At 39.3% G+C, this 57,671-nt stretch carries 52 protein-coding genes, 3 pseudogenes and 1 other annotated feature (1 of these 56 running past the window's edge); of the genes and pseudogenes, 45 read left to right on the forward strand and 10 right to left on the reverse strand.

Annotated features, from left to right (window positions below; translation table 11 throughout):
• The first annotated feature begins 95 nt into the window (after nucleotides 1-95).
• The 3 genes from LMF89_RS12425 (at nucleotide 96) to LMF89_RS12435 (ending at nucleotide 1,249) form a co-directional block, all read left to right on the forward strand.
• Complete coding sequence (locus tag LMF89_RS12425) at nucleotides 96-713, forward strand: HD-GYP domain-containing protein (protein ID WP_229535357.1); 618 nt, start codon at nucleotides 96-98, stop codon at nucleotides 711-713.
• Nucleotides 700-855 (forward strand): hypothetical protein, encoded by a 156-nt coding sequence (locus LMF89_RS12430; protein WP_229535358.1) that lies wholly within the window; start codon nucleotides 700-702, stop codon nucleotides 853-855. Before LMF89_RS12425 ends, LMF89_RS12430 begins: the two co-directional genes overlap by 14 nt.
• A gap of 160 nt (nucleotides 856-1,015) precedes the next feature.
• Nucleotides 1,016-1,249, forward strand: coding sequence for a DUF1653 domain-containing protein (locus LMF89_RS12435; protein ID WP_229535359.1), 234 nt, complete (start codon nucleotides 1,016-1,018; stop codon nucleotides 1,247-1,249).
• Here the strand turns inward: LMF89_RS12435 and LMF89_RS12440 are convergent.
• Nucleotides 1,215-1,421, reverse strand: coding sequence for an Lrp/AsnC ligand binding domain-containing protein (locus LMF89_RS12440; protein ID WP_229535360.1), 207 nt, complete (start codon nucleotides 1,419-1,421; stop codon nucleotides 1,215-1,217). The two genes, LMF89_RS12435 and LMF89_RS12440, sit on opposite strands and share 35 nt — an antisense overlap.
• A gap of 56 nt (nucleotides 1,422-1,477) precedes the next feature.
• Here LMF89_RS12440 and LMF89_RS12445 point away from each other — a divergent pair, with 56 nt between their 5' ends.
• From LMF89_RS12445 to LMF89_RS12550, 22 genes are all read left to right on the forward strand, one after another.
• On the forward strand, nucleotides 1,478-1,636 hold the full coding sequence (locus tag LMF89_RS12445) for a hypothetical protein (protein WP_229535361.1): 159 nt from the start codon (nucleotides 1,478-1,480) through the stop codon (nucleotides 1,634-1,636).
• A gap of 219 nt (nucleotides 1,637-1,855) precedes the next feature.
• On the forward strand, nucleotides 1,856-2,452 hold the full coding sequence (locus LMF89_RS12450) for a DedA family protein (protein WP_229535362.1): 597 nt from the start codon (nucleotides 1,856-1,858) through the stop codon (nucleotides 2,450-2,452).
• 73 nt (nucleotides 2,453-2,525) lie between these two features.
• Complete coding sequence (locus tag LMF89_RS12455; RefSeq protein ID WP_229535363.1) at nucleotides 2,526-4,166, forward strand: putative polysaccharide biosynthesis protein; 1,641 nt, start codon at nucleotides 2,526-2,528, stop codon at nucleotides 4,164-4,166.
• A 3-nt stretch (nucleotides 4,167-4,169) separates the two neighbouring features.
• On the forward strand, nucleotides 4,170-4,886 hold the full coding sequence (locus LMF89_RS12460; RefSeq protein ID WP_229535364.1) for an HAD family hydrolase: 717 nt from the start codon (nucleotides 4,170-4,172) through the stop codon (nucleotides 4,884-4,886).
• Nucleotides 4,887-5,310: 424 nt separating this feature from the next.
• Nucleotides 5,311-7,707: an anaerobic ribonucleoside triphosphate reductase gene (locus LMF89_RS12465; protein ID WP_229535365.1), complete on the forward strand. Its 2,397-nt coding sequence runs from the start codon at nucleotides 5,311-5,313 to the stop codon at nucleotides 7,705-7,707.
• A gap of 81 nt (nucleotides 7,708-7,788) precedes the next feature.
• Complete coding sequence (locus LMF89_RS12470) at nucleotides 7,789-8,088, forward strand: putative quinol monooxygenase (RefSeq protein WP_229535366.1); 300 nt, start codon at nucleotides 7,789-7,791, stop codon at nucleotides 8,086-8,088.
• Nucleotides 8,089-8,663: 575 nt separating this feature from the next.
• Entirely contained in the window at nucleotides 8,664-9,383 is a 720-nt protein-coding gene (locus LMF89_RS12475) for a DUF6904 family protein (protein WP_229535367.1), read from the forward strand.
• A 139-nt stretch (nucleotides 9,384-9,522) separates the two neighbouring features.
• Entirely contained in the window at nucleotides 9,523-10,026 is a 504-nt protein-coding gene (gene nrdG / locus LMF89_RS12480) for an anaerobic ribonucleoside-triphosphate reductase activating protein (protein ID WP_229535368.1), read from the forward strand.
• A 283-nt stretch (nucleotides 10,027-10,309) separates the two neighbouring features.
• Nucleotides 10,310-11,041, forward strand: a complete 732-nt coding sequence (locus tag LMF89_RS12485) for a GntR family transcriptional regulator (RefSeq protein WP_229535369.1) — start codon at nucleotides 10,310-10,312, stop codon at nucleotides 11,039-11,041.
• Nucleotides 11,042-11,204: 163 nt separating this feature from the next.
• Nucleotides 11,205-12,638, forward strand: a complete 1,434-nt coding sequence (gene nagE / locus LMF89_RS12490) for an N-acetylglucosamine-specific PTS transporter subunit IIBC (RefSeq protein ID WP_229535370.1) — start codon at nucleotides 11,205-11,207, stop codon at nucleotides 12,636-12,638.
• Between the two features lie 152 nt (nucleotides 12,639-12,790).
• Entirely contained in the window at nucleotides 12,791-13,669 is an 879-nt protein-coding gene (gene murQ / locus LMF89_RS12495; RefSeq protein WP_229535371.1) for an N-acetylmuramic acid 6-phosphate etherase, read from the forward strand.
• Entirely contained in the window at nucleotides 13,666-14,805 is a 1,140-nt protein-coding gene (nagA, locus tag LMF89_RS12500; protein ID WP_229535372.1) for an N-acetylglucosamine-6-phosphate deacetylase, read from the forward strand. Before murQ ends, nagA begins: the two co-directional genes overlap by 4 nt.
• Nucleotides 14,806-14,809: 4 nt before the next feature.
• Nucleotides 14,810-15,562: a glucosamine-6-phosphate deaminase gene (gene nagB / locus LMF89_RS12505; protein ID WP_229535373.1), complete on the forward strand. Its 753-nt coding sequence runs from the start codon at nucleotides 14,810-14,812 to the stop codon at nucleotides 15,560-15,562.
• A 16-nt stretch (nucleotides 15,563-15,578) separates the two neighbouring features.
• The gene (locus LMF89_RS12510; protein ID WP_229535374.1) at nucleotides 15,579-16,058 is read left to right on the forward strand and encodes a PTS sugar transporter subunit IIA; all 480 of its coding nucleotides are present in this window, start codon (nucleotides 15,579-15,581) and stop codon (nucleotides 16,056-16,058) included.
• A 312-nt stretch (nucleotides 16,059-16,370) separates the two neighbouring features.
• Nucleotides 16,371-17,918 carry an acyl CoA:acetate/3-ketoacid CoA transferase gene (locus LMF89_RS12515; protein ID WP_229535375.1) on the forward strand — a complete coding sequence of 516 codons (1,548 nt, stop codon included), beginning with the start codon at nucleotides 16,371-16,373 and terminating at the stop codon, nucleotides 17,916-17,918.
• A 25-nt stretch (nucleotides 17,919-17,943) separates the two neighbouring features.
• Nucleotides 17,944-19,125 (forward strand): acetyl-CoA C-acetyltransferase, encoded by a 1,182-nt coding sequence (locus tag LMF89_RS12520; protein WP_229535376.1) that lies wholly within the window; start codon nucleotides 17,944-17,946, stop codon nucleotides 19,123-19,125.
• Between the two features lie 103 nt (nucleotides 19,126-19,228).
• Entirely contained in the window at nucleotides 19,229-20,368 is a 1,140-nt protein-coding gene (locus LMF89_RS12525) for an acyl-CoA dehydrogenase (RefSeq protein WP_229535377.1), read from the forward strand.
• A gap of 76 nt (nucleotides 20,369-20,444) precedes the next feature.
• Nucleotides 20,445-21,233 carry an electron transfer flavoprotein subunit beta/FixA family protein gene (locus tag LMF89_RS12530; RefSeq protein ID WP_229535451.1) on the forward strand — a complete coding sequence of 263 codons (789 nt, stop codon included), beginning with the start codon at nucleotides 20,445-20,447 and terminating at the stop codon, nucleotides 21,231-21,233.
• A gap of 14 nt (nucleotides 21,234-21,247) precedes the next feature.
• Complete coding sequence (locus LMF89_RS12535) at nucleotides 21,248-22,447, forward strand: electron transfer flavoprotein subunit alpha (protein WP_229535378.1); 1,200 nt, start codon at nucleotides 21,248-21,250, stop codon at nucleotides 22,445-22,447.
• A gap of 189 nt (nucleotides 22,448-22,636) precedes the next feature.
• Nucleotides 22,637-23,497 carry a 3-hydroxybutyryl-CoA dehydrogenase gene (locus LMF89_RS12540; RefSeq protein WP_229535379.1) on the forward strand — a complete coding sequence of 287 codons (861 nt, stop codon included), beginning with the start codon at nucleotides 22,637-22,639 and terminating at the stop codon, nucleotides 23,495-23,497.
• A 160-nt stretch (nucleotides 23,498-23,657) separates the two neighbouring features.
• Nucleotides 23,658-24,443, forward strand: coding sequence for a short-chain-enoyl-CoA hydratase (locus LMF89_RS12545; RefSeq protein ID WP_229535380.1), 786 nt, complete (start codon nucleotides 23,658-23,660; stop codon nucleotides 24,441-24,443).
• Nucleotides 24,444-24,646: 203 nt separating this feature from the next.
• Nucleotides 24,647-26,374, forward strand: coding sequence for a methyl-accepting chemotaxis protein (locus LMF89_RS12550; RefSeq protein ID WP_229535381.1), 1,728 nt, complete (start codon nucleotides 24,647-24,649; stop codon nucleotides 26,372-26,374).
• A 178-nt stretch (nucleotides 26,375-26,552) separates the two neighbouring features.
• On the opposite strand, the gene LMF89_RS12555 is transcribed toward LMF89_RS12550, so the two are convergent.
• Together LMF89_RS12555 and LMF89_RS12560 are read right to left on the reverse strand one after the other, a co-directional pair.
• A complete protein-coding gene (locus LMF89_RS12555; protein ID WP_229535382.1) occupies nucleotides 26,553-26,969 on the reverse strand; it encodes a MaoC family dehydratase in 417 nt (138 codons plus the stop codon).
• 132 nt (nucleotides 26,970-27,101) lie between these two features.
• On the reverse strand, nucleotides 27,102-28,499 hold the full coding sequence (locus LMF89_RS12560) for a GntP family permease (protein ID WP_229535383.1): 1,398 nt from the start codon (nucleotides 28,497-28,499) through the stop codon (nucleotides 27,102-27,104).
• A gap of 621 nt (nucleotides 28,500-29,120) precedes the next feature.
• Between LMF89_RS12560 and LMF89_RS12565 the strand changes: the two genes are divergently transcribed.
• From LMF89_RS12565 to ilvN, 6 genes are all read left to right on the forward strand, one after another.
• Nucleotides 29,121-31,211: a sigma-54-dependent Fis family transcriptional regulator gene (locus LMF89_RS12565; protein WP_229535384.1), complete on the forward strand. Its 2,091-nt coding sequence runs from the start codon at nucleotides 29,121-29,123 to the stop codon at nucleotides 31,209-31,211.
• 356 nt (nucleotides 31,212-31,567) lie between these two features.
• Nucleotides 31,568-31,774 (forward strand): hypothetical protein, encoded by a 207-nt coding sequence (locus LMF89_RS12570; protein ID WP_229535385.1) that lies wholly within the window; start codon nucleotides 31,568-31,570, stop codon nucleotides 31,772-31,774.
• 90 nt (nucleotides 31,775-31,864) lie between these two features.
• Nucleotides 31,865-33,457, forward strand: a complete 1,593-nt coding sequence (locus LMF89_RS12575) for an ABC-F family ATP-binding cassette domain-containing protein (RefSeq protein WP_229535386.1) — start codon at nucleotides 31,865-31,867, stop codon at nucleotides 33,455-33,457.
• Nucleotides 33,458-33,753: 296 nt separating this feature from the next.
• Nucleotides 33,754-35,457, forward strand: coding sequence for a DUF885 family protein (locus tag LMF89_RS12580; RefSeq protein ID WP_229535387.1), 1,704 nt, complete (start codon nucleotides 33,754-33,756; stop codon nucleotides 35,455-35,457).
• A 123-nt stretch (nucleotides 35,458-35,580) separates the two neighbouring features.
• Nucleotides 35,581-35,844: a binding site (T-box leader), on the forward strand.
• 43 nt (nucleotides 35,845-35,887) lie between these two features.
• The gene (ilvB, locus tag LMF89_RS12585) at nucleotides 35,888-37,588 is read left to right on the forward strand and encodes a biosynthetic-type acetolactate synthase large subunit (RefSeq protein ID WP_229535388.1); all 1,701 of its coding nucleotides are present in this window, start codon (nucleotides 35,888-35,890) and stop codon (nucleotides 37,586-37,588) included.
• Entirely contained in the window at nucleotides 37,585-38,082 is a 498-nt protein-coding gene (gene ilvN, locus LMF89_RS12590; protein ID WP_007957168.1) for an acetolactate synthase small subunit, read from the forward strand. Before ilvB ends, ilvN begins: the two co-directional genes overlap by 4 nt.
• Before the next feature lie 63 nt (nucleotides 38,083-38,145).
• On the opposite strand, the gene LMF89_RS12595 is transcribed toward ilvN, so the two are convergent.
• A complete protein-coding gene (locus LMF89_RS12595) occupies nucleotides 38,146-38,604 on the reverse strand; it encodes a DUF441 domain-containing protein (RefSeq protein WP_229535389.1) in 459 nt (152 codons plus the stop codon).
• Nucleotides 38,605-38,981: 377 nt separating this feature from the next.
• On the opposite strand from LMF89_RS12595, the gene LMF89_RS12600 reads away from it, so the two are divergent.
• The 7 genes and pseudogenes from LMF89_RS12600 to LMF89_RS12625 all read left to right on the forward strand — a co-directional run bounded on the left by LMF89_RS12600 (nucleotide 38,982) and on the right by LMF89_RS12625 (nucleotide 45,155).
• A complete protein-coding gene (locus tag LMF89_RS12600) occupies nucleotides 38,982-39,581 on the forward strand; it encodes a TetR/AcrR family transcriptional regulator (RefSeq protein WP_255711285.1) in 600 nt (199 codons plus the stop codon).
• Between the two features lie 100 nt (nucleotides 39,582-39,681).
• Nucleotides 39,682-39,810, forward strand: a complete 129-nt coding sequence (locus LMF89_RS25795) for a hypothetical protein (protein WP_255711286.1) — start codon at nucleotides 39,682-39,684, stop codon at nucleotides 39,808-39,810.
• Between the two features lie 37 nt (nucleotides 39,811-39,847).
• Nucleotides 39,848-40,720, forward strand: coding sequence for a radical SAM protein (locus LMF89_RS12605; RefSeq protein ID WP_229535391.1), 873 nt, complete (start codon nucleotides 39,848-39,850; stop codon nucleotides 40,718-40,720).
• 322 nt (nucleotides 40,721-41,042) lie between these two features.
• On the forward strand, nucleotides 41,043-42,182 hold the full coding sequence (locus LMF89_RS12610) for an acyl-CoA dehydrogenase (protein ID WP_007931159.1): 1,140 nt from the start codon (nucleotides 41,043-41,045) through the stop codon (nucleotides 42,180-42,182).
• 127 nt (nucleotides 42,183-42,309) lie between these two features.
• Nucleotides 42,310-43,095: pseudogene (locus tag LMF89_RS12615) on the forward strand (electron transfer flavoprotein subunit beta/FixA family protein).
• A gap of 18 nt (nucleotides 43,096-43,113) precedes the next feature.
• Complete coding sequence (locus tag LMF89_RS12620; protein WP_229535392.1) at nucleotides 43,114-44,310, forward strand: electron transfer flavoprotein subunit alpha; 1,197 nt, start codon at nucleotides 43,114-43,116, stop codon at nucleotides 44,308-44,310.
• 61 nt (nucleotides 44,311-44,371) lie between these two features.
• A pseudogene (locus tag LMF89_RS12625) lies at nucleotides 44,372-45,155 on the forward strand (short-chain-enoyl-CoA hydratase).
• A gap of 77 nt (nucleotides 45,156-45,232) precedes the next feature.
• Here LMF89_RS12625 and LMF89_RS12630 read toward each other — a convergent pair.
• Entirely contained in the window at nucleotides 45,233-45,676 is a 444-nt protein-coding gene (locus LMF89_RS12630; protein WP_229535393.1) for a MarR family winged helix-turn-helix transcriptional regulator, read from the reverse strand.
• Between the two features lie 208 nt (nucleotides 45,677-45,884).
• Entirely contained in the window at nucleotides 45,885-46,556 is a 672-nt protein-coding gene (locus LMF89_RS12635) for a response regulator transcription factor (protein ID WP_229535394.1), read from the reverse strand.
• A gap of 320 nt (nucleotides 46,557-46,876) precedes the next feature.
• Between LMF89_RS12635 and LMF89_RS12640 the strand changes: the two genes are divergently transcribed.
• The gene (locus tag LMF89_RS12640; protein ID WP_229535395.1) at nucleotides 46,877-47,503 is read left to right on the forward strand and encodes a hypothetical protein; all 627 of its coding nucleotides are present in this window, start codon (nucleotides 46,877-46,879) and stop codon (nucleotides 47,501-47,503) included.
• Nucleotides 47,504-47,567: 64 nt separating this feature from the next.
• Nucleotides 47,568-48,392 (forward strand): acyl-ACP--UDP-N-acetylglucosamine O-acyltransferase, encoded by an 825-nt coding sequence (lpxA, locus tag LMF89_RS12645; protein ID WP_229535396.1) that lies wholly within the window; start codon nucleotides 47,568-47,570, stop codon nucleotides 48,390-48,392.
• 140 nt (nucleotides 48,393-48,532) lie between these two features.
• Here the strand turns inward: lpxA and LMF89_RS12650 are convergent, their stop codons facing one another.
• From LMF89_RS12650 to LMF89_RS12660, 3 genes are all read right to left on the reverse strand, one after another.
• Nucleotides 48,533-49,132, reverse strand: coding sequence for a nitroreductase family protein (locus LMF89_RS12650; protein ID WP_229535397.1), 600 nt, complete (start codon nucleotides 49,130-49,132; stop codon nucleotides 48,533-48,535).
• 163 nt (nucleotides 49,133-49,295) lie between these two features.
• Nucleotides 49,296-50,042, reverse strand: a complete 747-nt coding sequence (locus tag LMF89_RS12655; RefSeq protein ID WP_229535398.1) for a GNAT family N-acetyltransferase — start codon at nucleotides 50,040-50,042, stop codon at nucleotides 49,296-49,298.
• Between the two features lie 90 nt (nucleotides 50,043-50,132).
• Nucleotides 50,133-50,663 (reverse strand): CBO0543 family protein, encoded by a 531-nt coding sequence (locus LMF89_RS12660; protein WP_229535399.1) that lies wholly within the window; start codon nucleotides 50,661-50,663, stop codon nucleotides 50,133-50,135.
• 185 nt (nucleotides 50,664-50,848) lie between these two features.
• On the opposite strand from LMF89_RS12660, the gene LMF89_RS12665 reads away from it, so the two are divergent.
• Both LMF89_RS12665 and LMF89_RS12670 read left to right on the forward strand, forming a co-directional pair.
• On the forward strand, nucleotides 50,849-51,331 hold the full coding sequence (locus LMF89_RS12665; protein ID WP_229535400.1) for a CBO0543 family protein: 483 nt from the start codon (nucleotides 50,849-50,851) through the stop codon (nucleotides 51,329-51,331).
• A 306-nt stretch (nucleotides 51,332-51,637) separates the two neighbouring features.
• The gene (locus LMF89_RS12670; RefSeq protein ID WP_229535401.1) at nucleotides 51,638-52,756 is read left to right on the forward strand and encodes a trans-sulfuration enzyme family protein; all 1,119 of its coding nucleotides are present in this window, start codon (nucleotides 51,638-51,640) and stop codon (nucleotides 52,754-52,756) included.
• Nucleotides 52,757-52,949: 193 nt separating this feature from the next.
• On the opposite strand, the pseudogene LMF89_RS12675 reads toward LMF89_RS12670, so the two are convergent.
• Nucleotides 52,950-53,054 (reverse strand): annotated as a pseudogene (locus LMF89_RS12675) (methyl-accepting chemotaxis protein); the annotation flags it as partial.
• Nucleotides 53,055-53,377: 323 nt separating this feature from the next.
• On the opposite strand from LMF89_RS12675, the gene LMF89_RS12680 reads away from it, so the two are divergent.
• The 3 genes from LMF89_RS12680 to LMF89_RS12690 form a co-directional block, all read left to right on the forward strand.
• Nucleotides 53,378-54,379 (forward strand): DnaJ C-terminal domain-containing protein, encoded by a 1,002-nt coding sequence (locus tag LMF89_RS12680; RefSeq protein ID WP_229535402.1) that lies wholly within the window; start codon nucleotides 53,378-53,380, stop codon nucleotides 54,377-54,379.
• A gap of 40 nt (nucleotides 54,380-54,419) precedes the next feature.
• A complete protein-coding gene (gene clpB / locus LMF89_RS12685; protein WP_229535403.1) occupies nucleotides 54,420-57,017 on the forward strand; it encodes an ATP-dependent chaperone ClpB in 2,598 nt (865 codons plus the stop codon).
• A 90-nt stretch (nucleotides 57,018-57,107) separates the two neighbouring features.
• Nucleotides 57,108-57,671, forward strand: the 5' portion of a protein-coding gene (locus tag LMF89_RS12690; protein ID WP_229535404.1) for a 5'-nucleotidase. The gene runs 348 nt beyond the window's last position; 564 of the gene's 912 nt are visible here — the first part of the coding sequence; the start codon lies at nucleotides 57,108-57,110; its stop codon lies off the right edge, out of view.

The raw sequence follows: 57,671 nt of genomic DNA on the forward strand, positions 1-57,671 counted from the left end.
AGCATTGAGGCAGATGATGCTCCTTATCTCGCTATCGATGTAACACAAGTATATTATGTTACATTGCTAGTGCTGCCTTTTTGAGGAGGAATGATATGCTTCAAAATTCAATTATAGATGACGAAATCATATTTCAATATCCTTGTAACACTCGACTAGAAATAACAAATTATCTATTAACCTTAATTCATCAGCATGATGTAGATACTGCTAAGCACTCTTGTAATGTAGCAAATATAGCTGCTCGCTTTGCCAAAAGACTCAATCTTTCCTCTCAAATGATTAAAGATATATCCTTTGCTGCATTGCTTCATGATATTGGAAAAATAAAAATTCCACGGCAAATTTTAAACAAACCTGAAAAATTAACTAAAAGTGAATTTGAGATTATGCAAAGACATTCTCAATATGGTTTTGTAATTTTAAACCAAATACATCCATTGCAAGACATAGCAGAAGCTGTTTGCTGTCATCATGAAAAATTTGATGGAAATGGTTATCCCAGTGGCAAAGCTGGAGATGAAATACCATTGATTGCACAAATCTTAAGTATTACGGATGTATATGAAGCTCTTACTTCAGACCGAACTTATCGTAAAGCAATGACCCAAAAAGAAGCTTTTCAAGTGATTAATAGCGGCAGGGAAACTCATTTTAATTCAGTATTGGTTAATATGTTCTTATTAGGAGGGGCTAGTGGTGGAGTTCCATGAAAAAGTGGAGTTTCTTATCAAGTTGTTGCAAGAAAATAACAACAATAGCTATGATGAAGAAGTATTCAAGCAATTGGAAAAGCTTTTAGAAGAATATGCACGAAATTATAAACCCCAACGTTATGCAAAAAATGCAAAGTAACCATATTCTTTATATATAGGATAACCTAAACTCTGCAGCTTACTAGATTCATAGGATCTTGTAGGCCTTTTTTTTGTAAACGGCATAGTTGTCTTGCATAACAACTATGATAAAATAATAAGCAGATACATAACCTAATAAGGTAGGCAGGAGGATATAGATGATTACAGCTGGTACATATCAACATTTTAAAGGTAATTTCTATGAGGTGCTTATGATTGCAAAACATAGTGAAACACAAGAAGATTATGTGGTATATCAAGCCCTATACGGAAATAAGGGAATGTGGATACGCCCCTTAGCAATGTTTGACCAAATGGTGGAGTTTGAGGGACGTACAGTGAAGCGATTCACATATATTACCTCTTCTTTACAGGTTGGATGGACAGATTAATTCGATAGTTACCATACACCAAAATGGCATCCAACAAATGGTTGAGATCTTGCTGGTTCGATAAAGCTGTTTTTAGCCAATAGCAGCCTTCGCCGCTAATTCGATAGGATTCTTTAATTTCTTCTTGCGTTGATATAAAATGTTGAAATGTAGGATGATTTGTCGATTTCATAAATACAGTAATAAAAGCCAGCAGGGGCTTGCCAAGCTTTTCTTGGTTCAGTTTATATGGAAATTCAATTAGTAAGGCATGTGACCCTATTAAGTCCAGCAGAGGCTATGCCGCCTATTGTCAATTCAACAAATGAACGACGCAACCCTCTTGTTCCTATCATGAATCCTCAGAATTTTTTGCAGCGGATTGATGCTGTACTATTGACTCATTAAAAATGTCATTGCGAACGCTAGTAAAGCAATCTCCTTCTTGCGAAAAGGTTGTTTCGATATTGTTTGTAATGACATTACTTTTTTGTCGTTTTTTATTACTAGTATTTGCAAAATTCTTCTAAAAGGAATAAAATTTCTATGTAGTGTATAGTAAGTAATTTTCAGATTCACACTATATTAATTGGGTAGGTGTGATATAATTTATTTCTTGGGGGAATTATGGAAACTATTTTTCAATATGTAATTCACTTAATTGGGATATGGGGGTACCCTGCTGTTTTCATTGGTATGGCTTTAGAAAGTGCGAATGTACCCATTCCCAGTGAACTGATCTTTGGTTTTGCTGGTTATCTTGTCTTTTTAGGCAGGATGGATTTCAATATAGCTGTAATAGCAGGTGTGGCAGGTGGACTTGCAGGATCGATTGTATCCTACTTGATCGGCTACTACGGAGGACCACCTTTTATTACAAGGTATGGCAAATATATTTTTGTATCTGAAGCGAAAGTAACCATGGCTCAAAAATGGTTTGACCGCTATGGACTGCTTGCGGTATTGCTGGCTCGTCTGCTGCCAGTGATTCGTACGTTTATTTCTTTACCTGCAGGCTTTGCGAGGGTTCATTTTATTAAATTTATAGTGTATACTATCTTAGGATCTGTACCATGGACCATTGCGCTTATTTATGCAGGAATGATGCTGGGGGCGAATTGGGAAATGATACGCAGTATTGGTCATGAGGCCAGTTTATTTGTAGCTGGTGCTTTGGTTGTGTTAATAATGTATTATATAATCAAAAAACGTAAGAATGCTTGAGGATAAAATCGGAACCGCATCATTAGGATTGTGTAAATAGGCAAGCATTACATTACGAAACGAAGGATAAAAGATGACGGAAGAAAATGAAAAAAACAATAAAAATAAAGGAAGTTCCAATTCTTTTCTAAAAGGCACCTTAATATTAACAATAGGTGGCATTGTTGTAAAAGTGATTGGCTTTTTAAACTGGATCATCCTGTCACGGGTGCTGGGCGGTGAGGGAATTGGACTGTACCAAATGGCTTTTCCCATCTATCTTTTTGCCTTGAGCGTTTCCTCAGCAGGAATTCCTGTAGCGATTTCCATTATTACTGCGGAGAAAAGAGCCTTAAATGATTTTATTGGTGCAAATCGTGTTTTTCGTATTTCGTTAACTGTATTAGTATTAACGGGGCTGTTCTTTAGTTTATTATTGTACTTTGGTGCTGGTTTATTAATTGAATATCGCTTTATTCGAGATCCACGGGCGTATTATTCTTTATTGGCATTAGCACCTGCGGTTTTCTTTGTTACGATTTTATCCAGTTATCGAGGATATCTGCAAGGCTGCCAAATTATGACGCCGACAGCTGTTTCGCAAATTGCAGAGCAATTGGTGAGAGTCATTACCATGCTGATATTTGCCAGCTTATTACTGCCAAAGGGCCTCGAATATGCTGCAGGAGGGGCGAGCCTGGGGGCTGCTCCAGGAGCTGTTGCAGGTCTTCTTGTACTTATTTATTATTATATGAAATTACAGAAAAAAGGTAAAAAGCAAGAAACAGGACAAGTTTCCCAAAGAGCCCAGGAATCGAGTATGAGTATTATAAAGCGACTTGTCAAACTTGCGCTGCCCGTATCCTTGTCGAGTATTATGCTGCCCATTGTTTCCAATTTTGATTTATTTATTGTTCCAGCCAGACTGGAAGTGGCAGGGTATACAGTGGAGCAAGCCACGGAATTATTTGGCTATTTAACAGGGATGGCAGTGCCTTTGCTCAATTTATCAACGATTTTAACGGCTGCTTTAGCAACTAGCTTGGTGCCTGCCATATCAGAATCCTTTTCTTTGGGGAATATCAAACGAGTCTATCAGCAAACAGCTGCTGCCATGCGTGTCTCAAGCTTGGTTACCATTCCTGCTTTTGTTGCATTATGGATATTGGCTGAACCCATCTCTCAAATGGTTTACAATGCACCCCAGGCCAGTCATTCCATTAGCATCTTATCGATTGGGATTGTTCTTTTAGGCATACATCAGATAACAACAGGAGTATTACAAGGGATGGGAAAAACGTCTATCCCAGTGATCAACATGGGACTGGCTGCTGTCTTTAAAGTGATTCTGAATTGGACGCTTACAGCAATCCCCACTCTTGGTATTAAAGGGGCATCTTGGGCAACGGTAGCGGATATTGGAATAGCAGCAGTATTAAACATTTATTTCGTACACCGGCATGTGGGATATGCTCTTGATTTAAGAAGTTTAGTAAAACCAAGTATAGCAGCAGTTACTATGGGCGGTGTAATTTACTTTAGTTATGATGTCATTATGGCAGCAACGGCGCATATTGCCTTTTCTACATTGACAGCAATGGCTTTGGGCGTTGTGGTATATGGCGGAGTATTGTTAGTCATTGGCGGTATCAGTGAGAACGATATGAAGCAAGTTCCTATGATAGGATCGCGCTTAATTCCTCTATTGCGTAAATTTGGAGTACTTAAGGAGTAATGTATGATTAAAAGCATACTTTTTGATTTGGATGGGACATTGCTGCCTTTTCATATGGATGAATTTATGAGCGCCTATTTTACTCATTTGGGCAAAAAGGTTGCTCATGTCATGGAACCGAAACAGTTTATGAAGCAGTTGCTTGCTTCCACTGGAGTAATGATCGCCAATGAGGATGGGAAGCAAACGAATCAGCAAGTTTTTTCTGAGCATTTTTTTGCGACTGTGAATTTGGCTGAAGAAGTTCTGCTGCCTATCATGAATGATTTTTACGAAAATGAATTTTCTTTATTGCAGGAAGTAACCAGAAGGGATGCGGCGGCTCGTGTGGCTGTGAATACTGCTCTTTCTTCAGGTTTGGATGTAGTAGTGGCTACCAATCCTATTTTTCCACTGGTCGCTACGCAGCAGCGGCTAGAGTGGGCTGGATTAGGTGATATTACATTTAAATTGGTTACCACTTACGAGAATTCACATTTTTGTAAGCCTAATACCCAGTATTATGAGGAAATTGTCGGAAAACTTGGCTGTCAGCCTCATGAATGCTTGATGGTCGGTAATGATGTGGAAGAAGATTTAGCAGCAGCTAAGATTGGTATGAAAACCTACCTCGTCACGGACTGCCTTATTAATGCAAAAGGAAGCAATTTTAGAGCCGACTATACAGGAACATTAAAAGAATTAGCAGAAAATCTTGGTGAAATTATCAAAAAAAACTAAGCAAATTTTATAGCGAATGAACCACCTGATAACATATAAAGATTAGGCAGTAGGAGTTAACTTTATTTGCCTAATCTTTTTGATTTCACCCGTGAAAAACAGGGTGCGATTATCCTAAAAGTTTACATAATCATAGAAAGCTTCATACAATATATAGTTTGTAATAAAAGTATTAATACTATATATTGTGTATTAAACCTTTTCTGGATATTATAAATAAAAAAAAGTCAAGTCTTGGTTAAAATTAAAATAGTGATATAATTACTTATGAAGAACAAATTACTCCATTCCAACATGGATATTTTTTTTGCTGATTTTATGTGAAGAATGGTGTATTTTTGCAAAATTACGTTGATTTTTCAAAAAAATGCAAAGTGTGAAGAACGGACAAATTCATTAAAAAATAAGATGCAGGGTGGTAATTATGAGTAATTTTCAAGTTGTGAAACGTGATGGCCGTGAAGTGGAATTTAATGGCGATAAAATTTTTGATGCAATTCAAAAGGCGTATACTGAAAATTTTGATGGCATAGTCAAAAAAGAAAAGATTCAGCTATTAACGGACAAGGTGTTTAATACGATTGCATCTAGATCGAATCAGCGTTTGTCAGTAGAAGAGATACAAGATATTGTAGAAGATGTCTTACTGCAGTCAGAAGAAGTTGCTGTGGCTAAGAAGTATATTGCTTATCGGGCAAAGCGCACCCAAGTGCGAGAAGCCAACATGCGCTTAATGATTGATTATAAAGACATTACCTTTAAAGATGCAGAACAGGTTGACGGAAAAAGAGAGAATGCAAATGTAGACGGCAATACGGCTATGGGAACAATGCTGCAGTATGGAGCAACAGGATCGAAACAATTTGCCATTCACCATATTTTAAAACCTGAACATGCCAAATTTCATCAGTCCGGTTATATTCATATTCATGATATGGATTTTGAAGCCATTGGTACTTTGACTTGTTGTCAAATTGATATTAAAACCTTGTTTCGCAATGGGTTTTCCACGGGACACGGACATTTGCGAGAACCACAAGATATTATGAGCTATGCTGCGTTGGCGGCGATTGCGATTCAGAGTAACCAAAATGATCAGCATGGTGGACAATCCATCCCCAATTTTGATTATGGCTTAGCTGCTGGAGTCGCTAAAACCTTTATAAAATTATACTCGGAGAATATGAAGAAAATATTATTGATTGACTTCATGGACTTAGATGAAGAAAAAATTACGGATATCCTTGCAGCTACCGTACATGAGTATAGCGGTGAGCAGGGCGATTATCCTCGTATTGGTGAAAAGGAATATCAAGCCTATCATGCAAATGAGGCTCTGCGTTTGAAAAAGGCTTTACTGAGTCATGATATTCAGACAGCAGATTCGGATATACAAAAAATTCAGGACTTCACCTACCGTTTTGCGAAAAAGGAAACAGTGAAGAAAACATACCAAGCCATGGAAGGTTTTCTACATAATTTGAATACGATGCATTCCAGAGCAGGAGCACAGGTTCCTTTTAGCAGTATTAACTTTGGTACGGATACTACCCCGGAAGGGCGCCTGGTAGTGGAACAATTCTTATTATCTGTAGAAGCTGGCTTAGGTAATGGAGAAACGGCTATATTCCCGATTAGTATTTTCAAAGTAAAAGAAGGCGTTAATTATAATGCAGAAGATCCTAATTACGATTTATTTAAACTATCCTGCCGTGTTTCTGCGAAACGGTTGTTTCCTAACTTTGTTTTCATTGATGCGCCATTTAATCTGCAATATTACAAACCCGGTCGCCCTGAAACAGAGATTGCTACCATGGGATGCAGAACAAGAGTCATATCCTCTATTTTCCCTGAGTCGGATGGTGTGATATATGGTCGCGGCAATAACTCCTTCACCAGTGTGAATCTTCCTAGAATTGGGATTAAGCATGGTATTGCCCTAGGAGAAAGAACTCAGCCTGACATTGAAGGATTCTATCAAGAGCTGGATTCATTAATTGAACTGGTCATTCAGCAAATACTAGATCGCTATGAAATCCAGAAAAATAAAAAGGTAAAGAATTTCCCATTCTTAATGGGACAGAATATCTGGTTTGACTCTGAAAAGTTAGACTGGGAAGATACTCTGGAAGATGTTATCAAGCATGGCACGTTAACCCTTGGGTTTATTGGCCTTGCGGAAACACTGACAGCACTTTATGGCAAACATCATGGCGAATCAGAAGCTGCTCAAGAAGCTGGTCTTCGAATTATTGGTCATATGAGAAAACGTATGGATGAAGCAGCAGTCAAATATCAACAGAATTTTTCCCTGATTGCTACACCAGCAGAAGGTCTATCAGGACGCTTTGTAAAAATTGATGCAAAAAATTATGGCGAAATTCCAGGCGTAACCGATCGGGATTATTATACCAATGGTTTCCATGTTCCTGTATACTATGCTATTCCAGCAGCCAGAAAGATTGAAATCGAAGCTCCCTATCATGCAATGACCAATGCAGGTCATATTACCTACATTGAGTTAGATGGAGATTTAGTTAAGAATCTGGATGCCTTTGAAATGGTCGTACGTAAGATGAAAGAATGTGGAATTGGCTATGGCTCTATCAATCATCCCGTGGATCGTGATCCTAAATGCGGCTTTACCGGCGTGATTGGTGATCAATGCCCTAAATGTGGACGAGTAGAAGGAGAAGGCGGTATGGGCTTTGAACGCATTCGCCGTATCACTGGCTACTTAGTAGGAACCATGGACAAATGGAACGATGGCAAACGTGCAGAAGAAAAAGACCGCGTAAAACATGGTGTGAGAAACCAGTAGCCTTTGACAAATAATACTAATAGACACGGTGGAAAAGTGTTATAATTAGAGAAATTGTTTAACAGAGGAGACTTTGAAGATATGATTACATTAGTAGCCAATATGCAAGCAAGACCAGGTAAAGAAAAAGAATTGGAAGCTGCTTTACAGGTTCACTTTCCTAAAGTTCAACTTGAAAAAGGTACAGTAGCCTATGTGCTTCATCGATCAACGGAAAAAGTAGGACAATTCTTCTTTTATGAAAAATACCAAGACCAGCAAGCATTAGACTATCATGGGTCTACGCCTTACTTAAAAGAACTATTCAGCAGCATTGCAGACTTGCTTCTCGAAAAACCAGAAGTTAAACTATATGAAGAAGTGGCAGCCATTTCTCGATAAGTAATGTAAGAATAATGAAAAATTCCTGCAAAGTAACTTACTTTGCAGGAATTTTGTCTTTTAATGGGAAATAATGAGGTAATCGGGAAAGTCTCCTAATGCGAACCCTAAGTGCTCATCATTTTTGTGAGAGATTCGCAAGTCAGATAGAAGAAGGGGTTTAACCATTTTTTATAACAAGATTCTCTATTAAAATAAAACTCATTTCAGGGTTCGCAAAATCGTACGATTTGCCCCAGGTATTTATTGCATCTCACAATTGCCAGGTCACGCCTTGCGTAGGCGTGTGGATTGAAACATGGATGACGGACTAACAAAAGCTATAGTAACGTCACGCCTTGCGTAGGCGGGCAGATCAAAAATAAGGTGGAATTTCAGTCAGAGTCCCCGAATTCTTGGGGTTTATCCGAAGCAGTTAGAGGCTGGAAGAAGGAATGGGAACGTATTGTATGGAATGATTAAAGAGGCAAAGGGGAGCTTCGTGAGTACCATTATATTGCCAAGGGAGAAGTCGTAAAAATAAAAATGCATGTATGGGCAAAAGAACAAAAAACTTACAAAGTTGAGGGATCATAATGATATTTGTTAAACATACTCCTAATCATGCAGGAGTGGCTATATATGGTGATTGTTTAGATTTTGAGGAACTTTATGATGCATTGCATGATGTTGTTGGTAAGGAGAATCAATATACTGCCTACCAAGGTGTTCGTATGAGAGTGTTAGGGTTCTGTTATGAGTTGCGCCATGCTTTAATGGGGAATCGGGAATTTGAATTTGTTGACAATGGTATGGATGAGAGTCGGATGAAAGAGTTAGCAATGATTACGCCTAAGAAAAATATATATGTAGGCACTCATGTTTTATGGCCGGAAATATTGTTTATTATTATGTGCCTGAGTGATTTTACTTTGTTACGCCAAAAAAAAATCAAGTATCCAGAGTGGGATGCGAATACTGCCGCGGTCCATAAGTTTCAAGCGGCGGTTGTAGAGTGCCTAAAGCAAGTAGTAACGGAGGTTTCCCATAAACGTATACTGAAGATGATAAGTCATGATTATACATGGTTTTACGGATATACAATACAATATATTGATATTTTAAATGGTAGATTTCTGGCAATGAATAAGGAAAAGCGCTTAAAGAGTGTACCAACCATAGCAAAGAGAATTGCAGAAATAGGCAATGAATATAGAACGGTTAGAGAGGAAGTTTTGGAAGAAGCTCTAAAATATAATTGTCCTGCAGATGAGATTCAATATGACTGGGACTATCCTGAAAATATCCAGTGGTGAGCACGGATGAATAGGAGACGATTCTGTTTAAAAATGATATAATGTTATTTTGATTACGAATGGATAATGATCTGAATCATTCCTATGATATTGACATATGAGATGATCTATTGTCTGAAAACAGGGAGATTGGTGTGGTATGGTAAAAATTCGTTTAGCTTCTCAGATAACAACGGATTCGGTTGTAGATGGAAAAGGATTGAGAACGGTGATCTGGTGTCAAGGCTGTACTCATCATTGCCAGGGATGTCACAATCTTGATACTCAGGATTTGAATGGTGGTTTTGAACAGGAAATTGATGACGTAGTACAGGCTGTTCTAGCCGTAGAACTGCAGTCTGGGGTAACGTTCTCAGGCGGTGAACCAATGCTGCAGCCCGTTGCCTGTACTGCTATTGCTGAGCAATTGAAAAGTAGTGGCGTTAACATTTGGTGTTATACTGGTTTTACTTTTGAAGAATTACTTAATAGACGGGATTGTCTGGAATTTTTGCAATATATTGATGTATTAATTGATGGCAAATTTGAATTAGCATTGAAAAGTTATGATTTGTTATTCAAGGGTTCCGCTAATCAACGCATTATTGACGTGCCTGAGAGCCTAAAAGAGAAAAAAGTGGTATTGTATGAACCATTGCCTTAAGAAAGATATCAGTGCTAAGCAAAAAAAGAAATGATATAACCGCAGAGGCGCAGAGTACGCAGAAGGACATTTTAAATCCTATCTCTGTGTTCTCTGCGCCTCTGCGGTTATAAAATATAGTAGTACTTTTCTGACCGGCAATGAAGAAAAAATAAGTTAATTTTAAATTTCAGAATAATCTTGAAAAAGATAATAGAAGTGTTATAATACAATTGTAAATGTATATACAACATGTCAACATGATGACATTTCAAATTTATGATTAATGATAAAGGTGGTAATCATGAAAAGAGTTGATAAAGATTCGCCGATTCCTTTGTACTATCAGTTGAAAAATATTATTTCCGAAATGATCGAAAATGAAGAACTAGCTGCAGATGAAGTTGTGCCAACAGAAAGAGAGCTGTGTGAATATCACGGAATTAGTCGAATGACTGCGAATAAAGCCATTGCAAGCTTAGTAAATGAAGGATTGCTATATCGGGAACGGGGGAAAGGAACCTTTGTTGTCAAAAACAAAGAAAAACATCCCTTGCATAATTTGTTGGGATTTACGGAAGATATGCAGCGGCGCGGTATGAGTATTCATACGAAAATGATTTCTTTTCAAAGAAAATCTGCAACGAAAAAATTGCAGCATGATCTGCAGTTGGAAGAGCAGGATGAAGTATTTGAAATTACTCGATTACGCTCTGTTAATGATGAACCCTATGCCATTGAGACGGCTTATTTACCAACAGCACTTTGCGAGGGATTAACGGCTGAGGCGTTAGAGAATAATTCCTTGTATACCATTTTAGAAAAGCAGTTCGGTTTGCAGATTGAATATGCAAATCAGACCATCGAGCCTGTATTAGTAAATGATTATGAGAGTCAAATGCTGCAGGTGAAGCAAAAAACCTTAGCACTTATGTTTTCACGATTAACCTATACAAAAAAGAATATTCCCTTTGAGGTAACAAAGTCCATTTATCGCAGTGACCGTTATAAATTTGAAATAACATTAAAGCGTTAATCGGTACTACTTGCTATGTGTATATGAGACAAATTTCAAAGTGACGTATGAATAGCACTAAATCGGCATTCTTTATTCTTTAGAAAGTACTATCAAGTTTTCTTTTTTGCCAGGTCATTTTGTAGTTTGTAATGTATAAATAAAGAATAGGGGGTTCATAGTTGTGGGTAATTGGTTTGGGAAACTGCAAAAGATTGGTAAAGCGCTGATGCTGCCAGTGGCAGTACTACCAGCAGCGGCTTTGTTGCTGCGTTTTGGTGCTCCGGATGTTCTTGATATTCCTTTTGTTATGAAAGCAGGAGGGGCTATTTTTGACAATTTGGCATTATTGTTTGCTATGGGTATTGCCATTGGTCTATCTCATGATAATGGAGGCGCATCCGGTTTATCAGGTGCCATCGGTTATCTAGTACTCACCAATGGTCTAAAGACCATTAATCCGGATTTGAATATGAGTGTGCTCGGGGGTATTCTAAGCGGCTTGGTAGCGGGCTATTTGTATAATCGATTTTATAATATTAAGCTTCCTGATTTCTTAGGTTTCTTTGCAGGGAGGCGTTTTGTTCCCATCGTGACGGCAGCTGCAGGAATAGTTATGGCAGGAATTTTTGGCGTGATTTGGGCACCCATTCAAAGTATCATCCATAGCATGGGTGAATGGATTATTGGTGCAGGATCCCTAGGATTATTTGTTTATGGGATATTCAATCGTCTACTCATTCCTTTTGGGCTTCACCACATTTTGAATAGTTTTGTTTGGTTTGTCTTTGGGAATTACACGGATGCCACCGGCAAGGTGGTAACGGGCGATTTAAATCGTTTCTTTGCGGGAGATCCTACAGCAGGCGGCTTTATGGCTGGTTTTTATCTAATCTTTATGTTTGCTCTGCCAGCAGCAGCATTGGCTATTTATACATGTGCGAAGCCTGAGAATCGCAGTAAAATCGGTGGTGCCTTATTATCACTAGGATTTACGGCGTTCTTGACTGGTATAACGGAGCCTATTGAATTCATGTTTATGTTTTTGGCTCCGATGCTGTATTTCTTACATGCCATTATGACTGGCTTGGCGATGGCTTTAGTAAGTTCTATGGGGATTCTACATGGGTTTGGTTTTTCTGCCGGCTTGATTGATTTACTGCTGAATTGGGGTTTGGCGACGAAACCTGCTATGCTGATTCCCCTTGGTCTGGGGTTTGCTGCTTTATATTATGTGGTATTTGTGTGGGCTATCAAACAATTTAACATCCCTACGCCTGGTCGTTTTGATGATGAAGCAGAGAATACAAAGTTAGACAATGTTGATAGCAGCGCCTTCTCCCTGAATCTTATGGAAAAGTTGGGAGGCGTAGAAAATATCGAGGTTGTCGATTCTTGCATTACTCGCCTGCGGTTAACTTTGAAAAATGCTGCTCTGTTAGATGAAAGTGAGATTAAAGCTTTAGGAGCAGCGGGTGTGATTAAAAGTGGTAATAGTGTTCAAATCATTGTAGGTACAAAGGCAGAAATGATTGCTGACGAAATGAAAAAGCTCTTAGTAGAAAAACGAAATCACGTTACAAAAGATATACGTAATACTTCAACACCGAATTCCTAAAAAGAGGTATATGGAATTGAAGGTTGGAGTTGATGCGTGCATATCTTCAAGGTTCAATTCCTTTTTTCAATGGAAAGTGAAGGGAATAAATAGGGCTAGGATTCATTGGAGTGTTATTCCCTTTGAATCAAGTCTCTTTTCAGGAGGACCATATGGAGCAATGGAATCAAGATACCATAGAGATTGATGAGGTTTCTACCATTGAAATGGTAACTATGTTTAATCGGGAAGATGAGAAGGTAGCTGCTGCCGTAGGCAAATGCACTGAGATAATTAGTTCAGCCATCGACCTTATTGTGGAACGTATGGTAAAGGGCGGACGACTGTTTTATATTGGCAGTGGTTCAGGGGGAAAACTGGGACTGCTGGATGCAACCGAATGTCCGCCAACCTTTGGTACGGATGATAATACAGTGATTGGACTGATTTCAGGAGGAGAAGAAGCGCTCTCTGGCTGGCGGGAAGATACAGAAGATGATGAAGAATTGGCAATCAAAGATCTTAAGGCAAAAGGTTTTGGAGGCCACGATGTACTAGTAGGGATTAGCGCCAGTGGCAATACTCCTTATGTAATATCGGCGGTTTCTTATGCTAAAGACATGGGAATTAAGACAATTGGAATCTGCTGTTCCTTATCTGGAAAGCTGGAAAGCATCGCTGATGTGTGTGTGGTGGTGGATGTAGGGCCGGAAGTCATCATGGGTTCTACCCGCTTAAAGGCGGGGACAGCGCAGAAGATGGTATTAAATATGTTATCCTCTTGCGCTATGATAAAACTAGGGAAAACCTATCACAATTTAATGGTGGATGTAAGGCCGATTAATCGTAAGTTAAAACAGAGAGTCCTGGATATCATCACTCTTGCTACCGGAAAAGGAGAAGCCTTTGCCCAGCAGGCCTTAACAAAGGCGAAAGGCAATGCAAAAATTGCCATTCTCATGCTGAAATTGAATATCAACGCTACAATCGCTAATGCACTCCTTAAGAAACATAATGGATATTTGAAAAAAGCAATAAAGGATGGAGCATGATGAAAGCAATTGTGAATTCAAGAATTATTACATTGCAGGGAATCCTATTTAACCATGCAGTTCTTTTTGAGGATCGAATTAGAGGAATTGTAGCAGAAACCCAGTTGGGCAAGTTTACGATCTCTGAGCAGTTTGATGGGCAGGGGCAATACGTATCTCCTGGATTTATTGATATCCATGTGCATGGCTGCAATGGGTTTGATACGATGGATGAGGATAAAAGAGCTTTAGCCGTCATTAGTGAAGGTCTTTTACAAACAGGTGTCACTTCTTTTATGCCAACAACCATGACCATGTCCATGACGAGGCTTGAACAGTCCATCGAGCATATTCGGCAGGCTATGAAAAAGAGCAGCGGTGCCCAGGTGCTGGGGTGTCATTTGGAGGGACCTTTTATTCATGAGGAGTATAAAGGCGCTCAGGATAAGCAGTATATCATTGCTCCTGATATAAAGAAGATTGAATCCTATTTGGATTGTATTAAGATAATTACTATTGCTCCTGAAATAGCAGACAGTAAGGACTTTATTCAAGCTTGTGTGCAGAAAGGGATTGTGGTATCCATTGGGCATAGCAGTGCTACCTATGAACAAGGGATGGAGGCGATTGGATCTGGAGTTTCTCATATGACTCATACCTTTAATGCATTGCCGCCCTTACATCATCGTTTTCCTGGTGCCATTGGAGCAGCTATGGATAGTGATATTACCTGTGAACTGATCGCTGATAATTTGCATGTCCACCCCGCGATGCAGCGGATACTGCTAAAAGTAAAAGGTCTGGGGAAGATGATTCTGATTACTGACGGGATGCGGGCCAGCCTCTTAGGTGATGGAGAATATGATTTAGGCGGACAGAATGTAATTGTGAAAGACGGGGAAGCCCGATTGACTGATGGAGTGATTGCGGGTAGTATCTTGACTCTTAATAAGGCAGTGCGTAACTTCATGGAGAATACAGGTCTGGGCTTAGCAGAGGCGATTCAACTGGTCACACTTAATCCTGCCAGGCAAATCAGGGTGGATCACGATAAGGGAAGCCTAGAGGTTGGTAAGCATGCTGATATGATCTTATTTCATGATAATCTGGAGATTTCTGCTGCTTTTGTAAAAGGAAACTTATTATTCAGGAGGTAAACCAGTGCGTATCGTAATTGCTAAAGATTATGAAGATATGAGTGCGCGAGCGGCAAGGATTGTGGCTGGTCAAATTTATTTAAAGCCCAATACTGTATTAGGAATGGCCACCGGCAGCACTCCCCTTTTAATGTATAAAGAGTTAATTAAAGTGCACAAAGAAGTCGGTCTGGATTTTTCTGAAGTTATAACCTTTAACTTGGATGAATATTTAGGATTACCAAAAGAAGATGAGCAAAGCTATTATTACTATATGTTTCATCATTTTTTTAATCACATTAATATAAAAAAGCAAAATATCTATATTCCCGATGGTATGGCACAAGATGTAGAAGAGGAATGCAGAGAATACGATAGGAGTATTCAAAACATGGGAGGTATTGATTTACAAATATTAGGAATTGGCAACAATGGGCATATTGGTTTTAATGAACCGGATATTAAGTTTGAGGCTACTACCCATAGAGTTAAATTAGATGATGAGACGATTGAGGTCAATGCCCGATTTTTTGCAACGATTGAAGAGGTACCGCGTTTTGCCATTAGCATGGGGATTAAGACTATTATGCACGCGAAAAAGCTTGTACTCTTAGCTAGCGGTGAAAATAAAGCAGAGGTGCTTTACCACGCACTGTTTGGAGGGATCACTCCTGAAATACCAGCTTCAATTTTGCAGCTTCATCAAGATGTGACTGTAATTGTAGAAGAAAGCGCGGCTCATTTAGTCAAGCATAAATATCAGAATCATAGAATATAAATAGGAAGGTAGAAGTATGTTTCAGTTATTTCAGCGAAAAAAGGAACAGTTAATTCTCTTTGCTCCTGTTAAGGGGAAGGTTGTGGATATAACCAATGTTCCTGATGTTGTTTTTTCTAAGAAGATGCTAGGAGATGGTCTGGGGATTGAACCTGATGAAAATGTGATTACAGCACCTTGTGATGGTACAATCATTCTGGTAGCAAAAACCCTGCATGCAGTCGCTATAGAAGCCCAAGGAGTCGAGATATTAATTCATATCGGCATTGATACTGTAATGTTAGATGGGCGGGGATTTACCCCTCATGTGAATATGGGAGATATAGTAAAGCAAGGTGATGCGCTAATTACTTTTGATAAGGACTATATTCTTCAGCAAGGTAAATCTGTAATGACACCCATTGTACTTACCAATATGGAAAAGAGCGTGAACCGTATAGAAAAAAGATTTAATAGCAGCGATGGAACAATTATGGGGATAGAAGTAAGAAAGTAAGTAATAATAAGATAAATAGTGTTAAACATCCTCCTATCAATTAGGAGGATGTTTAACACTGTTTATAGACATTATGAAAAAAGATGTACATAATTTTAGACAACTATGTATACATATATGGACGGGTTCTTCCTAATAAACTGTCTATTGCAATAGTAGAAATATTAAGAATTAGCAAGAAAAATGCAAAAAGATGTTATAGGTAGGAGGTTTTAAGAAGAATGCTGCAGACACTGTTTTTTTGCTCTGAAGATTGGCATAATAATTGCATAAGTATTAGTTAAAGATAGCTTGGTAAGGAGAGTCGATAATATGGCCAAGGTGATAAGTGCATTAGAAGCTGCAAAGCTTGTAAAAAGCGGTGATACAGTTGGTGTTAGTGGATTTGTTGGCAATGGACATCCAGAAGCATTAAGTGCTGCCATGGAGAAACGTTTTTTAGAAGAAGCTGGACCTCGTGATTTAACTCTATTTTACTGTGCTGGTCAGGGAGATGGTAAAGAGCTTGGTCTCAACCATTTCGGTAATGAAGGTATGGTAAAAAGAGCTGTTGGCGGTCATTGGAACCTAGCTCCAAAGTTAGGTAAGCTGGCTGTAGAAAATAAAATTGAAGCTTATAATTTTCCTCAAGGTACGTTAGCTCATCTAGCCCGCAATATTGCAGGCAGAAAACCTGGCGTAATGACAAAAGTTGGTTTGCACACCTTTGTAGATCCACGAGTAGAAGGCGGAAAAATTAATGACGTTACCAAAGAAGATTTAGTTGAAGTCATCGAACTGGGCGGCGAAGAATGGTTATGGTATAAGCCTTTTCCGATCCATGTAGCCTTGCTAAGAGGTACGAGTGCTGATGAAAGAGGCAATATTACCATTGAGCATGAAGCTGTTTCCTTGGAAATTTTATCTTTAGCCCAAGCTGCTAAAGCATCAGGCGGTATTGTTATTGTACAAGTAGAACGACTGGTAGCTAATGGCAGTTTGCCTCCGATGAATGTAAAAATTCCTGGTATTGTTGTGGATTATATTGTAGTAGTGGAAGATATGAAACAGCATATGCAAACCTTTGCTGAGCAGTACAATCCTGCTTATTCAGGTGAAATTGCAGTGCCTCTGTCAGCTCTAACTCCGATGCCCCTTGATGAGCGCAAAGTAATCGCCCGCCGGGCGGTAATGGAATTGATTGCTGATTCTAAGGTGAATCTTGGAATTGGAGTTCCAGAAGGAGTGGCTTTAGTAGCGAATGAAGAAGGGATCGGCAATAAAATGACCTTAACCGTTGAGGCTGGTCCTATTGGCGGTGTACCTGCCGGTGGATTAAGTTTTGGTGCAGCAACTAATGCCGAGGCTATTTTAGATCAGCCTTACCAATTTGATTTTTATGATGGCGGCGGCTTAGATTTAGCATATTTGGGACTGGCAGAAACTGATAAATATGGTAATATTAATGTAAGTAAGTTCAAAGGCCGTGTAGCTGGTTGTGGTGGTTTTATCAACATCACCCAAAATGCAAAGCAAGTGATTTTTTGCGGTACCTTTATGGCTGGCGGCTTAAAAGTAACGGTAACCGATGGAAAATTAACGATTGTCAATGAGGGAAGAGCGAAGAAATTCATTGATCATGTAGAACAAATTACATTTAGCGGCAAATATGCTCAGGAAACAAACCAAACGGTTATGTATATTACAGAGCGGGCAGTTTTTGAATTAGCGAGTGAAGGCATGGTGTTGACAGAAATTGCACCTGGCGTCGATTTAGAAAAAGATATTTTGGCATTAATGGATTTTAAGCCGATCATTTCGCCAAATCTGAAACTAATGGATGTACGTATTTTTCATAATGAATTGATGGGTTTAAAATAATTTTTCAAAGAGGATGGTGTCTGTAATGAGAGAAGTAGTAATTGTAAGTGCAGTAAGAACGGCTGTTGGCAGTTTTAATGGAGCTTTATCTCCTTTTTCCGCTGTAGAATTAGGTAGTATGGTAATCAAAGAGGCTATTGCAAGAGCTGGCGTAGAAAAAGAAAGTATTGATGAAGTTATTTTTGGTAATGTATTGCAAGCAGGCTTAGGACAAAATCCAGCTCGCCAAGCTGCGGTAAAAGCTGGTGTTCCTATGGAAGTGCCTTCTTATACAGTTAATAAAGTATGTGGTTCTGGTTTAAAAACAGTAAACTTAGCAGCACAGGCGATTATGTCTGGTGACGCTGAGATTGTGGTTGCTGGTGGCATGGAAAGTATGACAAATGCACCTTACGTACTTGATAGTAAAGTACGTCAAGGTTTACGCATGGGACATTCAGAAGTAAAAGATGTTATGATTCAAGATGGCTTGTGGTGCGCATTCAATGATTATCATATGGGTATCACAGCTGAGAATGTTGCAGAACAATTTGGAATTTCTCGTGAAGAACAAGATCAGCTTGCTTTTTCCTCTCAGAAAAAAGCAATAGCAGCAATTGAAAGTGGAGCATTTAAGAAAGAAATATTGCCAGTTACGATTAAAGGCAGAAAAGGTGATACTATTTTTGCTACGGATGAATATCCTAAGAGTGATGCAATGCTTGAAAAATTACAAGCACTACGTACTGCCTTTAAAAAAGATGGTACGGTTACTGCAGGTAACGCTTCTGGTATTAATGACGGAGCAGCTGCCCTTGTATTAATGTCTGCTGACAAAGCAAAAGAACTAGGAATCAAACCTATGGCGCGCATCCGCGGTTTTGCTGCAGCAGGGGTTGATCCTAGTATCATGGGAATTGGTCCGGTGGCAGCGGCACGCAAAGCATTGGCCAAAGCTGGCTTGTCTGTTGCTGACCTTGATCTGATTGAAGCGAATGAAGCTTTTGCTTCTCAATTTTTGGCAGTAGGTAAAGAGCTTGTGTTTGATCAGGATAAAGTAAATGTAAATGGTGGCGCTATTGCTATCGGTCATCCCATTGGTGCAAGCGGAGCTCGTATTTTAGTGACTCTGCTTCATGCAATGGAGGCAAGAAATGCTAAGGTAGGTTTAGCAACGTTATGTATCGGCGGCGGACAAGGCGTAGCAACGATTGTTGAACGCGTCTAAGATGGTCTAATGTAGTCCCAATATCGTGTCAATAGATAAGCTATTGACACGATATTAAAAGATATATGTGACATTTTTCACAAAAAAGAGGAGGCTTATCAGTATGCAATTTCAATTAACAGAAGATCAGCAAATGGTTCAAAAATTGGCACGTGATTTTGCAGAGAAGAGATTAGCACCAAGTGTAGCAGAGCGAGATGAAAAGGAAGAGTTTTCTCGTGAACTGTTCAATGAAATGGGAGAAATGGGCCTAACTAGTATTTGCTTTCCAGAGGCTTATGGCGGTGCTGCAGGTGATGTTTTAAGCTACATCCTAGCAGTGGAGGAATTATCGAAAGTGGATGATGGTATAGGCATCACTCTATCAGCTACTGTGTCCTTATGTGCATGGCCGATTTATGCTTATGGCACGGAAGAACAAAAGCAAAAATATTTAGTGCCGTTAGTGGAAGGCGAAAAGCTTGGAGCCTTTGGTTTGACCGAACCCAATGCGGGAACGGATGCAGCAGCCCAGCAAACCGTGGCAGTAGCTGATGGCGATGATTATATTTTAAACGGCAGCAAAGTATTTATCACCAATGGTGGTGAGGCTGAAACCTATGTGATCTTTGCTATGACTGATAAATCAAAAGGAACAAGAGGGATTACTGCATTTATCGTAGAGAAGGATATGCCTGGTTTTACCTTTGGTAAAAAAGAACATAAAATGGGGATTCATACTTCCTTAACAAATGAATTAGTATTCCAAAACGTTCGCTTGCCAAAAGAAAATATGTTAGGCAAAGTTGGCGAAGGCTTTAAGATTGCAATGAGTACCTTAGATGGCGGTCGTATCGGCGTAGCTGCTCAAGCTTTAGGAATTGCTCAGGGAGCTCTTGATCATGCTATTAAGTATTCCAAAGAAAGAGTACAGTTTGGTAAACCGATTGCACAAAATCAGGCATTGGCCTTTATGATGGCTGATATGGCTACTAAAATTGACGCTGCCCGCCTTTTGGTGTATCGTGCAGCCTATTTGAAAGATCAAGGGTTGCCTTATTCCAAAGAAGCTGCTATGGCAAAATTATATGCATCTGATATCGCTATGGAAGTTACTACAGATGCTGTGCAGGTTTTTGGCGGCTATGGTTATAGTCGGGAGTATCCAGTAGAGCGTTTAATGCGTAATGCAAAAATTACACAGATATATGAAGGAACCAATCAAGTTCAGCGAATGGTTATTTCCGGCACGATATTGAAATAATGTTAAATAGAATTTTTTGTAGGATTCCTTTACGGCGCTATAAAGGTTTATGTAAAAGAACAGGGGGACTTATGTGATGGACATAGTAGTTTGTGTCAAGCAAGTGCCTGATACTACGGAAGTGAGAATTGATCCGGAAACCAATACTCTTATTCGTCAAGGGGTTCCTAGTATTGTGAATCCTTTTGACAAAAATGCCGTGGAAGCAGCATTGCAGCTCAGAGAAAAGTATGGTGGCAAAGTGACCATACTTTCTATGGGGCCCTTACAGTCAAAAGAAGCGTTAAAAGAATGTTTGGCAATGGGAGCCGATGAAGCGATACTTCTAAGTGATAGGGCCTTTGGCGGTTCTGATACCTTGGCTACCAGTCATGCATTGGCAGCTGGTCTTCGAAAAATGGGTAAGGTGGATATTATTCTTTGTGGTAAACAAGCTATTGATGGGGATACTGCCCAGGTTGGTCCTGAAATTGCGGAACATTTGGGGATCACTCAGGTTACTTATGTATCTAAAATTAATACGGTAGATGAGCAAGTTATCCGTGTGGAACGAGAACATGAAGAAGGTTATGAAGTCATTGAGGCACAAATGCCTGTTTTGCTGACGGTAGTGAAATCCATTAATGAACCGCGCTACCCCACCGTGAAAGGCACGATGAAAGCAAACCGCAAAGAAATACCCGTATGGACAGTAGATGATGTAGAAGTGGATCGGGATGCTCTTGGGCTAAAAGGTTCACCAACACAGGTACGTCGAATTTTTACCCCTGAACGCCGTGTGCAGGGTGAAATGATGCAGGCTGATACGGCAAGAGAAGCGGCGGAACTACTTGTCAAACGTTTAGTAGAATTAAAAATTATCTAAGTGGGGGTGAAAAAATGGCTGTAAAAGTGAACCCGGAAGAATGTATTGGTTGTACTGCTTGTGTAGGTGCCTGTCCCTTTGGAGCAATTGTCATGGAAGATGGTAAAGCATTGATTACAGATGCTTGTACTGCTTGTGGCGCTTGTATTGATGTCTGTCCTGTAGGGGCAATTCATCGTGAAGTGGAAGAAAAAAATGTTTCTATGAACAAAGACGAGTTTAAAGGTGTATGGGTTTATGTTGAACAAGTTGACGGACAGGCACGCAATGTGGGGTATGAATTGTTAAATGAAGGCCGTAAACTAGCGGATGCTATGGGGCAGGAGTTGGCAGGAGTACTTATTGGCGACAATGTCGATCAACTGACCAAGGAAGTGTTTGCCCGGGGTGCTGATAAAATTTATTTGGTAGAAGGCAAAGAATTTTCTCATTACAGTACAGACGCCTATACCATTACGTTGACGGATTTGATCCATACGTATAAACCTGCTGTTATTTTAATGGGGGCAACCAATGATGGAAGAGATTTAGGACCAAGAGTAGCTGGTCGAGTTGGTACTGGATTGACTGCGGATTGCACGAATCTTGGTATTGACTCAGCCACTGGCTTAGTAGCCTGGACTCGTCCTGCATTTGGCGGCAATATTATGGCAACCATTTTATGCCCTGACCATCGTCCACAGATGGGAACCATACGTCCTAATGTTTTTAAACGTTCAGTGCCGGATTATTCACGAACTGGTGAAATCGTAAAAGTAGCCAGCAAGGTAAAAATGACGGATATTCGCACTAAATTGCTGGAGATCATCCGCGAAGGCGTTGCATCGGCTAATTTAGAAGAAGCTGAAATTATTGTCTCGGGTGGTCGTGGTTTATCAAAGCCGGAAAGTTTTGCTTTAATTGAGGAACTGGCCGATGTGCTGGGCGGAGCCGTAGGTGCATCCCGGGCAGTGGTTGATGCAGGTTGGAAACCGGCACTCTATCAGGTTGGACAGACGGGCAAAACTGTTGGTCCCAAAGTATATTTTGCCTGTGGCATTTCCGGCGCCATTCAGCATGTAGCTGGAATGTCATCCTCTGACATTGTTATTGCGATTAACAAAGATCCAGAAGCACCAATTTTCAAAATCGCCAACTACGGTATTGTAGGCGATGTAATGGAAGTCATTCCCGCTTTAATTGATGAGATTAAAAAGGTGAAAGCTGCGGGTTAGAGATTAGATATGAGTAAATAGTGATTGAACCACAGAGGCACAGAGGACACTGAGGGGTAATATAAATAAATTCAATTTCTTACTCTGTGCTCTCTGTGCCTCTGTGGTTAAAAAAGTTCTTTGATTTTAATTGCGGCACTTAATAAAGATTAGTATTTATAATTTTAAAATTCTGAGGAGGATTTTTTGATGGAAATTAAACGCGTATTAGTTATTGGGGCTGGACAGATGGGGAGCGGTATCGCTCAAGTAATGGCACAAGGTGGATTAGACGTAATATTACGGGATATTAAAGATGAGTTTGTACAAAAAGGTATTAAAGGAATTGAAAAAAACTTAACTCGTGCAGTAGAGAAAAATAAATTGACTGCTGAAGAGAAAGAAGCAATCTTAAAACGTATATCTGGAGTGGTAGAATTAGATGATGCTTCTTGCAATGTGGATCTTGTTATTGAAGCTGCTGTAGAAAATATGGACATCAAACGGGATATCTTTCAAACATTAGATAAATTGTGTCCGGCTCATACTATTTTAGGAACCAATACTTCTTCCTTGCCTGTTACTGCAGTAGGAGCAACTACAAAACGCCCCGATAAAGTAATTGGTATGCATTTCTTTAATCCAGCACCAGTAATGAAATTAGTAGAAGTCATTAATGGCTTGGCAACGAGTGAAGAAACTTTTGCTGAGGTAAAAGCTCTTGCAGAACAATTAGGCAAAACACCTGTAAAAGTTGCTGATTTCCCTGGCTTTATCGGTAATCGTGTCATGATTCCGATGATCAACGAAGCCGTGTTCACCTTGATGGAAGGAGTAGCTAGCGCAGAAGATATTGATAATGTAGCAAAATTAGGTTTTAATCATCCAATGGGACCGTTGGCGCTATCTGATTTAATTGGTAATGACACTGTGCTATATATCATGGAAGTACTGCATGAAGGTTATGGTGATCCTAAATATCGTCCATGCCCATTATTGAAGAAAATGGTACAAGCAGGTTATCTAGGGCGTAAATCTGGTAAAGGCTTCTATGACTATACGTTAAAATAAAATACATGATTAGGTAGAATCATTGCCTGAAGGGGCGAGGTTCAAAATAACTGTTATGTGAAGAAGAAGGCAGGCTTATGCTAATGGATCGTAGATTGGCATAAGCCTTAGTCCTTGTTTTAAATACTACGATTTTAAAAAAATAGGAGTGTGCTAATACATGAGTCAGTATACCAATCTTTTATTTGAGGTTAAAGACAGCATTGGGATGATTACGTTACATAGACCCAAAGCATTGAATGCCCTTAATACAGAATTATTACAAGAATTAAGTAACCTATTAGATCGTATAAAAGAAGATACATCAATTGGAATTGTGATTATTACAGGCAGTGGGGAAAAGGCCTTTGTCGCAGGAGCCGATATCGCTGAAATGCAAACATTAACTGCCATTGAAGGTCGTAATTTTGGCAAGATTGGTCAAGATGTATTTAATAAACTGGAAAGTCTGCCTCAGCCAGTAATCGCTGCCATTAACGGCTTTGCTTTAGGCGGTGGATGTGAACTGGCAATGGCATGTGATATTCGTATCGCTTCTGAAAAAGCGAAGTTTGGACAGCCAGAAGTTTCTTTAGGGATTACTCCTGGTTTCGGCGGTACGCAGCGTTTGCCGCGACTGGTAGGTAAAGGACGCGCGAAAGAACTAATTTATACTGGTGATATTATTGATGCAGGGGAAGCCTATCGTATTGGACTGGTTAATAAAGTCGCAGCTCCTGATGAATTGATGAATGTAGCTAAGGCTATGGCAGAAAAGATCTTATCGAGAGCTTCCGTTGCTGTACAATTGTCAAAAGCTGCTGTAAATGAAGGGCTAAATATGGATCTTGCATCAGGCATTGCCTATGAGGCAGAAGTCTTTGGCTTGTGTTTTGCCACAGAAGATCAAAAAGAAGGCATGACTGCATTTGTAGAAAAAAGAAAAGCCAATTTTTCTGGCAAATAGTAGATACAAAGAATACTATTTGGTCGTCGGATAAAATAAAAAACGGCCTTTAACGTAAACCTCTTTCAGATGCATGCAGTAGAATACATGTACTTACTGAAAGAGGTTTTTTAAAAAAATAATCATGATCTATTACTTTCGGTAGAGGCGAAGAAAATAGTTTTCTGATAAAATAAATCAATTAAGGCAAAAGGAGGCTGGAAATGAAGATTGGTCAAAAAATTTCATTGTCTTTAGCAGTAATTCTAGGTTTAATCGTAATTATGGGGATTTATTCTATATGGTCGTCTGATAGAATAAAAGATGGTGTTGGAGATATACAATCCAGTAATGCCAGAGCCATTATTTCAGCAAAGGCTGAAAATGAATATACTGGCGCAGTATTGGAGATCAGACGCTATATAGCAGATGGAGACGAAAAATATAGCAAGAACTTTGAGGACAAGTTAGGATCAGTCATTGAATTGGAAAAGCAGCTACTCAGTTTAACGCCCCAAGGAAAAAGAGCAGATGTAGAAAAACTAATTGATGATACAGAAAAGTATAAAAGTGGCGTAGTCACTAGGCTGATTCCTGTATTGCGGGAACAATATAAAGAAAAAACTGCTGGAAATCAGTTAAGGGCAAATGACCTATCTCAAACAAGTGGTATTATTACTCGTGAATTGACTCCTTTTGCTCAAGCAATACAGCAAGCCCTTCATACCAGCGTTGAGGCCAACTCCAATGATGCAATTGCAGAAGTTAGTCAGGTCAATCAAAAAGTATCGAGTGGTATTTATACCGCAATTGTATTAAGTATTGTTGCACTTGTATTTGGGGTCATACTCAGCATTTATTTAACGAAGCAGATTACTTCACCGATCAGCAAAATTACCAATGATATCGATCTCATGGCAGGTGGAATTTTTACAGGCAAAGATGACCCGACACTGAAAGCCAGAAGTGATGAATTTGGACATGTAGCAGATTCTCTTTCCAAAATGAAAATGAATTTGAAAGCTCTTATTGTAAATGTACAAGAAAAGACAGAACTGCTCGCTAGTTATTCTGAAGAATTGTACGTTAGTGCAGAACAGTCTGCTCAGGCTTCTGGTCAGGTAGCTGATTCGATCATGAATGTGGTGGCAGGCACCGATAAACAGGCAAAATCCATCCATACCACTTTAGCTATAGTGGAAAAATCGGCAACGGATTCTAGGATGGTAGCTAGTAATGCGCAAAATACGGTTTCAACGTCCGATGCAGCTACTGCAGCTGCTGTAGAGGGCGAAAAGCTGATCACCTCAGCACAACGTCAAATGAATAGTATTGAAACTACAGTCGGAAGCTCAGCGCAAATCGTAGAAAAATTGGGCGAGCGCTCTAAACATATTGGACAAATCGTAGACACCATTACGGGAATTGCTGGGCAAACCAATCTTTTAGCACTCAATGCTGCGATTGAAGCGGCTCGTGCAGGAGAGCAGGGCCGGGGATTCGCCGTAGTGGCAGAAGAAGTACGAAAGCTGGCAGAGCAATCGGAAGATGCTGCCAAATTAATTGCACAATTAATTGGAGAGATCCAGCTTGAGACAGACCAAGCAGTTGTAGCCATGCATAGTGGCACAGAAGAGGTACGAATTGGTGGTAAAGTTGTAGCCGATGCTGGAATCGCCTTTCAGAACATTATACAACTTGTGAAAGTAATTACCACCGAAGTAACAGAAATCTCTAAATCAGGGGAAGATGTACTAGCCAGTAGTCAAAAGATTGTTGAAATCGTTCGTGAAATCAACGAAGTCACCCAAGACACGGCAGCGCAAACTCAGACTGTATCTGCTGCAACGGAGGAACAAACTGCGTCCATGGAAGAAATAGCAGCTACTAGCCGTAGCCTTACTACTATGGCCGAAGAACTGCAAGTAGCAGCACATAAGTTTAAAATTTAAGAGTACACATAATTAAAAAGTCTCTTGGTTCACATTGTGAATACCAAGAGACTTTTTAATGAGCTAGAATATTTGTAAAAGTGAGAAGGAACGATTAACCGCAGAGGCGCAGAGGTGTTCTCTGCATCTCTGCGGTTAAAAACGTTTTTCCTACGAACTTAGTCTTTAGATGCTTAACTTATTTTTTCATGACAGTGGCTTTACCATCAATCACAATAGTTCCTTCTTGATTGGTAACGTAGGTTCTAAAAATCAAACGATTTTTTGCTTCAATTTTTTCGATCACTTCAACGGTAGCCGTTACGGTATCGCCAATTTTTACAGGAGCTTTGAAGGCTAATTCTTGACCCATATAAATCGTATTTGCACCAGGTAAGGTAGTGCCTAGAACTGCCGAAATGAAGCCTGCTGACAGCATACCGTGAGCAATACGTTCTTTAAACATGCTGGTTTTAGCAAACTCAGCATTCACATGTACGGGATTGAAATCCCCAGTTAGACCAGCAAATGTATATACATCATATTCTGTTACCGTTTTAGACATGCTGGCTTTGTCCCCAACTTGAATATCCACAAATTTTACGTCTTGTATCATGAATAATACCCTCCCTTAATTGATTAGTATACTCTCGGTAAGCAGCATATATAGCTTGTACCAGGCAAAAAATGAGCATTGCTATACTCGTCCTTTGCCGTCCTAAATGAGACTTTCCGAGAGACTTACTGATTACAGTATTCCAGTAGTCGTATGAATCAAAATAATAACAAATACCATCAAGGTTTTGATAGCAGTTAGTACAAAAATATCGCCATAAGAGTCTTTATGAGTCATTCCGCAAACTGCAAGCAGAGTGATTACAGCACCATTATGAGGTAAAGTATCCATACCGCCGGAAGCCATAGATGCTACTCTGTGCAGAATTTCAGGAGACATGCCGATGGAATTTGCCCAGGCTAACCAATCTTTTGCCATTAAGTCCAGAGCGATGGACATACCACCAGAGGCTGAACCAGTGACACCAGCAAGAATATTTACCGTTACTGCTTCGGATACGAGAGGTGAACCGCCCACTTTAATACTCATTAACGCATTGGAAATATTTTTAAAACCGGAAAGGGAAGAAATTACATTACCATAACCAACTTCAGATGCAGTGTTCATAATTGCTAACAAGGAACCAATGGCACCAGCGTTTAAGGATTTGGCTAATATGCCTTTACCTAGGTTATTGAAACCAAGAGCAATTGCTAGCAAGATACCACATACTAGGGCAATAATGAGTGACCAGATACTAATAACATTTTTAATGGAAGCGGCAGTTAAAGGAAGTTTCATTGCTTTAAAAGGTTCAAGCATATTGGGATCCCATGTGAAGACTTGTGTCATTACATAGTTTACAACTAATACTGTTAACAATGGCAGAATCGCAACTTTAAAAGAAGGTAACTTAATTGCGGCTGAAGCCTCAGGCTCGTTTAATGTGTGTGCGCCATAGCCTTCGCCGCGGTCTGCAGCTTGTTTACGGCGACGTTCTAACCAGATCGTACCCAAGGCAAAGATCAGAGTACCGCCAATAAGACCTAAAATCGGTGCGGCATAAATATTGGTACCAAAAAAGTTAGTAGGGATCAAATTCTGGATTTGTGGAGTACCAGGCAAACAATCCATCGTTGCAGTAAAAGCTCCTAAGGCAATTGCAGCTGGTAATAATCTTTTAGGAATATCAGCTTCTTTAAATAATGCGGACGCAAAAGGATATACTGCAAACACGACTACGAATAAGCTTACGCCGCCATAGGTAAGTGCTGCGCCAGCTAAAACAACTGCTAAAATAGCACGATCTTTTCCTAAAGATTTCATAATAGTGTGAGCTATACCTTTTGCAAGGCCAGTGTCTTCCATAATTTTACCAAAGACAGCACCTAATAAAAATACAGGGAAAAAGGATTTAATATACGTGACTGCTTTTGCCATAAATAGTTCTGTATAAGCTGGCATTAATGGTAGTCCAGACAGAGAGGCTGCTAACAAAGCAAACACAGGGGCAAACAGGATAACAGAAAAACCTCTATACGCAAAAAACATTAAAAGAAATAAACTTAAGATAATACCTACTACTTCCAAAATGATGACCTCCTCTATTTTAGTGTAATTATGAACCTAAAAGCAAGCTATTGTCTTGATAAGCCTCCTTTCGTTATATCTCTAAATATATGCAAATTTTGTGCCAATTCAAATTAGGGTGAAAATTAGTAGTTTACTGTTTTTTAGATGAGTATCTGTATAGATATATAGACAGTATGTACAAGAAAAGAGACATATATTTAGAACATAATAAATAATAGCCTTCCCAAGAACCTCTCCTTTTATTCCAGAAGGATACAATTGCTGAAGTTACGTTAATAATTATAGAGGGAGGAAAAAGATGAGATTTTCTGAACCACAAAGGCACAATGCCACTAATACGGCACACAAAGGACTGCACAAAGAATATAAATAAAACCCTTTGTGTCCTTTGCGTTTTTGTGGTTCAATTCGTTTTATCCTTTAGTATTCTTCGCGTCTTCGCAGTTCAAAAGGTCTTATTTTTTTAAAAAGGACGCATTGGTGTTTTTCTTATTATAACTAAAATATTGTAAATTACCTATTGTATTGATGATGTCTAAGAATGAGTACACCAATTAGCAGGAATAATAGAAGAAATGTCTAATGGCTTATTATATAGAAGACATTTGGAGGTGGGAAATGCGTATACGGGATTTAATGAACATGAACGTAGTAACGGTGTTGCCTACTATGATGTTAAAGGAAGCTGCAGTCATTCTTAATAATGCTGGTGCAGACAAGGCACTAGTAGTTGATGATGATGGTAAATTAATCGGATTCATTAGCCAAAGAGGATTTATTAAGGCGGTAGCGATTAGTGAGATAGAGAATCTTTGTGTTCAAGATATTATGACGATGCGTGTCGTTCCTGTGCTATATACGAAGAGTGTTAGTGAATTAAAAGAAGAATTTACCTTGAATGAATGCCCTTTTTTTCCAGTGGTAGATGGGGAAAATCGCCCAATCGGTATATTACACCAAAACGATGTAGTTACCTATTTATCAGACAGATCCTTGCTATTAGTAGAGGAAACCCAAGCCATTATTCAATCTTTGTATAATGGTGTTACTGCAGTAAACGCTGAAGGAATTGTAACGTTATTCAATGCCGCTGCAGAATTTATTACTGGATTAACAGCTGATGCCGTAATTGGACATCATGTGGATCATGTATTACCGAATACGAGGCTTAGCCGGGTATTAGAGACGGGTGAGACAGAAGTTAATCAGCAGCAAACCATTGGTAATTGCACGATTATTACGACTCGGTCGCCAATTTTAAATGGTAATAAAGTGATTGGAGCAGTGGCTGTTTTTCAAAATATTACAGAATTGCAGACCGTTGCTGTTGAATTGGAGAATGTAAAGAATTTAAAGAGTACCTTAGAGTCTGCAATTGAGAGCTTCTTTGAGGGAATTGTAATTGTAGATCGGAGTGGTAAAATCACAATGATTAATCAATCCTATTGTGATTTTCTCGGAATCGAAAGGGAAAGGGTGATTGGTCAGCATGTGGTTGACGTGATTCCCAATACGCGTATGCATGTGGTTGCCCAAGATGGTAAAGCCGAAATTACAGAAATCCAAAGGATAAACGACCATAATTGTGTAGTAACTCGTATTCCCATTGTAAAAGATGGTGAAACAGTTGGGGCGGTAGGAAAAGTTGTATTTAAAGATGTGAAAGATTTAAAAATATTATCAAACAAGCTCAATAAACTAGAATTTGAGCTAGAGTATTATAAGGAAGAGCTGCGCAAAGCCTATGGAGGTAAATATACCTTTGACAGTATTATTGGGACGAGTGAGAAAATGCAATGGATGAAGACCATTGCGATGAAGGCCGCTAAAGGAAATTCTACAGTACTAATATTAGGAGAAAGTGGTACCGGAAAAGAAGTATTCGCCCAATCCATTCATAATGGAAGTATCCGCAATAATGGTCCTTTTATTAAAGTGAATTGTGCAGCCCTCCCAGAAAACCTGTTGGAAACAGAATTATTTGGCTATGATGAAGGAGCCTTCACAGGGGCAAAAAAAGGTGGGAAACCAGGTAAGTTTGAATTAGCGAATCGGGGGACGATCTTCTTGGATGAAATTGGCGATATGCCAATTTCCATGCAGGTTAAATTGTTGCGTGTGCTCCAGGAGCGAGAGTTTGAACGGGTCGGGGGAACCAAGACGATAAAGCTGGATCTGCGGGTGATTGCTGCTACCAATCGAGATTTGACGAAAATGATTGAGAAAGGTGAGTTTCGTCAAGATTTATATTATCGCCTGGATATTATCTCTTTGGCCATTCCTCCATTGCGGGAACGTACGGAAGATATACCCGCGTTATGTGACATGCTGTTAAAAAAGATTAACAAGCGGGTGCAGCATGACGTTGAAGGAATCGCAGCAGCAACATTAAAACTATTAATGGCTTATAAATGGCCAGGCAATGTTCGCGAGTTGGAAAATGTGTTAGAAAGAGCATTGAATTTGATGGATGACCATGAAGTGTTAATCGCACCTGAACATTTACCTCCCATAGTAAAGAAGGTGAATAAAGAAAGCGAACCCATTGAAGTTTCCGATAATTTGGCTGAGATGCTGGATGATACAGAAAAGCAGGCAATTTTAAAGGTATTAGAAGAAGCCGGCGGTAACAAGAGTAAAGCGGCGAAAATTTTGGGAATTCATCGATCTGGATTTTATCAAAAGTTACAGAAACATAACATAAAATAAGATGGTTTATGATTTACACAAAAAGATTAATAAAAAAGTTGACATGATGAAAATATAATGTTATAATAGCAAAGATCAATATCGAAAGCTAAGAGCCGTCATATTTGACGGCTTATATTTATATAGAAATTGCAAAAGTAATCGAGTATGTTCTGGCAAAGCAATACAAAAAGTCGATTGTAAAAAATGATTGGTAGATTAGAGTTGTTCTCCTTTAAAAAAGAGTAATCATAAATCCTGTCTCTGCATATCCTATAAAGTAGTGGTAATGTTGATTAAGTACATAGTGGGCGAATTTACAAGGTGTGTTGTATATGATTACCGCTATAGTTTATAGGTTATTAGGGAGGATTCAAATGAGAATAGAACAGCGTATCCAGCAGCTTTATAAGAAGTTGTTAAAACTAGGATATTATCCATTTCAAGTACAAAGTATTATACACTTTGCAATTGGCAAGAGCGATGTAGAGGCAGCAACTGCTGCTGATAAAATTAAAGTTGTTAATATCTTGGAAGACTATGAAAAATTAGCATATAATTTTTCTCTTGCATATAGTAAATAAGTAAATAAAGAGCCTAGTAGGCTCTTTATTTCTGTCAATTTTAAATAAGTAGATTTTAAGTACCATTAAAAAAGGAAGGCTGGTAAAAATATGATTAGTACAAGTGGTTTGACGTTACGGTATGGAAAAAGGGCATTGTTTGAGGATGTCAATATAAAATTCACGCCAGGCAATTGTTATGGATTAATTGGTGCCAACGGTACAGGAAAATCGACTTTCTTAAAAATATTATCAGGTGAAATTGAACCAAATTCTGGTGAAGTTATTATTTCATCTGGAGAACGCCTAGCCGTTTTGAAACAGGATCATTATGAATTTGATGAATTTGATGTACTGAAAACAGTTATTATGGGACATGCTAGACTTTTTGAAATTATGGAAGCAAAAGAAGTATTATATGCGAAAGCCGATTTTACCGACGAAGATGGTATAAAGGTTGGCGAATTAGAAGGTGAATTTGCCGAACTCAACGGCTGGGATGCGGAAACGGAAGCAGCCCGCATGTTGACTGGTTTAGGAATTGGTGAAGAGCTACATACCAAATTAATGAAAGATTTAAGTGGTAATGAAAAGGTTCGGGTATTGTTAGCCCAAGCTTTATTTGGCTCTCCGGACATTTTGCTGCTGGATGAACCGACAAATCATCTAGATGTAGAATCCATTCGCTGGTTGGAAGAGTTTCTGTATAACTTTGATAACACGGTTATCGTGGTATCTCATGACCGTCATTTCTTAAATAAAGTTTGTACTCATATTGCCGATATTGATTTTAGCCAAATCCAGCTGTATGTAGGTAATTATGATTTTTGGCAGCAGTCAAGTGAACTGGCATTGAAAATGGCTAAAGAAGCCAATAAGAAGACTGAAGAAAAAATGAAAGATCTGCAAAGCTTTATCCAGCGTTTTAGTGCGAATGCTTCCAAATCAAAACAAGCAACGTCACGTAGAAAACAATTGGATAAGTTGACATTAGAAGATATTAAGCCATCATCCCGTAAATATCCTTATATCGCTTTTAAACCGGACCGAGAAGCAGGAGATCAACTATTAACCGTTGAGAATCTTTGCAAAACCATTGATGGGGAAAAAGTGCTGAATAATGTTAGCTTCGTTGTTGCAAAGGCAGATAAAATTGCTTTTGTTGGTGCTAACAGCTTGGCGAAGACCACATTATTTAAAATCTTAATGGGTGAAATGGAAGCAGACAGTGGTGAATTTAAATGGGGTGTCACTACTTCTCAGGCTTATTTCCCAAGGGATAATGCGGAGTATTTTAATAGTACATTAAATCTGGTAGATTGGCTCAGACAATTTTCTCGGGACCCGGACGAAACTTTTGTTCGAGGATTCTTAGGTCGTATGTTATTTTCCGGTGAGGAAAGTCAAAAAGCTGCCAATGTATTATCCGGTGGTGAAAAAGTACGGTGCATGCTGTCTAAAATGATGCTGAGCGGCGCCAATGTACTGATTTTTGATGAGCCGACAAATCACTTGGATTTGGAGTCTATCACTTCATTGAATAATGGTTTAATCAGCTTTGAGGGGACCATGTTATTTGTTGCTCATGACCATGAGTTTGTGCAAACCATTGCCAACCGTATTATTGAAATTACGGAAGATGGTATCATTGACAAACGTATGACCTATGATGAATACTTGGAAACCGTGGCAACTAGAAAATAAGAATCATTATACAGCACGCACTTCACTTGTGAGGTGCGTGTTTTTTTGGTATAAGATTTTATGAACCGCAAAGGCGCAATGCCGCCGCTCGCGGCACACAAAGGAGAACACAAAAAAGTTATAAATAGATCCCTTTGTGTCCTTTGCGTCTTTGTGGTTCAATTCGTTTTATATGTTTTAAAGTAGTATTTTTCTGATAAAATGGATATTGTAATTGTTTTTTACATAAAGTATATACTATATAGATAGTAAGAATTTCTAAAACAGTATAGCTTTAACAGCAGGAGGATATTAGGATGAAAGAATATGATGTTCTAATCGAAAAATTTCATGATTTTTTTACTCAGGATGGGAACTCTTGCGTGAGTCTGGGGGTCAATAAACATTTGGATGATCTGCCTAATCCTACCTTAGAAAATGGTAAACTACGCATTGCTGCAGGACAGAAGTTATTGGCAGATATTATGAGTTTTCCTAAAGGGGTATTGGAATTTGAGCAAATCCTGGACTTAGATTTGGCGGCATTGGCTGTTGAATTTGCCATATATAATCTCACGTATCACTTTAATGGTAAAACCCAGCTGCAGCAAAAACCTACTGCAGGTGCTGATATTAGTGATGGAATATTTCTGCTGTTCATCAACGATCCTCGTCCTTCTCATGAAAGACTGGATCATATTACGGCTCGCCTGGAAAAAGTACCTCAATACTTGGAGCAATTACTTTTGACGTTAGATACACCTGTAGAGCGCTGGGTCAGTATGGATATTGAAAAGGTAAATGGACTGTCAGAATTCTTTGAGACTCTTTATAATTGGGCGAAGAGTGAGCAATACAATCAGTTAGAAAGGCTGGCAGCTGCAAAGCAGCAAGCTAATGATGCTTTAGAGAAATATATAGAAAAACTCAAAGCAATGCCTACAACCACCAATTTCTTTATTGGTACAGAACAGGCTAAAACATGTATTGCATTACGGGGCATTGATAAATCCCTGGAAGAATTACATACAATGGCCGTCCAGTTTTTGCAGGATACTGCAAAAGAGCTGGAACTTTTGAGTGGGAAGTTAATTGAAAAATACAGCTTGCCGACGACTACTACTTTGGAAGAATTACATAATTTCTTAAACCAGCGGTATCAGGTAAAGCTTCCCCATAAAGATTCCTTCTCCGATATCATTTTACGATATAAAGAGGAAAAGGATAAGATTATCAAGTATCTCCAGGAAAAAGGGCTGTTTCCCATAGGGGAAGGACAGGATATGCTGATTATGCAGACACCTGCTTTTATGGCTCCTTCTATTCCAGCTGGAGCTATGGTTTCTCCGCCGCCTTTTCGCCCTGGTACAAAGACGAGTGTGATTTACCTTACACTGAGTCAAGAGTTATTAGATGAACATACAGAACTATCCATTCCTTCGATGATGATCCATGAGGGGATTCCTGGGCATCATTTACAGCTTGCTACCGCAGCGAACCATCCATCCGTAGTGCGGCGTCATTTTGATGCAATGGAGCATGCAGAGGGCTGGACCACGATGCTGGAAGATTATATGCTGGATATTGGGTATATGGGTGAACTAACCGATGAAGCCCGCTTTTGTGCGAAAAGGGATATTTCCAGAATTGGTGCGCGAGTGGCAATTGATTTATACTTCATGACAGGAGATATAAAATATTTAGATGTGGGCATTGATGTGGATATAACTTCTGATGATCCCTTTATCAATGCTGGCAAACTGCTGCAAAAAGTGACTGGATTTGTGGGAGGCAGAGTGCAAGCCGAATTAAACTGGTACTCTCAAGAAAGAGCCTATCCTCTTTGCTACCTTACTGGCAACAAATTAGTGTGGGAATTAAAGAGAGATATGGCCAAAGCGCAGCAAGGTAAACTAGAGGGACTCGAGTTAGATAAAGTATTTCACAGTATGTATCTGAAGGCGGGAAATATGCCTCTTGCCTTTTTACGCAAGGTATTTGAGCATGAAAAGCTGCTGTAATACAAATGGAGTTAGAAGGAAAAATGTGAAGTGGTTATAGGTTTCTGTAATTAAATGTCCATTTCATAAAGAATGTTGTTGACAGTGTGAAGAATTTTTTGTATTATAATCAAAAAGAAGACTATAATGACGATGAATGGAAGAGTAATTGTATTGGTAATATTCACAGCGAGCTGGAAATGGTGTAAGCCAGTAATATGAAATACAATGAAAATCATCCACGAGTTGCGGGCTGAAGAATTAGTAAGCTGCGCCGGGCCTCTTTTAGAGGAAATGCTGCCCGTTATTGCGGCGAGGTATAGAGTATTTATGCTTCGTACCTATGAGATATTATGGTTTATGCCATAATAATTTGGGTGGTATCGCGGATTAACCTCCGTCCCTTTATAAGGGACGGAGGTTTTTATTTTTAAATAAGGGGGAACTTGCTTTGAAAATGTTGGGAGCGGAAGTTGTAATTGAATGTTTGAAGGCGGAAGAGGTGGATATTGTATTTGGTTATCCTGGGGGGGCCGTTTTAACCCTTTATGATGCATTATTTAAAACTGATTTTCCCCATATTTTAACTCGCCATGAACAAGGAGCGGTGCATGCTGCAGATGGATATGCTCGGGCAACGGGTAAAACAGGCGTCTGCTTTGCTACCTCTGGTCCTGGGGGAACCAATCTGGTTACTGGTATTGCAACAGCGTATATGGATTCTATTCCCTTGGTGGCGATTACTGGTCAGGTAGGAGTATCTTTGATTGGCAAAGATTCTTTTCAAGAAGCGGATATTTGTGGTATTACTACCCCTATTACCAAACATAATTATTTAGTAAAAAAGATTCAGGATTTGCCTTGTGTAATGAAAGAAGCGTTTTATATTGCACGCACCGGACGGCCAGGGCCAGTCTTGATTGATATTTCTAAAGATGTTTTCAATGATACACTTGATTTTATATATCCTGAGACTGTCTGTCTTAGAGGATATCGATCTTTATTTGCTGGTGATTCTAGCCAGATTGATTTAGTGATTGAAGCCTTAGAAAAAGCAGAAAAACCTGTAATTTTTGTAGGCGGCGGTGTTAATATTTCAGGCACCTCAGAAGACGTTCGCAAATTGATCAACCTAACTGGCATTCCAGTCATATCAAGCTTAATGGGATTAGGCTGTATTCCTAGTGATGCACCTGAACACTTGGGAATGGTGGGAATGCATGGAACCTATGCTGCCAATATGGCGACAATTGACTGTGATCTTCTAATGGGTATTGGAGTTCGTTTCGATGATCGGGTCACCAGTCTGGTTCAGAACTTTGCTCCCAAAGCAACGATTATACATTTTGATATTGATCCAGCCGAGGTAAATAAGAATGTCCGTGCTGATTTAAAAGTAATAGGAGATTTGCGCTGGTCTTTGCCTCTTTTGTGTGAAAAAATAACGGAGCGTAATTTAACGAAAAAGCAGTGGGCAAGAGCAGAGTGGGTAGGTTTAGTACAGGAATGGAAGCGGGAAAAGCCTTTGGCATCAAGGTTGCCTGCAGGAGGAATTCGGCCACAAACCGTGATTGAGAAGGTCAGTGAGCTTACTCAAGGTGAAGCCATCATTGTAACGGATGTTGGCCAACATCAGATGTGGACTGCACAATCTTACAATTTTAATACACAGCGTTCTTTCTTGACTTCTGGTGGTTTGGGAACCATGGGATATGGTTTGCCAGCCGCGATTGGGGCTCAGATAACTTTGCCGGAGAAGAATGTCATATTATTTACTGGTGATGGCAGTATTATGATGAACTGTCAGGAGCTTGCAACTCTTGCTGATAATGGATTGCCAGTGAAAATTATCGTTATGAATAATCAGGTGCTTGGTATGGTGAATCAATGGCAGCGGATGTTTTATGGTAAACGGTATTCCCATTCCAGTACGAAGGGGTGTACCGACTTTGTGAAGCTTGCTGAGGCTATGGGGGTTGCTGGTCTTAGAGTAACAAAACCAGAAGAGTTAAACACGGTACTCGAAAAAGCATTGAAAATGGAAGGCCCAGTGCTGGTTGATATTCTGCTGCCAGAAACTGAAGATGTATTACCTATGGTTGCGCCAGGAGGACGTCTGGATCAAATGGTCTTAAGGGGGATAATTGGATGAAATATACATTAGCTGTTTTAGTAGAGAATCGGCCAGGGGTATTAACTCATATATCAGGACTCATTAGCCGTCGTGCCTTTAATATTGAAAGTATAGCAGCGGGACCTACTGAGGAAGTTGATACAACGCGAATCACCATTGGTGTTGAGGTGGAGGATGAATTTGAATTAGAGCAGGTAGTTAATCAATTGTCAAAACTCGTTAATGTGATTAAGATTGCAAATATCACATATGTAGATTCCATTCAACGTGAACTAGCTCTCATTAAAGTTCGTGCCAATAAAGCTAATCGATCAGACCTTGTTGATGTTGTAGAAATTTTTCGTGCTAAAATTGTAGATGTAAATAGAGAAACCTTAGTCGTCGAGTTATCCGGTGAAGAATCTAAAATTGATGCTTTGTGTGAGGTATTAACTGATTTCGGCATTCTTGAAATTGTTCGTACAGGAAGAATTGCAATTTCTAGAGGACCAGTTCCTGCAAAAGATATGTAGACAAATGCAAAAAAAGACTACAAAAGCCCAGTACCGCAGAAGCGGCACTGGGCTTTTGTGCTTTTAATTTTTAAACAACCCAATTGCACTGATAATCAAAGATACCATTCCACCTGCAATTAGAGGACCGACTGCTAGCCCTTGGAAGAAGCACACTCCCACAATGGTACCAACAACTAAAGCCGTTACTGCTTCTGGAGATTCTTTCATAAAAAATACACCTTGAGCAGCGATCCAGGCGACGAGAATGCCAACCAAAATGGCTACTAAACCAATGGGGGTCTTAAATGCTTCCAAGATTCCGCCGACGGATATGCGTCCTTGAGCGATAGGTGTTAATACAGCCAGAGTTAAAATGGTAATGCCAATGGTAATGCCATGATCTTCGATATAAGGAAACCATGTATGAAAGCCTAGCAGCTTTATTAGAAGCAGTATAAGTGCAGCAATTGATACAGAGTGGTTATTACCAATAACGGATAAACACAAAATTATCAAAATAGGTAGGTTTTCCCAATTCATTTTTTCACATCCTTATGTAATTTTGTAAGTAGAAGAATAGAAGATATTATGAACCACAAGGCACAATGCCGCTGCCCGCGGCACACTAAGGGGAAAACAAAGAATAATTTATAAAAATCCTTTGTGTCCTTTGCGTCTTTGTGGTTCGATTATGTTTTACCTGTTCCAAGCGGGCGTAAAACTGTCATTGCGAACACAGCGAAGCAATCCTCCCCTTGGCAAAAGATTGCTTTACTCTGTTCACAATGATAAAAATGGGGAGGTCTTTCTTAGTATGGCAGAACTTACTTATATATCATACTAAGCTCAGGTAAAAAAGTCTAATAGAAATTCTAAAAAATGTTGACTTTTCGAGACGACTGGTCTATTATTTAATTATGAAAAACACGACAAAAGAAAAATTAATTAAAGCAGGAGCCAAAGCAATGGTAGCAAAAAGTTATCATGCTGTAGGGATACAAGAAATACTGACAACAGTAGATGTTCCGAAAGGATCGTTCTATCATTATTTTGAATCGAAAGAAGCCTTTGGTATAGCCATTATTGAGTATTATGGAGAACAATTAGCCAAGTCCATTGCAGAAAAATTAGCTAATGAAAACGGTTCTCCTAGAGAAAAAATACAAAACTATTTTTTAGGTATTCGGGATTATTATGCCATGTATGGCTGCGGCAGAGGATGTTTGGTTGCTAAACTGGCAATTGAAGTGGAAAATCCCAGTGCCGCTATGGGAGATGCATTAAAACGAGAATTTGATAAATGGACAGCGCTATTTGTGTCTTGTATAAGAGAAGGCCAAAAAATGGGGGAAATATCATTGGAGTATGATGCAGAGTCCATGGCAGAATTCCTATATACTTCATGGGAAGGCGCACTCATTCGTATGCAAGTGAATCGCGATCTTGCACCAATTGATAAATTTATTGAACATGCTCTTGATCGAATCATACCAAGGCAGAATCATGTGGTGAACTAGACTCGTTCGCCACATGGCAAATGCTTTCGATTTGCGGGATATGGGTAATTATACATTTATAGACGACCAGTCTATTTCAAGAAAGGGGTGACCCTAAGGTATGCAATATTTCGTAACTTATGATATAACAGGATTATTGCTCTATCTTAAGAATTCTCAGGGGATGCAGCAGTTATTTGTTGCTGCTGCTGGTAGCAGACCTCTTTTTTTGAATGCCAATTGTATTTAAATCAAATGATAAAGTCGTAGTGGAAAGGAGTCGTAATATGCGTTATGAAGGCGTTGTTTACCGCCCGCCTAGTGAAGCCGGCAGCTTACTGATTCAGGCTACTATTGGTTGTCCCCACAACCAATGCACATTCTGCGGAATGTATAAAGAAAAACAATTTCGCATTCGGTCGGTTGCTGATATTAAAGAAGATTTGAACCAAGCACAAAAAGTGTATCGGAATACAGTGGAGACTCTTTTTTTCCCCGACGGCAATACCATCCTGATGAAAACCTCTGATTTGGCAGAAATCATTCATTACGCGAAAGAGACTTTCCCCAGTTTACAGCGTATTACCATGTATGGTTCTTCCAAATATATCTTACGAAAATCAGAAGAGGAACTGCTTTTATTGCAGAAAAGTGGCCTTACTCGAATTCATTCTGGTATGGAATCAGGCGATGACATTGTATTAAAGCGAATTTGCAAAGGTGCAAGTGCAGAGGAGACGATTATGACGGGGCGTAAGGTAAAAAAAGCGGGAATTGAGCTTAGTGAATATGTCATGCTGGGGATTGGTGGAAAAGAGCGTTCTATGGATCATGCGCAAAATAGTGCTAAGGTACTCAACCAAATCAACCCGGATTTTATCCGCCTTCGTACATTCATTCCTATGGCAGGGACCCAGCTGTATGAGGAGTATCGCCAAGGTGCATTTGGACTGCTGAGTGCCCATGAAGCATTACGCGAAACCAGATTGTTTATTGCCAACCTTGAAGTAACCAGTATGTTATATAGTGATCATCATTCCAATTATGCCTATGTGAATGGACGATTGCCTGCAGTAAAAGAAGAGATGCTGCAAACCATTGATCATTTGCTTACATTGCCCGAAGAGCAGTTTCGTCCGCCTGAAGTGGGAAATCTATAAACGATATCATTGCACAAAAAAATGATTTTATTCGATTATGGTATTGCAATATTCTAAAGCATGGATTAGTATTTAGAATATACAGTTAATTTTTAAGAGCTATTTTTTTCAATGTTACGTCGTAAATATTCACTCTAGTCTAAAAATTATACTGTTTTTTGTTAATTATTTATTTTGCATACAAGATATGTTGATACAAACTAAATAATTTGACAGATAGGAAATAAAGTATTTCTAGATTTTCAATGATTGGTGGCTTACGCCAAATGGCGTATCACATAGATTTTGTCATAATAACAATAAAATGTGGGAGGAAGAAACTATGAATTTTGAACTAACCAAAGAGCAGGAAGACATTCGGAGCATGATAAGAGATTTTGCTGAAAAATCGGTGGCACCGACTGCGGCAGAGCGGGACGAAAAAGAATATTTTCCACGTGAAATCTTTGATCAGATGGGTGAGCTGGGAATTTTAGGACTGCCTTATCCAGAAGAATACGGTGGTGCAGGAAGCGACTTTTTATCCTATGCCATGGCAGTCGAAGAAATATCTCGTGTATGTGCATCAACAGGTATTGGACTTTCGGTGCATGTATCATTGTGTTCCTGGCCCATTTTTCATTATGGAACAGAAGAACAAAAACAGAAGTTTCTCAGACCATTAGCAGAAGGCACAAAGTTAGGGGCTTTTGGTTTGACTGAACCTAATGCTGGCACCGATGCAAGCGCTGCTACTACAACAGCAGTTAAAGATGGAGATCATTATATTTTGAACGGTGCTAAAATCTTCAATACAAATGGCGGGGAAGCAGAAATTGAAGTGATATTTGCCTCTACTGATAAAGCAGCTGGTTTAAAAGGCATGAGTGCTTTTATTGTTGAAAAAGGTACTCCCGGTCTTAGCTTCGGTAAAAAAGAAGTGAAAATGGGTATTCGATCTTCTGTACAACGTGAAGTATTTATGAAAGACTGCCGTATTCCAGCTGCTAATTTGCTGGGGAAGGAAGGGCAGGGCTTTAAGATTGCAATGACTGCCTTAGATGGCGGACGTATTGGTGTTGCTGCTCAATCTCTTGGTATTGCCCAAGGAGCTTTGGAACAAGCCATTAAGTATTCCAAAGAGCGGGTACAATTTGGCAAACCGATCTCCAGCAATCAGGCAATTGCATTTAAGATTGCTGACATGGCGGCTAAAGTGGAGGGAGCAAGGCTACTCGTATATCGTGCTGCCTATCATAAATCCCATCATCTTCCTTACTCCAAAGAAGCAGCCATGGCAAAATTAGTTGCCTCTGATGCTGCCATGTCCGTTACAACAGATGCTGTACAAATTTTTGGCGGTTATGGCTATACTCGTGAGTATCCAGTAGAACGCATGATGCGTGATGCCAAAATCACACAAATATACGAGGGAACAAATGAAGTTCAGCGTATGGTTATTTCAGGTGCTGTTTTACGATAAGAATTACTCGCCAAGACAATCTGCTATGGACAATGCCCTATCTAAATGAGATATGAGCTTTTAAAGAGATAGGGCATTGTGTAAGGTTCTATATAAAAATGCATTAATTATATTAGGAGGCGAAGAGATGGAAATTCTTGTTTGTATTAAGCAAGTTCCTGATACTGCCGAAGTAAAAATCGACCCAGTAACCAATACGTTGATCCGACAAGGAGTACCCAGTATTGTAAATCCTTTTGATAAAAATGCCTTGGAGGCTGCCCTGCAATTAAAAGATAAGCATGGCGGTAAGGTTACAGTGATTTCTATGGGACCGCCTCAGGCGAAAGAGGCATTGAAGGAATGTTTGGCCATGGGTGCTGATAAAGCCATATTAGTCAGTGATCGGGCTTTTGGTGGATCGGATACATTAGCTACCAGCTATACCTTGGCGGCAACCATCCGTAAGATTGGTACCTATGACCTGATATTCTGTGGCAAGCAAGCCATTGATGGGGATACCGCCCAAGTTGGACCAGAGATTGCAGAACATTTGGGGATTGCACAGATCACCTATGTAGCTAAAATTGAAGTGAATGGTGATACGGTTTCCGTAGAGCGTGAGTATGAGGAAGGCTATGGCATCATCGAAGGAAAATTACCTTTGCTGATATCAGTGGTAAAATCTATTAATGAACCTAGATATTCTACGATTAAAGGAACAATGAAAGCCAATCGGGCCGAAATCCCTGTATGGACCATGGCAGACCTTGATGTAGATGAGTAAAGGCTTGGTTTAAAGGGATCGCCCACTCAAGTCCGCAGAATTTTTACACCTCCCCAGCGTACGGAAGGCGTGATCATTCAAAAAGATACAGCATGGGAATCTGTTGCTGTATTGATTCAAAAACTATCGGATGCTAAAATTATATAAAAGAAGGGTGACAGGACAATGGCTATAAAAGTAAACCAAGAAGAATGTATTGCCTGTGGTGCTTGTTTATCTGTATGCCCCTTTGGTGCCATTGTAATGCAGGATGAAAAAGCGTACATAACGGAGGCGTGCACTGCTTGCGGTGCTTGTGTTGATACTTGTCCAGTAGAGGCAATCCTTCGTGAAGAAGAAGATAAAGTTGTGGCTATGGATAAAAGCCAATATAAAGATGTTTGGGTATATTTGGAAGTTAGTGAAGAAAAACTGCGCAATGTTGGTCTGGAACTACTTGGTGAAGGGCGTAAATTGGCAGATGGTATGGGACAAAGCTTAGCGAGTGTTCTGATTGGACATAACGTTGAAGGGTTAGCGCAAGAAGCTTTTGCAGCAGGTTCTGATAAAGTGTATTTGGTAGATGCTGCTGAATTAGCCCAATATAATACGGATAGTTACACTGCGACCTTATTTGATTTAATCAGCAATTATAAGCCATCTGTTATTCTCATGGGTGCGACGAATGATGGTCGGGATTTTGGAGCACGTGTTGCATGCCGTGTGGGAACTGGACTAACGGCAGATTGTACTGGTCTTGGTATTGATGAGGCTACTGGATTCGTTTCCTGGACTAGACCAGCATTTGGCGGTAATATCATGGCGACAATTATCTGTCCGGAACATCGTCCTCAGATGGGCACTGTTCGCCCTTCCGTATTTAAGAAGCCAGTGTTAGATTATAGTAAGAAAGGCGAACTGATTCGCGTAGCTAGTAAAATAAAGCAAGAAGATATGCGGACGAAGCTTATCGATATGATTCACGTTTGTACCGTATCCTGCAATTTGGAAGAAGCTGAAATTATCGTATCTGGTGGGCGAGGTATGTGTAAACCTGAAAATTTCTCACTCGTGGAAGATTTGGCCAATGTTCTTGGCGCTTCCGTAGGGGCATCCCGTGCTACAGTAGATGCGGGATGGAAGCCGGCATTGCATCAAGTGGGGCAGACGGGAAAAACCGTAGGACCGAAGATTTATTTTGCCTGTGGTATATCCGGGGCCATTCAGCATTTGGCAGGTATGTCATCATCTGATCTTGTCATTGCGATTAATAAAGATCCTGATGCACCAATCTTTAAAATGGCTGACTATGGTATCGTCGGCGATGTATTAGAAGTACTGCCGATATTAACTGAGGAATTTAAAAAAATAAAGAGCGCTTGATTTGAATGCAATTTTAAGTGAAAAATCAATGTTTCTAAAAAAATAAGGAGAGGTGTTCGTTATGGGAGAGTATACAAATTTATTAGTAGAGATTGATAGTGATGGTATTGGTACAGTCACCATTAATCGCCCAAAGGCTTTAAATGCGTTAAATGCTGCAACTGTACATGAACTGGATCAACTGTTTGATGAACTAGCTGCTAATGATGCTGTAAAAGTGGTCATCGTTACTGGCAGTGGCGAAAAGTCTTTTGTTGCCGGGGCGGATATACTTGAAATATAAGACTGCTGTAGAGGGCCGACAATGGGGGCAATTGGCACAAGGCGTATTTAATAAAATTGAGAATCTTCCCAAACCTGTTATTGCGGCAGTTAATGGCTATGCCTTGGGTGGAGGTTGTGAACTTGCCATGGCTTGCGATATTCGCATTGCTTCGGAAAAAGCCAAGTTTGGTCAGCCAGAAGTGTCTTTAGGCATACCACCAGGATTCGGCGGAACCCAGCGGTTGTCACGTCTAGTGGGCAAAGGCAGAGCGAAGGAATTATTGTTTACTGGTGATATGATTGATGCTGCTGAAGCCTACCGAATTGGTCTGGCAAATCAGGTGGCAGCTCCCGAAGAACTAATTGGAAAAGCAAAAGCAATGGCTCAGAAAATAATATCAAGAGCACCAATTGCCGTACAAGTTTGTAAAACAGCAGTCAATAGAGGTCTTGATGTGGATCTGACTTCAGGAATCGCCTATGAAGCAGAAGTTTTCGGTCTTTGTTTTGCGACACAGGATCAAAAAGAGGGCATGACTGCTTTCATTGAAAAACGCAAAGCAAACTTTATTGGGAAGTAAAATACTGGTGTAATGGGTGTAATAAAAATAAGGTGATAGAGGCATTGTGCTTCTATCACCTTATTTACCATATCATATTAGCTGTTGAAATTGATAAGAATGCGTTGCAAAATGCTGCGAAACATAAAGATTTCTGCTTCACTAGAGCCTTCTAACATTTTACTTTCAATCTGTTTCATTAATTGCAATATTGTTGATTTATGGCTTTTCGCTTTCTCTGTTAAAATAATTTGGTAAGAGCGCCGATCGTTGGGAGTATCAATTCGCATCACAAAGCCTGCCTTTTCTAAACGATCAATCAGACCAGTAAGTGTTGAATTGTCTAACAAAACATTCTTGCTGAGTTCTGATATGGAGATATTGTCCTTCGTGAACAGGGAATAAAGCACGACTAGTTGTCCTGGTGAGATTTCTAAACCCGATTGATCCAACATTTTCTTTGTATAGGAAAAATGTTTTTGTTCTGATTTCGCTAAAAGAATACACATACTATCAAGGATCTGGAGCAATATCGTATTCACCTCTGAATCATTCTTATAATTGGTATGCAAATTTTATGTATATCAACTATTCTATACGGTTTTTAAGTATTGTCAATAAAGAAGATTGCAGTTTAGGTGGGAGATACTCCAGGAATCAATTTACTATAGGGCAAAGAAACTAGACCATGTCTTAAAAGATGGTCTAGTTTCTTTGCTTTTGTTGAAGTAGTGTATTGCTACCAAAAGATCATATACAAGTATCCTCTTGTAGAAAATATCCGACCCCTCGCACTGTTTTAATATTAGATGAGTTCAATTTCTTACGTAGATAATGAATATAAAGGTCGATATTGGCAATATTGGTTTCAGAGTTGTAGCTCCAAACCTTTTCCATAATTCGTTCCTTGGTAATAACTTGACCAAAATTGCGCATCAGCATTTCTAAAAGTAATGATTCCTTCATGGTGAGATGGATGGACTGGTTGCCTTTTATTACCTTGCCTTTTAACGGATGAAGGGTAAGACCTGCGGCACAAATATTATCTCCAACAAAATCCTTATTCTTTCTTCGACTCAAGGCACGCAGCCTGGCCAGCAATTCTCCTGTGAAAAATGGTTTTGCCAGACAATCGTCAGCACCAGCATCTAATGCTTCAATTCGATACTTTGGCATACTTCTTTCAATGAGAAAAAGGACCGGAGTATTAATTCTTAGACTACGGATTTTCTTTAAAAAGGAGATGCTGTTACTGCATGGAAAAGAGCGGCACAGGAGGATAATATCATGGACTTGTGTTGTGGCCATTTCCACCCCTGTTTCTTCATCTCCTGCAGTATCAACTGCATAACCATGCTTTTTTAAGAGCAGGGACATTGTTCCATTGCTTTTTGATTCTTCTTCCATTAGTAAAATTTTCATTGCTTACCCTCTTATGGTAACTTCCTTGTCTAAATTAGCCTTCCTTGGATTATTTTTCTATTTTAAAAAAAGAATGTTTGAATTGGATTTGATATTTCCATAAAAAATGAGATTATTCGACATTAAGTGGATTATTATTCCTATAATAGCAATTAAATTGTAAAAAAAAGCAAATTTTGATAAATATATATACTTTCAATGAAAAAAAAAAGACAGATACGATAAAATCAATATTATTAGTACGTCTAAACTTGTCCCATGTAAGAAGGAGACGATGAAGGCATCATATGACAAGAAGAAAATGGATGAAGGAGTGCAGGATGTTGCATATAGCTAAGACATTTATATGTTGTATTATGTTTTTTGAAATTATATTTGGCTTTGGGATTTGTTCCGCTCAAATTGGTGTATCGGATATGTATCAGGAAGCGCTATGGATAAACCTGAACCTTTCCAAAGAGCAAAGAGATCAAATTGATGGAATTATTCTAGAGGCAGACAGGCAGATGAGAGCTGTACGAGGCAGACAAAAAATGGTTGATGATCTATATAAATTTGATGATTTATACAACTATGCGGATTCCTTAAGCCAAATGAAAGAGATTCGCATGGATGCAGGCAGTAAAATTACACAAGTGCTGCCTTTAAAAGACCGAGAAATTTTTGAAAGTCAATTGGAGGAAAGCCAACAGCTTACAGAGCGATATACGATGATGATGTTACAATTGGATCTTACGGAAAATCAGCAAACTGATATTGTTACGTCATTGATAAAATCCCAGCAGCGAGTATGGTCTGTTGTTTCTGATACCTCTCTCTCATGGGAACAGAGAAGGCAAAAATTAAAACGCGTAAATGCGATAAATCTTATAACTGGTAAATTAACAACGACTCAGCGATCAGCTTGGAAAAAATGGAATCAATCACTTAATTTATTGAATTTATAACATATAGTATAGATGGCTCAGATTTTTCATTGGTCCATTATCTTGATAAGGCGGTGCATTGAGTGTGATACAAAATCAAGCTAAAATACTGATTTTAAATAAGATACATGAAACGGCAGTAATTTCTCCGAATGCTAAACTTGGCAAAGACGTTGAGATTGGACCTTGTGCGATCATTGGAAATCATGTAACTATAGGAGATGACACTAAAGTTGGAGCAAATGCAGTGATTGATGGCTGGACAAGCATTGGCAGAAATTGCAGGATTCATGCAGGTGCATCCATTGGATCGGATCCACAGGATAAAAAATTCATTGATGAAAAAGGTTATGTGAGGATTGGAGATCATACGCATATTAGAGAGTTTGTAACCATTAACAGAGGGATCGGCAAGGGGAGAAAAACACAAATCGGCTCGAATTGTTTACTATTAGCATATAGTCATGTAGCTCATAATTGTGTGATTGGTAACCATGTAGTGATGTCCAATGCTGTTAATCTAGCTGGTCATGTAGTGGTGGAAGATCGAGTTACTATTGGCGGTTTCGCGGGAATTCATCGGTTTGTAAAAATAGGACGAAATGCTATGATTGGTGGTTTTTCTAAAGTGGTACAAGATGTACCACCTTATATCATGGTGGATGGAAATCTCGCACAGATAGCGGGCCTTAATAAAATTGGAATGGTTCGCGGGGGCGTTGAGGAAGATACCCGTAAAGTAATGAAGCGTGCTTATAAATTGCTATATTATTCGGGACTTAGTATAGAACAAGCATTAGAGGCAATGGAGCAGGAACTGCCTAAATCGGAGGAATTGGAATCCTTCATAACATTTTTACGTAATTCGAAAAGTGGAATCTGCCAAAAGGTGTCCAGACACAAGCGCTAAGAAAGCATGGGTGCTCAAAGCATTATCAGTAATTCGCTGTATAAGGAATTAATCCTTCACACAAACCTATACATTCAATGGATGAGCAATAAAAAAATCAGATCGACCCTAGTAGGGAATCGATCTGATTTTTACTTTTTTTATTTAAACACTTTAATGCGTTCGTCTAATGGTTTAAACTCTTTCTCACCAGGATCTGCAGTTGGTTTTCCAAAAGGAAGCTGTGCAATCAATTTCCATGTTATTGGAACATTCCACTTTTGAATGACTTGTTCTTCGATCAGAGCACCATAATGCTGCAGGGAAGCACCGAGTCCTTCTGCTTCTAATCCAGTCCACACAACCAATTGTACCATGCCGGAAGCATGATGTGACCAAATAGGGAAGTTGTCTTTATAAAGAGCAAATTGAGTTTGGAGATCTTTAATTACAGTTTCATCTTCGAAAAATAAAACAGTGCCATATCCACTTTTAAAAGAATTTATCTTTTCTTCCGTAGGAGCAAATGCATTTTCCGGAACAATCTTTCTAAGAGCTTCTTTGGTGATATCCCACAATATATCGTGTTGCTCTCCTAATAATAGGAGTATTCTAGCACTTTGTGAATTAAATGCAGATGGAGTATGCTTTACAGCAGCTTCAATGATTTCTTGTATCTTTTCATAGGATACAATTTCTTCTTTACTAATACTATAAATCGAACGTCTTGCTTTTAAAGCGGCATAAAAATCTTTGGACATGATTGACACCTCATCTTTACATTTTGATTTTTTATATTTCCAAGCAGGTTTGTATAGAAAGCTGCCTAAAATAATTGTTTGATGCTTCTTATATTATTAGTCAAGTTTTTTTCGAAAAAGATACGGCTTATGCCATTTTTACCAAAGATTTCATGATTTTTCTTTAATTCGCTAGCAATTTTAGAATTTTAGCTTTATTTAATATTTCATGAGTTATAAATTTACCATTAAAAAAAACACTATAACTTGTTATTGGGCAAGTATGATCTTGGGCTTCTTCTTTTGTGGTAATTTGATGAACTCGAATGGGTACCGGAGAATCCTTAGAAAATAAAAGAGCTTCTTGAGCGTAATTCACAGAAAAAGGGCATTGGGCTGTATAATAGATGTCTAAACCAGGGCCCAAGTCAACTCTCAGGGTTTTGGCATTGTCACGAAAATAGGGTATAGGAGATGTCGAATGAAACCTTTTTGCCAATAACTCAAAGTAGGGAGGTGCTGTATCACATACTTCAAAACCACTTTTTAATAAGAATTTTTTATCGGATAAATAGGGTTTTTTCTTATTACTAGAAATGACGGCAATGCCATGCATGCTTTTAGCATCTTTTTCACATTCTTCTAATAGTTTTTTCCCCCAGCCTTGTCCCTTAAATCTGCCAGCCACCCAGTGGCAATTAATGATCATATAGCCAGGGGCATGAATGGGAACCCAGGCATTTTCGGCGGGAAGATACTCAATAAATACTTTACCTCGCTCATTGAGGCGCTTGAACTTTAAACCTTCCAAAAACTGATTGCTGAGCCATTCCTTTTTAAGACGTACACCGGATTCTGATTGTTTATCAGATAGGCAGCAGCATATATGCTCTTTATGAATGGTATCATTCGTTATATCTATGATCTTCATAATAATACTCCCAAATTAAAATCCTTATTTAATATATTAACCATCGTACTTGAAAAACCTTTACCATGTGGGGTAAAGTTGAAAAATAAACTATTTCATCTCAGCTGTATGAAAATCGAATACAAATAATATGATTGCTGCTAGCAAGAATGTGATAGACCAGGCCAAGAAGGGTTTTGAATGATGGATTTTTACAAAAGAAAAAAGAGCAACATCAAACAAGGTTGATATACGCCACGACCAGCCATTTTGATAGGAGATTCCTCCTAATGTGTAATCGATCAATTCAATGGTACTAAAAATGAAAATCCATAAGGCAAAGTAAGCATATTGAAGCAGCCTTTCAGATGAAGGAAAACGGGATAAGAAAATAAATACCGTAGCCGGTAGAGCAATATAAGAGTTAAGTAATTCAACGACAGTAGATGTTGTTACAAAAAAGTCTGGACCAAACCCCCATAAAACATGATGATAGGTCAATAGGGAGGAGCTTAAATTCACAACCATGACAAAAAGCATAGTCGGATAATAGTTCTGGAGATTTTTCCAATCTCCAAAGCGATAAACACCGATGATAAAAGCACATACTAATAAAAGCCTGAAAATAAACAACTCTATCATTTAGCATCCACCTTATTATATTACTTATATAATAGTGTATGTAACTCCTGCATGTACTAATTCTTAATGCATTAAGAAAAAATAATGAATCCCAGAGGGGGAAGGAGAGTTGAAGGATAAATTAAGGTAAATTGTATAAAATAATAATCTTAAAGACTCTATGAACAGTGAGGGATACGAAAAAAATGTTTAGTGTAGAGACGATCGTTACCATAATCGCGGCAGTAATTACATTGTTGTTGTTGATCTTCGCCGTTGATTGGCGATATTTTCGGGATTGGGTTGTTGTTTTTCTCTTTAAATCCGTTATTGACTTCGCCTGGGGGAGTCCAGTTGTGAATTTAAAGTTATTGGACTATCCTATTCGGTTGTTGCCGCATTACTATAACACAAGCATCTTGTTTGAATTATGGGTATTTCCCACTGCGTGTATTTTATATAATCAAGTTACAAGAAAACGAGGCTTATGGCCGATCATTTATTATGCAGCGATATTTAGTGCAGTCATTACTGCCATCGAATATCCTATTGAATTATATACTAATCTGATTGAATATTTGGATTGGAGCTGGTTTACTAGTTTTTATACGATCATGATTACATTTTTAGGTTCAAGAGCTTTTATTGCTTTTTTTCGTTGGGGCTGTAATTATTTTGGGTGTAAATAACATTTCCAATAGCTTCAAAAAAAAACATAAATGAGATTCGAGTAGAAAATCCCTAGGCGATTGTGTATATATTGGTAGACAGTCCTTTTGATAAGTGATAAACTACTGTCATATAGGTGGCAATGAGATAGCAGAGTACTCCATAATCAGCATAGTAAACTTCATTTTATTTGAATGACGATGAACGAATTAGCTGATCAGAACTATGAAGGCTAAAGTACGGATTATACCGGCTTTAACCTTTTTCTTTATTAATAAGAGATGCTAAGAAGAAATGATTTTAACAGTATACGAGGGGGATGGGACATGAAAATTGAAACAAAGGCAATTCATCTTGGGCATGAAATAGATCAAGAGACAGGCGCAATAGCACCTCCTATACATTTGTCGACAACCTTTGAACGTGACGCAGATGGCAGCTATCCTCGTGGTCATGTTTACAGTCGTTTGAGTAATCCGAATCGAGATGCTTTAGAAAAGTGTTTGTGTGGTTTAGAGGGGGGAGAAGGAGCTGCTGCATTTTCCTCTGGTTTAGCAGCGATCTTAAACGTATTCCAGGCATTGCTTCCTGGAGATCATGTCGTCGTATCCCAGGACCTATATCATGGAACTACGCGTATATTACAAGATATTTTAGAACCGTGGGGACTACAAGTAAGTTATGTAGATGTAAATGATTTTTCTCAAGTTCGGGCAATGATCAAAGCGAATACTAAAATTATCTATTTGGAAACTCCATCAAATCCTTTGTTAAAGATAACCGATATCTCTGCTTTAGCAGCCATCGCTCATGAAGCAGGAGCCCTTTGTGTTTGTGATAATACTTGGCCGACGCCTATGCTGCAAAGACCTTTGGAATTGGGAGCTGATATTGTTATCCATTCTACGACTAAATATTTCGGCGGACACAGTGATGTTTTGGGTGGTGCTGTAATCAGTAAAGTAAAGGATGCTTTTTTTGATAAAATTCGTATGCTGCAGCAAATCGGCGGAGCAGTTCCGGCACCCTTTGATTGCTGGCTAGTATTACGGGGCATTCAGACCTTAAGCTGCCGTATGAAAAATCATTCAGAGAATGCCTTAGAGATCGCCAACTTTTTACAAAAACATCCTAGAATCGAAAAAGTACATTATCCAGGGCTAGTTGATCATCCAGGACATGACATTGTATTGCGGCAGATGAGTCAATTTGGTGGTATGCTATCCTTTCAAGTTCGAGGCAATAAAGAAGAGGCCTTGGCATTTATCGGACGGTTAAAGATCATTCAAAGGGCAACAAGCCTGGGTGGAGTAGAAAGTCTTATTGAGCACCGGGCTTCCATTGAAGGACCCCAGAGTAAAACTCCTGATAATTTACTGCGGTTCTCAGTCGGATTGGAAAATATAGATGATCTAATTGCCGATCTGAATGCTGCATTAGAGTAAAATGATTCACGAAAGAGCAACTAAGAAAAATGTGGCTCTTTCTTTAAAACATATAAAACGAAAAAGGAACCACAAAGGCGCAAAGGACACAAAGGGTTTTATTTATATTTTTTGTGTACTCCTTTGTGTGCCGCATCAGCGGCATTGTGCCTTTGTGGTTCATTGCTTTTTTATAACTCTATACATTTTATCTTTCAATTACGACTGCAAATCCTCTGCCGGATTCATCAGTTCGTGCCGCTTCAATGGCTGCATTAAGAGCAAGGAGATTTGTTTGTGCAGCAATTCCGTTGATAACTTATACGATATCTTTTGATTTCATCATTTAAGAAGTTTTTTCAGTCAATACAAAATGTAAAGTTATAAAAAAGTGTAAGATATATTTATAAAATCAAAAGTCAAATAGTCAAATAAAAACATTGACTTTTAATAAGAGAAATTGGTAAAATATTAGTAGAGAAGATGGTTAATATTATGTTAGCAGCACATTATTCTCGGATTAAGATCAAATTCTATCGCCCCAAATACAAGGAAGTATAAAAATGACAGTATTGATGCAAAATTTGATAAAACAGCTGCAAGAAATAAATCTGCAGCTATTGAAGAAGGTAGGTGAAAGGTATGAAATTTATTGACTATTATGAAGTTTTAGGTGTGCCAAAGGCCGCCACTGATAAAGAAATAAAAACGGCATATCGAAAACTAGCCAGGCAATATCATCCTGATGTGCAAAAAGGGAAGGAAAAGAAAGAGGCAGAAGAAAAGTTTAAAGAAATCAATGAGGCATATGAGGTATTAGGTGATGCTTCCAATCGGGAAAAGTATGATAAATTAGGAGAAAACTGGCGGATGGGTCAAGAATTTCAGCCGCCACCCAATGCTTCTGGGTATCAGACGTATCATATGGATGGAATGGATGGCTTTGGTTTCAGCGATTTTTTCTCCTCCATTTTTGGGCAGGAGTTTTCTAGCCAGCGAGATGGTTATGGGAGAGGTTATCAGGCAAGGCAGCCTAGATATGAAGGGGACGATGTGGAAGCCACAATCAGCCTGACAGTGGAAGAACTGATGGCGGGAGCAGAGAAAGAAATTCAAATTCATGTACCAGTCATTTGTGCTGCCTGTGAAGGGCAGCGCTTTACCAGCAGGGGCGTGTGCAGTACCTGTAAGGGGGCAGGAGTCACGGAAGAACATAAAAAGTTAAAGGTGAAAATTCCTGGTAAGTCTTATCCTGGCACTGTGTTGCGTCTAAAAGGAATGGGGGGCAAAGGTTCTAATAATGGTGCAAATGGTGATTTGTATCTTCATGCAGAGATGAAACCTCAGTCCAATTGGCGTGTTATCAACCAGATTGACTTAGAGGGCGATTTGACGATTTATCCGGAACAAGCTGTTTTAGGGGATCTGGTTTCCGTGCATACTCCATCGGGGATAGTTGAAGTGAAGATTCAGCCAGGAACTCGTTCTGGTCAGAAACTTCGTTTAAAAGATAGAGGATTTAAGAAGAATGCAACTTTGGGGGATTTGTATATAAAAATTCAGATTGATATTCCGCGGAATCAAAAGACGGAAGAAATGGAGCTTTATAAACAGATTTATGCCCTGCGCCACAAAAAAATATGATTAAGGCTGTTATGTTCGTTATATAGAGGAGGTAAATAGTATGAATCAAGATCAATACACGCAAAAGGCATTAGCTGCCCTTTCAGAAGCGCAGCAATTAACTGCGCTGCATTACCAGCAAGAAGTAAGTACCAGGCATTTATTATTAGCACTAGTCAAAGAAGAAGATGGCATGATTGGGCAAATTTTGGCTCAATCACAAATTGATGTTAAACTCTTAAAGACCAAGGTAGAGAAATTAATCACGAATCAGCCTTCCGTTCGCGGTCAAGAGGGCAGTCTGCGTATGAATACGGCAATGATTCGGGTGCTGGGTTTAGCGGAAAAAATTGCATCAGGTATGAAAGATCAATTTATCAGTACAGAACATTTATTACTAGCTGTTGTAGAAGATGGTGATAGTGATGTGGTGGAAGTCTGCAGGGAATTTGGGCTGCATCGCAGTCGCATTCAACAGATTGTAAAGGAATATCGTCAAGGACAGCGGATTACCAGCGACAATCCTGAAGAAGGATACCAGGCATTGTCAAAATATGGGCGGGATTTGACCGAAATGGCTAAACAGGGGAAATTAGATCCTGTTATTGGTCGAGATGAAGAAATTCGCAGAGCAATAGAAATACTATCTCGCCGTACCAAGAATAATCCTGTGCTGATCGGTGAACCTGGGGTTGGAAAGACAGCGATTGTAGAAGGGTTAGCTAGGCGCATTGTAGCTGGGGATGTACCAGAAACTTTGAAGAATAAAAGCTTGTATTCCTTAGATCTTAGTTCTTTAGTGGCTGGTGCCAAATATCGAGGTGAGTTTGAGGAACGCTTGAAAAATGTTTTAAATGAAATTGTTAAATCAGAGGGAAAAATTCTCTTGTTCATTGATGAACTTCATACGGTAGTGGGAGCTGGTGCTGCGGAAGGAGCTATGGATGCTGGCAATATTTTAAAACCCATGCTTGCAAGAGGTGAACTTCGTTGTATTGGTGCTACCACTTTGAATGAATATCGTAAACATATCGAAAAAGATGCTGCTTTGGAGCGTCGTTTCCAACCGGTTCTTGTGGATCAGCCTACAGTAGAGGATACGATTTCCATATTAAGAGGCTTAAAGGAGCGTTATGAAATTCATCATGGCGTTCGAATCAAGGATAGTGCTCTGGTGTCGGCAGCTGTACTGTCAGATCGGTATATCTCCGATCGCTTCTTGCCTGATAAAGCGATTGACTTGGTAGATGAGGCTGGTGCGAAATTACGTACAGAAATTGATTCGATGCCCAGTGAGCTAGATGAGATTTTGCGCCGGGTGATGCAGCTTGAAATTGAAGAACAGGCTCTTAAAAAAGAGAGTGATGCTTCTTCCTTGGAGAAACTGAATACGATTCAAGAGGAACTAAAAAACCTGCGTCAAGAAACAGATGTGCTGAGAGTCCAATGGCAGGGAGAAAAGGAAGCTATACTGCGCCTGCGTGGTTTGAAAAAGGAAATTGAATCTGTCAAAGCCGAGATGGAGACTGCGGAAAGGGCTTATGACCTTACTCATTTGGCAGAGCTCAAATACGGTAAGCTGCCAGAGTTAGAAGCACGGTTAAAAAACGAAGATGAATTACTAAGCAAAAAACACAATGATAAAGTTCTGTTAAAAGAAGAAGTCGGTGAAGATGACATAGCTAAGATCGTTAGCCGCTGGACTGGTATTCCGGTTAACCGTATGTTAGCGGGAGAACGAGAAAAACTGGCTAATTTAGAAAGCATTTTGCATACAAGAGTCGTAGGTCAAGAGGATGCTGTGCAGGCTGTCAGTGAAGCCATCATCAGAGCGCGGGCAGGAGTGAAAGATCCGAATCGTCCAATTGGCTCCTTCATCTTCCTCGGTCCAACAGGGGTTGGTAAAACGGAATTGGCAAAAACCCTGGCAGAAGTATTATTCGATGATGAGCGCAGCATGATTCGTGTAGACATGAGTGAATATATGGAGAAGCATACCGTCGCTCGCTTAATTGGTGCTCCTCCAGGTTATGTTGGTCATGATGAAGGAGGACAATTAACAGAAGCGGTACGTCGTCGCCCTTACAGCGTAATTTTGCTGGATGAGATTGAAAAAGCTCATAGTGACGTATTTAATGTTCTGCTGCAAATATTAGACGATGGACGACTAACAGATGGAAAAGGCAGAACCGTCAATTTTAAAAATACAGTTGTTATTATGACATCCAACTTAGGATCGGCTGAAATTTTACAAAATGAGTTTGAGAGGGCTAAAGAAAAAGTCCTTAGCATGCTCAAGTCTCATTTCAGACCTGAATTCTTGAATCGCATTGACGATATTATTGTCTTTAATGCCCTGACAGAGCAGCAAGTTAGTAAAATTGCCGGAATCCTATTGGAAAACTTGAATAAACGTTTGCAAAAGCAGATGAATATTACCTTGGTTTGGGATGAGGCGGTTTTAACATTACTATCCAAGAAAGGGTACGATTCTGCATTTGGTGCTCGGCCACTACGCCGCCAGATTAGCAGGTCTATCGAAACAGAGTTAAGCAAAAAAATAGTCCGTGGTGAAATCATGGAAGGCAATACCGTTAAACTAAAAGCGCAAGACGGCACAATCATCTTAACCCCGGTAGTAGATGCTGTAAGTCTTTAAATAATAAACTCCTGCAAACGTTGCAGGAGTTTATTATTTTATGGTAAATAGAATGAAGTATTAAAGTCATTATTAATAGGAGGACTGTACATGCCAGTTACATTAGATGGAAAGTTAGTAATTGCCATCTCTTCACGTGCTCTTTTTGACTTAGATGCCAGTAATAAAATTTTTGAAGAAGAAGGAGAAGAACAGTACACAAAATATCAGATTGAACATGAAAATGAGCTGCTGAACCATGGAGTGGCGTTTCCATTAATAAAACGTCTGCTGAAGCTGCGAGATCCTGAAACGGGAGAACCTATGGTAGAAATTATTCTGATTTCCAAAAATGATCCAAATACTGGCTTGAGAGTTTTTAATTCCATAGAGCAGCATAAATTGGATATTACCAGGGCTGCATTTACTAGGGGACGGTCGCCATATAAGTATTTAAAAGCCTTTAAAGCCGATTTATTTTTATCTGCTAATCCCGAGGATGTATCACTTGCCCTTGAAAATGGGCATGCCAGTGCTACCATTTATGCAGGAACGTATGTAAAGCAAGAGGACGATATGGAGGAAATTCGCATTGCTTTTGATGGTGATGCGGTTATATTTAGTGATGAAGCGGAAAAAATATATCAGCAGATGGGTTTAGAAGAATTCAAAAAA

Origin of the sequence: Pelosinus baikalensis (genome assembly GCF_020819555.1) — a bacterium.
GTDB lineage: Bacteria > Bacillota > Negativicutes > DSM-13327 > DSM-13327 > Pelosinus > Pelosinus baikalensis.

What these genes read in the sequence shown, in the direction of transcription:
- LMF89_RS12425 (WP_229535357.1), top strand. Translation starts at nt 96, where the DNA reads ATGCTTCAAAATTCAATTATAGATGACGAAATCATATTTCAATATCCT.
- LMF89_RS12435 (WP_229535359.1), top strand. Translation starts at nt 1,016, where the DNA reads ATGATTACAGCTGGTACATATCAACATTTTAAAGGTAATTTCTATGAG.
- ilvN (WP_007957168.1), top strand. Translation starts at nt 37,585, where the DNA reads ATGAAATATACATTAGCTGTTTTAGTAGAGAATCGGCCAGGGGTATTA.
- LMF89_RS12635 (WP_229535394.1), bottom strand. Translation starts at nt 46,556, where the DNA reads ATGAAAATTTTACTAATGGAAGAAGAATCAAAAAGCAATGGAACAATG.
- murQ (WP_229535371.1), top strand. Translation starts at nt 12,791, where the DNA reads ATGGAGCAATGGAATCAAGATACCATAGAGATTGATGAGGTTTCTACC.
- LMF89_RS12465 (WP_229535365.1), top strand. Translation starts at nt 5,311, where the DNA reads ATGAGTAATTTTCAAGTTGTGAAACGTGATGGCCGTGAAGTGGAATTT.
- LMF89_RS12540 (WP_229535379.1), top strand. Translation starts at nt 22,637, where the DNA reads ATGGAAATTAAACGCGTATTAGTTATTGGGGCTGGACAGATGGGGAGC.
- LMF89_RS12475 (WP_229535367.1), top strand. Translation starts at nt 8,664, where the DNA reads ATGATATTTGTTAAACATACTCCTAATCATGCAGGAGTGGCTATATAT.
- LMF89_RS12605 (WP_229535391.1), top strand. Translation starts at nt 39,848, where the DNA reads ATGCGTTATGAAGGCGTTGTTTACCGCCCGCCTAGTGAAGCCGGCAGC.
- LMF89_RS12620 (WP_229535392.1), top strand. Translation starts at nt 43,114, where the DNA reads ATGGCTATAAAAGTAAACCAAGAAGAATGTATTGCCTGTGGTGCTTGT.
- LMF89_RS12530 (WP_229535451.1), top strand. Translation starts at nt 20,445, where the DNA reads ATGGACATAGTAGTTTGTGTCAAGCAAGTGCCTGATACTACGGAAGTG.
- LMF89_RS12545 (WP_229535380.1), top strand. Translation starts at nt 23,658, where the DNA reads ATGAGTCAGTATACCAATCTTTTATTTGAGGTTAAAGACAGCATTGGG.
- LMF89_RS12510 (WP_229535374.1), top strand. Translation starts at nt 15,579, where the DNA reads ATGTTTCAGTTATTTCAGCGAAAAAAGGAACAGTTAATTCTCTTTGCT.
- LMF89_RS12600 (WP_255711285.1), top strand. Translation starts at nt 38,982, where the DNA reads ATGAAAAACACGACAAAAGAAAAATTAATTAAAGCAGGAGCCAAAGCA.
- LMF89_RS12610 (WP_007931159.1), top strand. Translation starts at nt 41,043, where the DNA reads ATGAATTTTGAACTAACCAAAGAGCAGGAAGACATTCGGAGCATGATA.
- LMF89_RS12595 (WP_229535389.1), bottom strand. Translation starts at nt 38,604, where the DNA reads ATGAATTGGGAAAACCTACCTATTTTGATAATTTTGTGTTTATCCGTT.
- LMF89_RS25795 (WP_255711286.1), top strand. Translation starts at nt 39,682, where the DNA reads ATGCAATATTTCGTAACTTATGATATAACAGGATTATTGCTCTATCTT.
- clpB (WP_229535403.1), top strand. Translation starts at nt 54,420, where the DNA reads ATGAATCAAGATCAATACACGCAAAAGGCATTAGCTGCCCTTTCAGAA.
- LMF89_RS12655 (WP_229535398.1), bottom strand. Translation starts at nt 50,042, where the DNA reads ATGAAGATCATAGATATAACGAATGATACCATTCATAAAGAGCATATA.
- LMF89_RS12515 (WP_229535375.1), top strand. Translation starts at nt 16,371, where the DNA reads ATGGCCAAGGTGATAAGTGCATTAGAAGCTGCAAAGCTTGTAAAAAGC.
- LMF89_RS12680 (WP_229535402.1), top strand. Translation starts at nt 53,378, where the DNA reads ATGAAATTTATTGACTATTATGAAGTTTTAGGTGTGCCAAAGGCCGCC.
- LMF89_RS12565 (WP_229535384.1), top strand. Translation starts at nt 29,121, where the DNA reads ATGCGTATACGGGATTTAATGAACATGAACGTAGTAACGGTGTTGCCT.
- LMF89_RS12520 (WP_229535376.1), top strand. Translation starts at nt 17,944, where the DNA reads ATGAGAGAAGTAGTAATTGTAAGTGCAGTAAGAACGGCTGTTGGCAGT.
- LMF89_RS12670 (WP_229535401.1), top strand. Translation starts at nt 51,638, where the DNA reads ATGAAAATTGAAACAAAGGCAATTCATCTTGGGCATGAAATAGATCAA.
- LMF89_RS12485 (WP_229535369.1), top strand. Translation starts at nt 10,310, where the DNA reads ATGAAAAGAGTTGATAAAGATTCGCCGATTCCTTTGTACTATCAGTTG.
- LMF89_RS12470 (WP_229535366.1), top strand. Translation starts at nt 7,789, where the DNA reads ATGATTACATTAGTAGCCAATATGCAAGCAAGACCAGGTAAAGAAAAA.
- LMF89_RS12580 (WP_229535387.1), top strand. Translation starts at nt 33,754, where the DNA reads ATGAAAGAATATGATGTTCTAATCGAAAAATTTCATGATTTTTTTACT.
- LMF89_RS12640 (WP_229535395.1), top strand. Translation starts at nt 46,877, where the DNA reads ATGTTGCATATAGCTAAGACATTTATATGTTGTATTATGTTTTTTGAA.
- LMF89_RS12665 (WP_229535400.1), top strand. Translation starts at nt 50,849, where the DNA reads ATGTTTAGTGTAGAGACGATCGTTACCATAATCGCGGCAGTAATTACA.
- LMF89_RS12445 (WP_229535361.1), top strand. Translation starts at nt 1,478, where the DNA reads ATGGAAATTCAATTAGTAAGGCATGTGACCCTATTAAGTCCAGCAGAG.
- LMF89_RS12555 (WP_229535382.1), bottom strand. Translation starts at nt 26,969, where the DNA reads ATGATACAAGACGTAAAATTTGTGGATATTCAAGTTGGGGACAAAGCC.
- LMF89_RS12440 (WP_229535360.1), bottom strand. Translation starts at nt 1,421, where the DNA reads ATGAAATCGACAAATCATCCTACATTTCAACATTTTATATCAACGCAA.
- LMF89_RS12455 (WP_229535363.1), top strand. Translation starts at nt 2,526, where the DNA reads ATGACGGAAGAAAATGAAAAAAACAATAAAAATAAAGGAAGTTCCAAT.
- LMF89_RS12460 (WP_229535364.1), top strand. Translation starts at nt 4,170, where the DNA reads ATGATTAAAAGCATACTTTTTGATTTGGATGGGACATTGCTGCCTTTT.
- LMF89_RS12550 (WP_229535381.1), top strand. Translation starts at nt 24,647, where the DNA reads ATGAAGATTGGTCAAAAAATTTCATTGTCTTTAGCAGTAATTCTAGGT.
- LMF89_RS12660 (WP_229535399.1), bottom strand. Translation starts at nt 50,663, where the DNA reads ATGATAGAGTTGTTTATTTTCAGGCTTTTATTAGTATGTGCTTTTATC.
- LMF89_RS12575 (WP_229535386.1), top strand. Translation starts at nt 31,865, where the DNA reads ATGATTAGTACAAGTGGTTTGACGTTACGGTATGGAAAAAGGGCATTG.
- nagA (WP_229535372.1), top strand. Translation starts at nt 13,666, where the DNA reads ATGATGAAAGCAATTGTGAATTCAAGAATTATTACATTGCAGGGAATC.
- nrdG (WP_229535368.1), top strand. Translation starts at nt 9,523, where the DNA reads ATGGTAAAAATTCGTTTAGCTTCTCAGATAACAACGGATTCGGTTGTA.
- LMF89_RS12525 (WP_229535377.1), top strand. Translation starts at nt 19,229, where the DNA reads ATGCAATTTCAATTAACAGAAGATCAGCAAATGGTTCAAAAATTGGCA.
- LMF89_RS12535 (WP_229535378.1), top strand. Translation starts at nt 21,248, where the DNA reads ATGGCTGTAAAAGTGAACCCGGAAGAATGTATTGGTTGTACTGCTTGT.
- LMF89_RS12450 (WP_229535362.1), top strand. Translation starts at nt 1,856, where the DNA reads ATGGAAACTATTTTTCAATATGTAATTCACTTAATTGGGATATGGGGG.
- LMF89_RS12650 (WP_229535397.1), bottom strand. Translation starts at nt 49,132, where the DNA reads ATGTCCAAAGATTTTTATGCCGCTTTAAAAGCAAGACGTTCGATTTAT.
- LMF89_RS12570 (WP_229535385.1), top strand. Translation starts at nt 31,568, where the DNA reads ATGAGAATAGAACAGCGTATCCAGCAGCTTTATAAGAAGTTGTTAAAA.